The sequence below is a fragment of the Rahnella contaminans genome (genome assembly GCF_011065485.1).
In the GTDB taxonomy this organism is placed as follows: Bacteria; Pseudomonadota; Gammaproteobacteria; order Enterobacterales; family Enterobacteriaceae; genus Rahnella; species Rahnella contaminans.
The window spans coordinates 57,672-115,342 of sequence record NZ_JAADJS010000004.1 but is presented as its reverse complement, the minus strand read 5'-3'; the positions used below and the strand labels follow the sequence as shown (position 1 = coordinate 115,342).

Annotated in this window: 52 protein-coding genes and 1 pseudogene (2 of these 53 cut by a window edge); 23 read left to right on the top strand and 30 right to left on the bottom strand. The window is 54.0% G+C overall.

From position 1 onward, the window contains the following. The 5 genes and pseudogenes from GW579_RS17805 to GW579_RS17785 form a co-directional block, all read left to right on the top strand. Nucleotides 1-1,022, top strand: partial view of a benzoate/H(+) symporter BenE family transporter gene (locus tag GW579_RS17805; protein WP_165060740.1) — the 3' portion only. The gene continues 181 nt to the left of window position 1, outside the view; only the last 1,022 of its 1,203 coding nucleotides appear in the window; its start codon lies beyond the left edge, outside the window; its stop codon occupies nucleotides 1,020-1,022. A 132-nt stretch (nucleotides 1,023-1,154) separates the two neighbouring features. Beyond that, a complete protein-coding gene (gene idnD / locus GW579_RS17800; RefSeq protein ID WP_165060737.1) occupies nucleotides 1,155-2,186 on the top strand; it encodes an L-idonate 5-dehydrogenase in 1,032 nt (343 codons plus the stop codon). Between the two features lie 82 nt (nucleotides 2,187-2,268). Beyond that, on the top strand, nucleotides 2,269-2,865 hold the full coding sequence (locus tag GW579_RS17795) for a DJ-1/PfpI family protein (RefSeq protein WP_152323689.1): 597 nt from the start codon (nucleotides 2,269-2,271) through the stop codon (nucleotides 2,863-2,865). A gap of 119 nt (nucleotides 2,866-2,984) precedes the next feature. Then, nucleotides 2,985-3,524: pseudogene (locus GW579_RS17790) on the top strand (isochorismatase family protein); the annotation flags it as partial. A gap of 50 nt (nucleotides 3,525-3,574) precedes the next feature. After that, the gene (locus GW579_RS17785; protein WP_152323691.1) at nucleotides 3,575-4,522 is read left to right on the top strand and encodes a GlxA family transcriptional regulator; all 948 of its coding nucleotides are present in this window, start codon (nucleotides 3,575-3,577) and stop codon (nucleotides 4,520-4,522) included. A 164-nt stretch (nucleotides 4,523-4,686) separates the two neighbouring features. Here the strand turns inward: GW579_RS17785 and GW579_RS17780 are convergent, their stop codons facing one another. Together GW579_RS17780 and GW579_RS17775 are read right to left on the bottom strand one after the other, a co-directional pair. Beyond that, entirely contained in the window at nucleotides 4,687-5,229 is a 543-nt protein-coding gene (locus GW579_RS17780; RefSeq protein ID WP_165060732.1) for a hypothetical protein, read from the bottom strand. A gap of 167 nt (nucleotides 5,230-5,396) precedes the next feature. Then, the gene (locus GW579_RS17775; RefSeq protein WP_165060729.1) at nucleotides 5,397-6,392 is read right to left on the bottom strand and encodes an acyltransferase; all 996 of its coding nucleotides are present in this window, start codon (nucleotides 6,390-6,392) and stop codon (nucleotides 5,397-5,399) included. A gap of 237 nt (nucleotides 6,393-6,629) precedes the next feature. Between GW579_RS17775 and GW579_RS17770 the strand changes: the two genes are divergently transcribed. Next, complete coding sequence (locus tag GW579_RS17770) at nucleotides 6,630-7,868, top strand: MFS transporter (RefSeq protein ID WP_165060725.1); 1,239 nt, start codon at nucleotides 6,630-6,632, stop codon at nucleotides 7,866-7,868. A 101-nt stretch (nucleotides 7,869-7,969) separates the two neighbouring features. On the opposite strand, the gene exaC is transcribed toward GW579_RS17770, so the two are convergent. The 6 genes from exaC to fdnG all read right to left on the bottom strand — a co-directional run bounded on the left by exaC (nucleotide 7,970) and on the right by fdnG (nucleotide 15,894). Further along, on the bottom strand, nucleotides 7,970-9,508 hold the full coding sequence (gene exaC, locus GW579_RS17765) for an acetaldehyde dehydrogenase ExaC (protein ID WP_152323695.1): 1,539 nt from the start codon (nucleotides 9,506-9,508) through the stop codon (nucleotides 7,970-7,972). 101 nt (nucleotides 9,509-9,609) lie between these two features. Continuing rightward, a complete protein-coding gene (locus GW579_RS17760) occupies nucleotides 9,610-10,251 on the bottom strand; it encodes a glutathione S-transferase (protein ID WP_165060722.1) in 642 nt (213 codons plus the stop codon). Between the two features lie 95 nt (nucleotides 10,252-10,346). Further along, entirely contained in the window at nucleotides 10,347-11,273 is a 927-nt protein-coding gene (gene fdhE / locus GW579_RS17755; RefSeq protein WP_165060719.1) for a formate dehydrogenase accessory protein FdhE, read from the bottom strand. Continuing rightward, nucleotides 11,270-11,923 (bottom strand): formate dehydrogenase cytochrome b556 subunit, encoded by a 654-nt coding sequence (gene fdoI, locus GW579_RS17750; protein ID WP_152323698.1) that lies wholly within the window; start codon nucleotides 11,921-11,923, stop codon nucleotides 11,270-11,272. The genes fdhE and fdoI overlap by 4 nt, the downstream gene beginning before the upstream one ends. Continuing rightward, nucleotides 11,920-12,834, bottom strand: coding sequence for a formate dehydrogenase subunit beta (gene fdxH / locus GW579_RS17745; protein WP_152323699.1), 915 nt, complete (start codon nucleotides 12,832-12,834; stop codon nucleotides 11,920-11,922). Before fdxH ends, fdoI begins: the two co-directional genes overlap by 4 nt. A gap of 12 nt (nucleotides 12,835-12,846) precedes the next feature. Then, nucleotides 12,847-15,894, bottom strand: a complete 3,048-nt coding sequence (gene fdnG, locus GW579_RS17740) for a formate dehydrogenase-N subunit alpha (RefSeq protein WP_165060716.1) — start codon at nucleotides 15,892-15,894, stop codon at nucleotides 12,847-12,849. A gap of 145 nt (nucleotides 15,895-16,039) precedes the next feature. On the opposite strand from fdnG, the gene fdhD reads away from it, so the two are divergent. The 4 genes from fdhD to yiiM all read left to right on the top strand — a co-directional run bounded on the left by fdhD (nucleotide 16,040) and on the right by yiiM (nucleotide 20,744). Beyond that, nucleotides 16,040-16,882 carry a formate dehydrogenase accessory sulfurtransferase FdhD gene (gene fdhD / locus GW579_RS17735; RefSeq protein ID WP_165060713.1) on the top strand — a complete coding sequence of 281 codons (843 nt, stop codon included), beginning with the start codon at nucleotides 16,040-16,042 and terminating at the stop codon, nucleotides 16,880-16,882. Nucleotides 16,883-17,090: 208 nt separating this feature from the next. After that, complete coding sequence (gene sodA / locus GW579_RS17730) at nucleotides 17,091-17,711, top strand: superoxide dismutase [Mn] (RefSeq protein ID WP_101077777.1); 621 nt, start codon at nucleotides 17,091-17,093, stop codon at nucleotides 17,709-17,711. A 310-nt stretch (nucleotides 17,712-18,021) separates the two neighbouring features. Further along, the gene (locus tag GW579_RS17725; RefSeq protein WP_165060711.1) at nucleotides 18,022-19,965 is read left to right on the top strand and encodes a methyl-accepting chemotaxis protein; all 1,944 of its coding nucleotides are present in this window, start codon (nucleotides 18,022-18,024) and stop codon (nucleotides 19,963-19,965) included. Nucleotides 19,966-20,072: 107 nt separating this feature from the next. After that, the gene (gene yiiM, locus GW579_RS17720) at nucleotides 20,073-20,744 is read left to right on the top strand and encodes a 6-hydroxyaminopurine reductase (RefSeq protein ID WP_152323703.1); all 672 of its coding nucleotides are present in this window, start codon (nucleotides 20,073-20,075) and stop codon (nucleotides 20,742-20,744) included. Between the two features lie 65 nt (nucleotides 20,745-20,809). Here the strand turns inward: yiiM and GW579_RS17715 are convergent, their stop codons facing one another. Both GW579_RS17715 and GW579_RS17710 read right to left on the bottom strand, forming a co-directional pair. Continuing rightward, nucleotides 20,810-21,169: a YibL family ribosome-associated protein gene (locus tag GW579_RS17715; protein WP_152323704.1), complete on the bottom strand. Its 360-nt coding sequence runs from the start codon at nucleotides 21,167-21,169 to the stop codon at nucleotides 20,810-20,812. 65 nt (nucleotides 21,170-21,234) lie between these two features. Continuing rightward, on the bottom strand, nucleotides 21,235-22,737 hold the full coding sequence (locus tag GW579_RS17710) for an aminotransferase-like domain-containing protein (protein ID WP_152323705.1): 1,503 nt from the start codon (nucleotides 22,735-22,737) through the stop codon (nucleotides 21,235-21,237). A 145-nt stretch (nucleotides 22,738-22,882) separates the two neighbouring features. Between GW579_RS17710 and GW579_RS17705 the strand changes: the two genes are divergently transcribed. Beyond that, nucleotides 22,883-23,491, top strand: coding sequence for a LysE family translocator (locus tag GW579_RS17705; protein WP_152323706.1), 609 nt, complete (start codon nucleotides 22,883-22,885; stop codon nucleotides 23,489-23,491). Nucleotides 23,492-23,493: 2 nt separating this feature from the next. Here GW579_RS17705 and GW579_RS17700 read toward each other — a convergent pair whose 3' ends face one another. From GW579_RS17700 to GW579_RS17630, 15 genes are all read right to left on the bottom strand, one after another. Further along, entirely contained in the window at nucleotides 23,494-24,042 is a 549-nt protein-coding gene (locus GW579_RS17700; RefSeq protein WP_014411435.1) for an MltR family transcriptional regulator, read from the bottom strand. 136 nt (nucleotides 24,043-24,178) lie between these two features. Continuing rightward, nucleotides 24,179-25,327 (bottom strand): mannitol-1-phosphate 5-dehydrogenase, encoded by a 1,149-nt coding sequence (locus tag GW579_RS17695; protein WP_152323707.1) that lies wholly within the window; start codon nucleotides 25,325-25,327, stop codon nucleotides 24,179-24,181. Nucleotides 25,328-25,452: 125 nt separating this feature from the next. Beyond that, nucleotides 25,453-27,366, bottom strand: a complete 1,914-nt coding sequence (locus GW579_RS17690) for a PTS mannitol transporter subunit IICBA (protein ID WP_152323708.1) — start codon at nucleotides 27,364-27,366, stop codon at nucleotides 25,453-25,455. 527 nt (nucleotides 27,367-27,893) lie between these two features. Beyond that, entirely contained in the window at nucleotides 27,894-28,688 is a 795-nt protein-coding gene (locus GW579_RS17685) for a DsbA family protein (protein WP_165060708.1), read from the bottom strand. 116 nt (nucleotides 28,689-28,804) lie between these two features. Next, nucleotides 28,805-29,512 carry a nucleoside/nucleotide kinase family protein gene (locus GW579_RS17680; protein WP_152323710.1) on the bottom strand — a complete coding sequence of 236 codons (708 nt, stop codon included), beginning with the start codon at nucleotides 29,510-29,512 and terminating at the stop codon, nucleotides 28,805-28,807. After that, nucleotides 29,490-30,017, bottom strand: coding sequence for an MltR family transcriptional regulator (locus tag GW579_RS17675; protein WP_152323711.1), 528 nt, complete (start codon nucleotides 30,015-30,017; stop codon nucleotides 29,490-29,492). The genes GW579_RS17680 and GW579_RS17675 overlap by 23 nt, the downstream gene beginning before the upstream one ends. Nucleotides 30,018-30,059: 42 nt before the next feature. Further along, complete coding sequence (locus tag GW579_RS17670; protein WP_165060705.1) at nucleotides 30,060-31,328, bottom strand: zinc-binding dehydrogenase; 1,269 nt, start codon at nucleotides 31,326-31,328, stop codon at nucleotides 30,060-30,062. Further along, nucleotides 31,325-32,728: a PTS mannitol transporter subunit IIBC gene (locus GW579_RS17665; RefSeq protein ID WP_165060702.1), complete on the bottom strand. Its 1,404-nt coding sequence runs from the start codon at nucleotides 32,726-32,728 to the stop codon at nucleotides 31,325-31,327. The genes GW579_RS17670 and GW579_RS17665 overlap by 4 nt, the downstream gene beginning before the upstream one ends. Nucleotides 32,729-32,758: 30 nt before the next feature. After that, the gene (gene cmtB, locus GW579_RS17660) at nucleotides 32,759-33,205 is read right to left on the bottom strand and encodes a PTS mannitol transporter subunit IIA (RefSeq protein ID WP_152323714.1); all 447 of its coding nucleotides are present in this window, start codon (nucleotides 33,203-33,205) and stop codon (nucleotides 32,759-32,761) included. Between the two features lie 329 nt (nucleotides 33,206-33,534). Continuing rightward, the gene (locus GW579_RS17655; protein WP_152323715.1) at nucleotides 33,535-34,257 is read right to left on the bottom strand and encodes a DUF3053 domain-containing protein; all 723 of its coding nucleotides are present in this window, start codon (nucleotides 34,255-34,257) and stop codon (nucleotides 33,535-33,537) included. 183 nt (nucleotides 34,258-34,440) lie between these two features. Further along, on the bottom strand, nucleotides 34,441-36,510 hold the full coding sequence (gene glyS, locus GW579_RS17650; RefSeq protein ID WP_165060699.1) for a glycine--tRNA ligase subunit beta: 2,070 nt from the start codon (nucleotides 36,508-36,510) through the stop codon (nucleotides 34,441-34,443). A 9-nt stretch (nucleotides 36,511-36,519) separates the two neighbouring features. Continuing rightward, nucleotides 36,520-37,434 carry a glycine--tRNA ligase subunit alpha gene (glyQ, locus tag GW579_RS17645; protein ID WP_152323717.1) on the bottom strand — a complete coding sequence of 305 codons (915 nt, stop codon included), beginning with the start codon at nucleotides 37,432-37,434 and terminating at the stop codon, nucleotides 36,520-36,522. A gap of 111 nt (nucleotides 37,435-37,545) precedes the next feature. Then, on the bottom strand, nucleotides 37,546-37,830 hold the full coding sequence (locus tag GW579_RS17640; protein ID WP_152323718.1) for a type II toxin-antitoxin system RelE family toxin: 285 nt from the start codon (nucleotides 37,828-37,830) through the stop codon (nucleotides 37,546-37,548). After that, nucleotides 37,820-38,068 carry a type II toxin-antitoxin system Phd/YefM family antitoxin gene (locus tag GW579_RS17635; protein WP_152323719.1) on the bottom strand — a complete coding sequence of 83 codons (249 nt, stop codon included), beginning with the start codon at nucleotides 38,066-38,068 and terminating at the stop codon, nucleotides 37,820-37,822. The genes GW579_RS17640 and GW579_RS17635 overlap by 11 nt, the downstream gene beginning before the upstream one ends. Nucleotides 38,069-38,141: 73 nt before the next feature. Further along, on the bottom strand, nucleotides 38,142-40,142 hold the full coding sequence (locus GW579_RS17630; RefSeq protein ID WP_165060697.1) for an autotransporter outer membrane beta-barrel domain-containing protein: 2,001 nt from the start codon (nucleotides 40,140-40,142) through the stop codon (nucleotides 38,142-38,144). A 183-nt stretch (nucleotides 40,143-40,325) separates the two neighbouring features. Between GW579_RS17630 and GW579_RS17625 the strand changes: the two genes are divergently transcribed. The 11 genes from GW579_RS17625 to GW579_RS17575 all read left to right on the top strand — a co-directional run bounded on the left by GW579_RS17625 (nucleotide 40,326) and on the right by GW579_RS17575 (nucleotide 52,685). After that, nucleotides 40,326-40,892, top strand: a complete 567-nt coding sequence (locus tag GW579_RS17625; protein WP_152323721.1) for a DNA-3-methyladenine glycosylase I — start codon at nucleotides 40,326-40,328, stop codon at nucleotides 40,890-40,892. After that, nucleotides 40,889-41,332: an N-acetyltransferase gene (locus GW579_RS17620; RefSeq protein WP_165060694.1), complete on the top strand. Its 444-nt coding sequence runs from the start codon at nucleotides 40,889-40,891 to the stop codon at nucleotides 41,330-41,332. Before GW579_RS17625 ends, GW579_RS17620 begins: the two co-directional genes overlap by 4 nt. A 223-nt stretch (nucleotides 41,333-41,555) precedes the next feature. Beyond that, nucleotides 41,556-42,218 carry an OmpA family lipoprotein gene (locus tag GW579_RS17615; protein WP_152323786.1) on the top strand — a complete coding sequence of 221 codons (663 nt, stop codon included), beginning with the start codon at nucleotides 41,556-41,558 and terminating at the stop codon, nucleotides 42,216-42,218. Between the two features lie 102 nt (nucleotides 42,219-42,320). Further along, entirely contained in the window at nucleotides 42,321-43,328 is a 1,008-nt protein-coding gene (locus GW579_RS17610) for a LacI family DNA-binding transcriptional regulator (RefSeq protein WP_165060691.1), read from the top strand. Between the two features lie 140 nt (nucleotides 43,329-43,468). Continuing rightward, nucleotides 43,469-45,595 (top strand): alpha-galactosidase, encoded by a 2,127-nt coding sequence (locus tag GW579_RS17605; RefSeq protein ID WP_165060688.1) that lies wholly within the window; start codon nucleotides 43,469-43,471, stop codon nucleotides 45,593-45,595. 58 nt (nucleotides 45,596-45,653) lie between these two features. Next, on the top strand, nucleotides 45,654-46,940 hold the full coding sequence (locus GW579_RS17600; RefSeq protein ID WP_165060685.1) for an MFS transporter: 1,287 nt from the start codon (nucleotides 45,654-45,656) through the stop codon (nucleotides 46,938-46,940). A gap of 68 nt (nucleotides 46,941-47,008) precedes the next feature. Further along, complete coding sequence (locus GW579_RS17595; protein WP_152323726.1) at nucleotides 47,009-48,043, top strand: LacI family DNA-binding transcriptional regulator; 1,035 nt, start codon at nucleotides 47,009-47,011, stop codon at nucleotides 48,041-48,043. Between the two features lie 212 nt (nucleotides 48,044-48,255). Then, a complete protein-coding gene (locus GW579_RS17590) occupies nucleotides 48,256-49,005 on the top strand; it encodes a sugar phosphate isomerase/epimerase family protein (RefSeq protein ID WP_152323727.1) in 750 nt (249 codons plus the stop codon). A 28-nt stretch (nucleotides 49,006-49,033) separates the two neighbouring features. Further along, nucleotides 49,034-50,311: an MFS transporter gene (locus tag GW579_RS17585; protein ID WP_165060682.1), complete on the top strand. Its 1,278-nt coding sequence runs from the start codon at nucleotides 49,034-49,036 to the stop codon at nucleotides 50,309-50,311. Nucleotides 50,312-50,325: 14 nt separating this feature from the next. Beyond that, nucleotides 50,326-51,303 (top strand): glyoxylate/hydroxypyruvate reductase GhrB, encoded by a 978-nt coding sequence (ghrB, locus tag GW579_RS17580; RefSeq protein ID WP_165060680.1) that lies wholly within the window; start codon nucleotides 50,326-50,328, stop codon nucleotides 51,301-51,303. Between the two features lie 131 nt (nucleotides 51,304-51,434). Then, nucleotides 51,435-52,685: a valine--pyruvate transaminase gene (locus tag GW579_RS17575; RefSeq protein ID WP_165060677.1), complete on the top strand. Its 1,251-nt coding sequence runs from the start codon at nucleotides 51,435-51,437 to the stop codon at nucleotides 52,683-52,685. A gap of 78 nt (nucleotides 52,686-52,763) precedes the next feature. Here GW579_RS17575 and ibpB read toward each other — a convergent pair whose 3' ends face one another. Together ibpB and ibpA are read right to left on the bottom strand one after the other, a co-directional pair. Then, nucleotides 52,764-53,198 carry a small heat shock chaperone IbpB gene (ibpB, locus tag GW579_RS17570; RefSeq protein ID WP_152323731.1) on the bottom strand — a complete coding sequence of 145 codons (435 nt, stop codon included), beginning with the start codon at nucleotides 53,196-53,198 and terminating at the stop codon, nucleotides 52,764-52,766. Nucleotides 53,199-53,316: 118 nt separating this feature from the next. After that, entirely contained in the window at nucleotides 53,317-53,727 is a 411-nt protein-coding gene (gene ibpA, locus GW579_RS17565; RefSeq protein WP_152323732.1) for a small heat shock chaperone IbpA, read from the bottom strand. Nucleotides 53,728-54,117: 390 nt separating this feature from the next. Here ibpA and GW579_RS17560 point away from each other — a divergent pair, with 390 nt between their 5' ends. Beyond that, on the top strand, nucleotides 54,118-54,495 hold the full coding sequence (locus GW579_RS17560; protein WP_152323733.1) for a YceK/YidQ family lipoprotein: 378 nt from the start codon (nucleotides 54,118-54,120) through the stop codon (nucleotides 54,493-54,495). 51 nt (nucleotides 54,496-54,546) lie between these two features. On the opposite strand, the gene GW579_RS17555 is transcribed toward GW579_RS17560, so the two are convergent. The 3 genes from GW579_RS17555 to dgoD all read right to left on the bottom strand — a co-directional run. Then, nucleotides 54,547-55,812, bottom strand: a complete 1,266-nt coding sequence (locus GW579_RS17555; RefSeq protein WP_165060673.1) for a YidR family protein — start codon at nucleotides 55,810-55,812, stop codon at nucleotides 54,547-54,549. A 68-nt stretch (nucleotides 55,813-55,880) separates the two neighbouring features. Beyond that, complete coding sequence (locus tag GW579_RS17550; protein ID WP_152323735.1) at nucleotides 55,881-57,176, bottom strand: MFS transporter; 1,296 nt, start codon at nucleotides 57,174-57,176, stop codon at nucleotides 55,881-55,883. 218 nt (nucleotides 57,177-57,394) lie between these two features. Beyond that, nucleotides 57,395-57,671, bottom strand: the end of a protein-coding gene (dgoD, locus tag GW579_RS17545; protein WP_152323736.1) for a galactonate dehydratase. Its footprint extends 872 nt past the window's final position; the window shows 277 of its 1,149 coding nt (coding positions 873-1,149); its start codon lies beyond the right edge, outside the window — the gene reads right to left on this strand; its stop codon occupies nucleotides 57,395-57,397.

Here is a 57,671-nt window from a genome sequence, read left to right as displayed (position 1 = left end):
CGAGCATCGGACTTTCGCTGTATTACCGCACGCCGGTCGTGACCGCATGGTCGACGCCCGGCGCAGCGTTACTCGTCACCAGTCTGCCCGGCACGTCGATTAACGAGGCCATTGGCGTGTTTGTATTTGCCACCGGTCTGATCCTGCTGTGCGGCGTGACCGGCTTGTTCGCCAGACTGATGCATTACATTCCGCAGGCGCTTTCGGCTGCGATGCTGGGCGGCATTCTGCTGCGTTTCGGGCTGAATGCGTTTACCTCGCTGCAAAATAATTTCGCGCTGGCGGGCACGATGTGTCTGATTTATCTGCTGGCGAAACGCGCCCTGCCACGCTATGCGGTGGTGCTTGCGCTGATTGCCGGGCTGATCGTCGCCGGCTTACAAGGTGATATTGCGCTGCACGGCCAGACCATGACGTTTGCCGCGCCGGCATTTGTGATGCCGCATTTTACGTGGCCTTCCATTATCGGCATCGGCATTCCGTTTTTCGTGGTGACCATGGCGTCACAAAATGCACCAGGTATCGCCACGCTGAAAGCGCACGGCTATCACCTGCCCGTTTCGCCGCTGATTTCGTGGACCGCGCTCACCGCGTTAATTCTGGCACCGTTCGGCGGATTTACCGTTTGTATCGCCGCCATTACCGCCGCAATTTGTATGGGTGAAGATATCCACCCGGATCCGAAAAAGCGCTACATGGCCGCCGTCGCCGCCGGGATTTTCTATCTGATTGCCGGTGTGTTTGGCGGTTCGATCGGCCTGGTGTTTACCGCGCTACCTCCCGCGCTTATTCATACCATCGCCGGGCTGGCGCTGCTCGGCACTATTGCCGGGAGTTTATACCGGGCGCTGGAAAATGAACGTCAGCGTGACGCAGCGATTATCACGTTTCTGATCACCGCGTCCGGCGTGACATTACTCGGCGTGGGTTCGGCGTTCTGGGGCTTAACCGGCGGCGTGATCTCGCATCTGATCCTCAGTATTCCTGCGCGTAACAAGGCGCAACCGCCCGCGAAAGGTTGAGTCCGTTCAAGTTATGGGTAACAGGTTTTCGTAACACGAAACAAAGTGACGGTGGTCACATTTTCCGCCGTCCAAACGCTCTTTACTGGGAGCCATCAGGCCAAAAATGCCCCTTTAAAGAGCGAGAATTCCATGACAATTGCCACTCAATCCTGCGTCGTAACCGGGAAAAAAGACGTCTCGGTGATCGGCCAGACCATCGACTACACAGGCCAGGGCACGCTGGTAAAAATCACCCGTGGCGGCATCTGCGGTTCCGACCTGCATTACTACGAACACGGCGCGGTGGGCGATTTCAAAGTACGCGAGGCGATGGTGCTCGGGCATGAAGTAGTGGGTGTGGTGGAGAAATCTGACAACCCAAATTTGCAGCCGGGCCAGAAAGTCGCGCTGAACCCCAGCAAGCCATGCAAGGCCTGCAAATATTGCCTTTCCGGTGATGAAAACCAGTGCACCACCATGAAATTCTTTGGCAGCGCGATGTATTTCCCGCACATCAACGGTGCATTCACGCAGTATAAAATCGTCGACAGCGAACAGTGTATTCCTTACGACAATCAGGTCAGCGACCGGCTGATGGTTTTCGCTGAACCGCTTGCGGTAGCAATCCACGCGGTCAATCAGGCCGGGGATATTCACGGCAAAACGGTGTTTGTTTCCGGCGTCGGTCCGATTGGCTGCCTGATCGTGCTGGCCGCTAAAGCCAAAGGTGCAGCACAAATCGTGGTAACGGATCCGAGCGAACGTTGTCGCACGCTGGCACTGGCCGTTGGTGCAAACAAAGCGCTGGACGCCGCGCAGGGTGATTTCAGCGAATATCAGGCCGAAAAAGGTTTCTTCGATGTCTCCTTTGACGCCTCCGGCCATCCTTCTTCTATCCGCCGCTGTCTGGAAGTCACCCGCGCACGCGGCACACTGGTGCAGGTCGGCATGGGGCCGGTGGTGAATGAATTCCCGCTGATGATGCTGATTGCCAAAGAAATTAACTGGGTCGGCAGCTTCCGTTTCACCGGGGAATTTAATACGGCGGTGGAATGGCTGGCGAATAAAACCGTCGATCCGATGCCGTTACTGTCAGCGGAATTCCCGCAGGAAAGTCTGGTCGAAGCACTGGACTATGCAATGGATAAATCCAAAGCATCGAAAGTTCAGCTGGTTTTCTAGTCTGCTGACGGACTCACAATATCAAAACATCGTTTCATTTTATGATGTCCTCTGATTTTCATCCTCAGAGGACATTTGCATTATGGTGAAGGATAACGCGAAAAAGCAGGTCGCGCTGCTGCTGGCCGACGGATTTGAAGAAGGCGAAGCGGTGATTGTGCTCGATATTCTCGAGCGGCTGGAAATTCAGGTCACTACGCTGGCCTGCCAGAAAAGCCTGACGCTGCGCACTTACCACGGCATTCAGATGCAGGCCAATGAATTGCTGAGCGCACAGGGCGATCGTTTGTATGACGCGGTGGTGATGCCCGGCGGCCCGGAAGGCTCGGTGGCGCTGGCGGCCAGCAAAGATGTCGTGGAATTTGTCCGCCGTCATGACGAAGCCGGAAAACTGATTTGCCCGCTGTGCTCGGCGGCCGCTCGCGTTCTGGGCGGTAACGGCCTGCTGAAAGGACGGCGTTATGTCTGTTCCGGCGATTTATACAAAGACGTCAAAGACGGTGTTTATGTGAATCAGTCTTTTGTCGAGGACGGCAATCTGCTCAGCGGAAAAGGCTTAGGGCTGGCATTTGATTTCGCTTTCCAGCTGGCGTACCGCCTGACCGGCGACGCCCAGACCACCAATTTTCAGGCCGACCACATCGATTATCACCACTGGCGCGCTGACCAGAAAATCTGATTTTTATCAGCGGGCGATGCAGATCGTCCGCCAACATCAGCATCATGTCCGTTTTTGGCATTCTCCCGGCAGGTTTTCAGGCGCAGACTGGTTTCACATTCACCAGACGGAGTCCGAAAATGACCCACAGCGCCCTGTTAAATATCGACGTGCAACGTTCTTTCGAGCAAAAAGATTTCTGGCAGCAGGATGATTTACCGGCTTTCAGCCAGGCATTAACCCACCTGATCGACGGCTGTCAGACCCGTAAAGTTCCCATCATCGACGTGTTTCATGTCAATCCTGACGGTGTGTTTTCGCTTGAATCCGGGCTGGTCACGCCGATGGCTTTTCTCACCCATCAGCCGCAGCACGTTGTCCATAAACATGTTCACAATTCCCTGACCGAATCCGGCCTCGACGCGTGGCTGCGGGAACGAGGTATCACACATCTGATCATTGCCGGAATGCGTACCGAACAATGCTGTGAAACCACGGCGCGCGTGGCGTCCGATCTGGGTTACACAGTGACGTTTGTTACCGAAGCGACGCTGACGTTTCCGATGACACACGCCAGCGGCGTGACGCTGAGCGCGGCTGAAATCAAATTGCGCACCGAGCTGGTGCTGGCCGACCGTTTTGCCACGATTACCGACGTCAGCGGCGCACTGGCGGAACTCGCTCGCGCTGTGTGAAGATAGGCGCAGTGATGATGAATCTGTGAGGCGATATGCAACGAAATGTCTACTTTATGACGCTGCCGGGCGTGATGGCCTTAGACCTGACCGGTCCGGCGGAAGCACTGCGTATCGCCGGGCATTTTGCTTTGCACTACATCGGCCCGCTGCCGGAAATCACGATGTCGACCGGGCTGACGGTCAGCCATTTGCAGCCACTGCCGGAAACGTTGCCGGAAGGCAGCATTCTGATCATGCCCGGCGTTGATCGTTCGGAAGAAAATTTTTCCTCACCCGTCGCCCAATTTGCCTGTGACTGGCTGCGTCAGCAAAAAAATGCCATCGAAAACGGTTTGCTGACACTGGTTTGTATCTGTTCCGGCAGCCTTCTGGCGGGAAAGGCCGGGCTGCTCGACGGCTATCAGTGCACCACGCATCACGACGTGATCGCGCGTCTGCGACAGCAGGTGCCTGCCGCACAGGTGAAAGATAACCGGATATTTGTCGAGGATCGTTCCGTGCTGACCAGCGCGGGGATCAGCGCCGGTATCGATCTGGCACTGCACCTGATCGCCACACATCTCGGCCCGCAGGCCGCGCTGGACGTCGCCCGCGAAATGGTGGTGTATTTCCGCCGCGGCGGCGATGACCCGCAACTTTCCCCGTGGCTGCGCTACCGCAATCATCTGCATCCTGCCGTCCATCGTGCGCAAAACCTGATGGCCGCCGAACCGGAATCTCCGTGGCAGGTGGAAGACGTCGCCGCCAGAGCCCACATCAGCGGCCGCCACCTGACGCGTCTGTTCCGCCAGCATCTGGGTATCAGCGTACGCGACTACCACGAACAGCTGCGCATCGCCGTCGCACAACAACGCATCCGGCAAGGATCAGGCATCGAGAAAGCCGCCCTCGCCGCCGGATTTTCCTCTGCAAGACAATTCCGGCGGGCGCAGGAGCGCTGGAATGATGGTGTTGCTGATTGCAAGTTGAGCAATAAGTGAGTAAAATTTTACTCACTGACGGTTTGTGGGACTGAATAGCAACGCTAAACAGTACGTCAGTGTCTGCCTTTAAAGGTCGCTGGCCGTGCCGCGATAAGATGAAAAATCCAAAGACCTCCGCCTGAAGCTGTAAAATAAAAAAGCGACCCTGAGTCGCTTTTTTGTTATCTGCGCTTTGCCGGCAGTTTTATTCCTTTCATTCTCGCATCAAAAATATACCAAAAACTGAATCGCCCGTTTACACCAACCTGTCCGGCCCATTTTTCTCTCGGATAACCTGTCATTACTTTTAATCGGATATCACTCGCAGGATGTGTGTTTTTCGTTATCTCAAAAAACATACAATAATCTACACCCATATAATGTTCTTCAAGATAATAAAAGGTGTCCTGATGCTGATGAGGAGTTCTTGCTAATATCGCATTTTCATTAATCAATTTATTAACAAGGTCGGGTAAGCGGCATGAATAAGAATAACGCTCCCGGCAGAAATAGCGCCGGTGCTTACCAGGGCTGTGCGGATAAACCCAGAGCTCAGACTCAGCCTGATGTGCTGTAAAACAATGATCAGTATAAACAATAAAAATCTGCAACTGACGAACTGGGAAGTCATGGCTGGCAGGCCTTACCGCGGTAATTGTCGATGCCCGCAGATGTTCCAGCGTATAAATCTCACCGTTGATTTCAAAGGGCAGCCAAAATGTCATGATGATTTGCCTGAATAAAGGAAATGAAAGAGTATCCAGAAAAAACAGACAAAGATAATGAAATAGATTAATCGTCCTGCGGTACATTCCTGACATAATAAAATAGACAAAGGAATTAATATATAACCCGATATCATTCACGCCAGTTATAATCACATTACTCCGAATTAACTCACCCAATTCCGCCGGTCAATTTTCCCCAGCGCCATCGCCAGCAGCAGGCCGCCGCCGAGCCCGCAAATAAACAGGTACGCGACATTGAGCAGCGGGAATTGGGGGAAATCGAGATGGCGACCGCGCAATCCGATGATAATCAGCGCATGAAAGCCGTAGATAGCCAGAGAATGGCGGGAGATCAGCGCAAATCCTGGCAGGATGCGTTGCGCCAGCGCGTTTTTAAACACCACAAACAGTGATATGGCGGAGATAAACACCAGCGGGCCGGTGTAGACGTAGAAAGTATCGGCGAAATTCTGGTTAATCAGCATCTGCCGGTAAGTCCCGTCCGCAATCGCCAGCGTGCTGAGAACGAAAACGGCCACGGCGGTCAGCGTCACGCCGGGTTTTCGGGTATCAATCTGGCTGATGGCGCGCCCCATCAGGGCATACAGGACGTAATAAAACGTGTCGCCGCTGATGTATAAATCCAGCGGTAACAGATGGATTTTCTGCCAGGTGAAAGCCGGAAGCTGCGGGTTCGCCAGCACGCCGAGCAGTATTCCGGCGATCAGCAGATATTTGCCAGACACAGTTTTGACGTTTATCAGCGGGGAAAGGAGGTAAACCACGATAATCGCGTAGAAGAACCAAAGGTGATAAAACACCGGTTTTTCCAGAATCAGACGCAGAGACGGCCAAAATCCAATCTTTGTCATCGTGAGGATATAGATAAGCGAGACGACGCTGTAAAAAATCAGGCATAGTGCGACGCGCAGGAAATGCCGCTTTTGTGCGCTCCGTTCACCAAAAAACAGCGCGCCGGAAATCATAAAAAATAGCGGTACACAGACACGCGAAGCCGAATTGAGCAGATTGGCAACGGTCCATTCCGCCGTGTGTATCGCCGAAAAATTCACTACCAGTGACGTGCTGGCGTGAATCATCACCACCATCATGCAGGCGAGCGCGCGCAGGTTATCTATCCAGCTGATTTTTTGGCTCATTACCTGCGATTTCCTTCCCGTTGATGTGCTGTTTGCAGCGTAGTCACCTTTTTGAACGTAAACAAGGCAAAAGTGCCGATCTCAGATTGTGCTTAACGTGAATCAGAAGATTGCGCTACGCTCAATAAATGGGCAAAATAACGCCCATTACTGCCTCGCTTGCGAATCCCGCCCGGACAGTCTCTTATTCTTCCGCTAATAATCAAACGATTAGCCTTACGTCTGTGAAATAAAAATATGCATAATTCTCCAAATACTGCGTCCCTTCTGGGGCGGCAGGCGCTTTTGTTCCCTCTTTGTCTGGTGTTGTTCGAGTTTGCGACCTATATCGGCAACGATATGATCCAGCCGGGCATGCTGGCCGTCGTGGCTAATTTTAATGCCGGGGAAGAATGGGTGCCCACCTCAATGACCGCGTATCTCGCGGGCGGAATGTTCCTGCAATGGCTGCTCGGGCCGCTGTCCGACCGGCGCGGGCGGCGGCCGGTGATGCTTGCGGGCGTCAGCTTTTTCATCGTCACCTGTCTGGCGATTCTGTTCGTACAGAACATCGAACAATTTATGGTGATGCGCTTCCTTCAGGGCATCAGTCTGTGCTTTATCGGCGCGGTCGGGTATGCCGCGATACAGGAATCTTTCGAGGAATCCATCTGCATCAAGATCACGGCCATGATGGCAAACGTCGCGCTGATCGCACCGCTGCTGGGCCCGCTGGCCGGTGCGGCGCTGATCCACGTTGCGCCGTGGCAGCTGATGTTTGTGATTTTCGCCGTGCTGGCCTCGATTTCGCTGTGGGGGTTGTGGAAATCCATGCCAGAAACCGCGTCACGCCTCGGCGAGAAGTTTTCCATGCCAAGCCTGCTGCACGATTACAAACTGGTGCTCAAAAACCGCCAGTTCCTGTGTGGCGCACTGGCAATTGGCTTTGCCAGCCTGCCGCTGCTGACGTGGATTGCGCAGTCGCCGGTCATCTTAATCAGCGGCGAAGGCTTACCGGCGTACGATTACGGCCTGCTGCAGGTGCCGATTTTCGGTGCGCTGATTATTGGTAACGTCACGCTGGCGCGCCTGACCGGGAAACGGACGGTCGAATATCTGATTAAACTCGGCGCGGGCCCGATGGTTGTCGGTCTGCTGATTTCCGCCGTGGCGACGCTTTTCTCCGCCCATGCTTATCTGTGGATGACCGCCGGTCTGAGCCTTTACGCTTTCGGGATTGGTGTGGCGAACGCCGGTTTGTACCGCCTGACGCTGTTCTCCAGCGACATGAGCAAAGGCACCGTTTCTGCGGCGATGGGCGTCATCAGCATGATGATTTTCACGTTAGGGATTGAGCTGGCGAAAGTAGCTTACGTAGAAGGCGGTGCGGGAATGTTTAACCTGTTCAACCTGCTGAGCGGCCTGTCGTGGCTGGCCCTGGTGGTCGTTTTCCTGCGCAGTCGTCAGGTTGTGCTGCCGCCAAACAGCGTAGTTTGATTTCGTTCTGAGTCGCCATTAATACCCCCTTCGCAGGGGAGGGAGCAGATCGCGATTTTGCTCCTCCCCCTGCGAAGGGGGAGGCGCAGACAGCTCAGTGTTTAGAATAACCCCATCGGTTTACTCGAATATGAAACGAGTAAACACTTGGTTTGCTGATAGTGATCCAACATCATCTTATGAGTTTCACGCCCGATGCCGGATTGTTTGTAGCCACCGAACGCCGCATGTGCCGGATAGGCGTGGTAGCAGTTGGTCCAGACGCGACCGGCCTGAATGTTGCGTCCCATGTGATACGCCACATTGCCGTCACGGCTCCAGACGCCAGCACCCAGCCCGTACGCCGTATCGTTGGCGATTTGCAGCGCGTCATCCATATCTTTAAACGTGGTCACCGCCAGCACCGGCCCGAAGATTTCTTCCTGGAATACCCGCATGTTGTTTTTACCCAGCAGGATGGTCGGTTGCAGGTAATAACCGTCGTTCAGCGAGCCTTCGAGTTTTTTCTTCGCGCCACCGGTCAGCACTTCCGCGCCCTCTTTCTTACCGATTTCGATGTAATCCAGAATGGTTTTCATCTGTCCGGCAGAAACCTGCGCGCCCATCTGGGTTTCGATATCCAGCGGGTTACCGGTTTTGATGGCCTCTACGCGTTTGATGGCGCGTTCCATAAAGCGTTCGTAGATGGATTCCTGCACCAGCGCGCGGCTCGGGCAGGTACAAACTTCGCCCTGATTGAACGCAAACAGCGCGAAACCCTCCAGCGCTTTGTCAAAAAACTCATCTTCTTTGTCCATCACGTCGGCGAAGAAAATGTTCGGGGATTTGCCGCCCAGTTCCAGCGTAGCCGGGATCAGGTTTTGTGCCGCGTAACCGGCGATTTGCTGGCCGACTTCGGTCGAACCGGTAAAGGCGACTTTTGCGATACGTTTGGACGTCGCCAGATATTCGCCGATTTCACCGCCTGAACCGTTCACCACGTTGATGACGCCCGCTGGCAGAATGTCCTGCACCAGTTCCATCAGCAACAGCACGGAAAGTGGGGTCAGTTTGGCTGGTTTGAGCACGATACAGTTACCAGCAGCCAGCGCCGGTGCCATTTTCCAGCAGGCCATCAGCAGCGGGAAGTTCCACGGGATGATTTGCGCCACCACGCCCAGCGGCTCGTGGAAATGATAGGCGACAGTTTCGCTGTCGATTTCGCTGATCCCGCCTTCCTGCGCACGCACGCAGGACGCAAAATAGCGGAAATGGTCGATGGCCAGCGGAACGTCCGCACCGCTGGTTTCGCGGATCGGTTTCCCGTTGTCCCAGGTTTCGGCATTCGCCAGCAACTCAATGTTTTCTTCCATCCGGTCGGCGACTTTCAGCAGCAAGTTTGCCCGCTGCTGCACCGGCATTTTGCCCCAGTCACCTTTGGCTTTGTGCGCGGCGTCCAGCGCCAGCTCAATATCATCGGTGCCGGAACTGGCGACTTTGCACAGCACCTCACCGGTCACTGGCGTCAGATTGTCGTAATACTCTTTTTTCACCGGCGCGACCCATTCGCCGCCAATGAAGTTGTCGTATTGTTTTTTGAGTTTGAGCGGGAAACCGTATTCTTCCGGTTTGACGGCATGAGGATTTTTATCATAAGCCATGGTGGAACTCCTTTATGCAGCAGGTTTTAGCAGAGCGCTGCATAAAGTTTAGGCAGTGAAAATCTAACCGACGGGATGTAAAGAGAACTCTTCGAGCGGCTTCACACCTTTTTTGCTGCAACGCTGGCGTTACCGCTGGCAGGGGGTGTCGTGCGCGCAAAACTCTCGCGCAGGAACAGGCGTTCAACCAGTTTGATCAGCGCCGGACGCTCAACACACCAGCCCGGCGCAATGCGGCGAAAGTTGATATAACCGAGCGAACAGGCGGTGGCGATATCGGCGACGTTAAGATGGTCAGAATTCAGCAGCGTGCGGTTTTCGGCGTGTTTTTCCAGCGCGTCCAGCCCGCGCAGAAGTTTCTCCCGCTGGCGTAAAATCCAGGCTTCGTTGCGTTTAACGGCTTCACGGCGGTTTTCCAGCACCAGCGCGACGGCGGCGTCTGTCACGCCATCGGCCAGCGCTTCAATCTGTTTTACCCGCAACGCTTCCAGCGGCTGCCACGGCAAAAAGGTCGGCGCGACGTTCATCAGCTCGATGTACTGCACAATTATGGGGGAATCGTAAAACACTTCGCCGTCGTCAGTGACCAGCGCGGGGACTTTGCCAAGGGGATTAAACTGGGTGATTTTGCAGCCCGCGTCGTGCGGCATGTCGTTGATGAAATCGAACGGGATACCTTTTTCCAGCAACATCACCGAAATTTTGCGCACATACGGGCTGGTATAACTGCCGATCAGTTTCATCTGAGCCTCCACGTTTTTCACCGGAACCTCTGTTAAAGCTAGCAGCCACGGCACGCTTTACCAGTAAAGACGCGACGGACTGCCAGCTTTCAGAGTCATCCTGCGGGGAACAGGAAGGGGTTCACGCCGCTGCCAGTAAAGCCTTTATCTTCCATGCGGTCGTCGAGCAACAGCGTGGCGAGATCGTCGGCGACGGCATCGGCCTGCGGATCTTTATCCTGATAAATCACTTTGAGATACGCGCCGCAATCATCGCAGGCTTCGGCTTTGATCGTCGCCTGCTCAGCACCGGCGGTATCTTCGCTTAAAGACCAGTAGTGAAGATTGCCCATTTCGTCGCAATTGCTGCATTTGGCGCGCACGACGTGCCATTCGCTTTCGCACAGATTGCAGTGCAGATAGCGCAGGCCGTTATTAGCCCCCATCGCAATCACCGCCGAAACCGGAATGCTGCCGCACACCGGACAAAACTGGCGGCTTTCACCATAATCGGCGCGGCCAACGCCACGAAGCTGCGCAGCCATCTGCGCCCAGTACAGCGACAGCGCCGCCCAGATAAACGGCGCTTTGTCAGCAGGAACGTGTACGAAATCCTGGTTCAGTAATTGCGTCGCCATCATTTCCCGCTGAAGGCTCGGGGAATGTTCGAGGCGTTCCAGTACCTGGCGCACTGTTTCATCGGCACCCGGTTTGAGTTCCGCAATCAGCGCATCCAGCAGAACCAGCCAGTGCGGCGTTCGCGGAAACAGGCTGCAATCGAGCGGTGGTTTACCGGCGGCTTTTTGCAGTTCTTCGCTGAGGTCAATTTCCAGCGGGAATGCCGCCAGAACGCGCTGCTGCGCGTCGCAAATCGTCGCGGCAAAATTCAGATACCCGTCCAGCGGGCTGTCTTCAGCTAGTGCGCGCAAACGATCGGCGCGGCGCTGGTAAAGGTTTTTCAGATTGGCGAACAATACGGGCGGGATATTTCCCGCCGTTTTGCCGTCAGCCAGTTCGTCCTGTGGAACAATCTGTATGCTCATCCGGCTTTCCTTTCATCCTTGTCTTTTTTCAGTTGTTCAGCACGCACCTGACGATACCAGCGAGGATGATGATATTTCGCCCATGACGCCGGAACTTTGCCTTCCGTCATGGCCGTGATGGAGCCTCTCGCCCAGGTCGCCGCGTATACATGCATGATAATCACCAGAATCAACCCGATACCGGCCAGCGAATGCACCAGCAGTGCAAGGCGGATCAGCGGGATCGGGAAGTAACCGGCAAACCACGGGCGCCAGATAATGACGCCGCTCGCCATCAGCAGAACCAGACAGCTGATGGCCGCCCAGAATACGCATTTCTGACCGAAGTTATAGCGACCGGTGTCTCCGACTTCTTCATTCATCAGGACTTTATGAATATTTTTCGCCCACACGATGTCATCTTTTTCCGGCAGATTGTGCTTCCAGTAACGGAAGAACATGCCGAGGAAAGAGACGAACATCACCACGCCGAAGAACGGATGCAGAATGCGCGCCATTTGCGGGGTGCCGTAAACGTTCATCAGCCAGTTAAACGACGGGAAAAAGAAGCCGATGCCGCTGAGTGCGAGCGTCACAAAACAAAAAGCGACGATCCAGTGATTGAGGCGTTCCACCAGGCTATAGCGCTGGATTAACTTCTCTTTTTTCATGGGTGTGTCTCCTCATCATTCTGTTTTTCTTCCTCTTTCTCATCTGCGTGATCTTCTTTCACGTAGTTTGGCCCCACGCCAAGGAAGTGGAAGGCCGCCGCCGCGAAGGTCACTGCAAAACCAACGGCCGCCAGCGGTTTCCAGATGCCTTTCCAGAGCGTAACCGCCGTGCTGATGGCCGGGTCTTTTGGCAGGCCGTGGTACAGGTCGGGTTTGTCAGCATGATGCAGCACATACATAACGTGCGTGCCGCCGACGCCCTGCGGATCGTACAAACCGGCCTGTTCAAAGCCGCGCCCTTTCAGCTCGCTGACACGTTCTGCCGCCAGATCCTGCATTTCCGTTTTGGTCCCGAAATGAATCGCGCCGGTCGGGCAGGTTTTCACACAGGCAGGTTCCTGCCCGACGCTGACGCGGTCAACGCACAGCGTGCATTTGTAAGCGCGGTTATCCTGCGGGTTAATGCGCGGGATGTTGAACGGGCAACCGGCGATGCAGTAACCGCAGCCGATGCAGTGTTCCGACTGAAAATCGACGATGCCGTTGGCGTACTGCAAAATCGCTCCCTCTGCCGGACAGGCTTTCAGACAGCCCGGATCGGCGCAGTGCATGCAGCCGTCTTTGCGGATCAGCCATTCCAGCTTGCCGTTCTCTTCCACTTCCGAGAAACGCATGACCGTCCAGGATTTCGCGCTGAGATCCATCGGGTTGTCGTAAACGCCGGTGTTCACGCCGACTTCATCGCGCAGGTCGTTCCATTCGGAACAGGCGACCTGACAGCCTTTGCAGCCGATGCAGGTGGTGACGTCGATGAGTTTCGCCACTTCCTGCTGATGATCGCGGGCACGCGGCGCTGGCGTGAACCCGTTGGTTGCGGACTTACGAAGTATGTCCTGAGATTGCATTGCCATAATTCGCCTCCGTTAAACCTTTTCCACGTTAACCAGGAACGCCTTGAACTCCGGCGTTTGCGAGTTAGCGTCGCCGACTGACGGCGTCAGCGTATTGGCCAGATAACCTTTACGCGTCGCACCTTCAAAACCCCAGTGACACGGGATGCCGATGGTATCGACATGTTTGCCGTCGATGGTCAGCGGGCGGATGCGTTTGGTCACCACGGCCTTCGCCACGATAAAACCGCGCTTCGAGGAGACTTTAATCTCATCGCCCTGAGCGATATTTTTGGAGGCGGCCAGACTTTCGCCGATCTCGATAAACTGCTCAGGCTGCGCGATGGCGTTCAGCAAGGCGTGCTTGGTCCAGTGGCGGAAAAGTTCGGTGATCGAATAGGTGGTCGCGACGTAAGGGAAGTCTTTCGCGGTGCCCATATTCGGTAAATCGCTGGCAAAAATGCGGGCGACCGGATTGGAGATCACGTCCGGATGCAACGGGTTGGTGCCAATCGGCGATTCGATCGGTTCGTAATGCTCCGGGAACGGGCCATCAGCCATTTTGTCGGTCGCAAACAAACGCCCGACGCCTTCCTGTTGCATGATGAACGGCCCGACGCCGGTGCCCGGCGCGGCGGTGCTGTAATCGGCAACGTCGAAACCGGTCCATTTCGCGCCATCCCAGCGGATGATTTCACGTTTTGGATCCCACGGCTGGCCCTGCGGATCAACGGAGGCGCGGTTATACAGAATGCGACGGTTCAGCGGCCAGCTCCATGCCCAGCCGGACGTACAGCCCAGACCGGACGGATCGGCGTTATCGCGGCGCGCCATCTGGTTACCGGCTTCGGTCCAGCTGCCGGCGTAAATCCAGCAGAAACTGGCGGTCGAACCGTCATTTTTCAGGTGTGCAAAGGTGGAAATTTGCTGCCCTTTTTTCGCCAGAATATTGCCCTGATCGTCGCGGATATCCGCCAGCGCTTTGCCGTTGGCTTCGCGGGCAATTTCTTCCGGCAGCGGGTCAAGAGGATCCTGATAATCCCACGCCATGTTCATTACCGGCAGCGGATTCGCCCCGCCTTCTTTCTGGTACAGTTCTCGCAGTTTCATGAACAGACGCGCGATGATTTTTCCGTCTTGCAGCGCTTCACCCGGTGGCTCAGACGCCTGGAAGTGCCATTGCAGCCAGCGGCCGGAGTTCACGATTGAGCCATTTTCTTCCGCAAAACAGGAAGACGGCAGGCGGAACACTTCGGTCTGAATGTCGGCGGTTTGCACGTCGTTCATCGCGCCATGGTTCTGCCAGAAGTTCGAAGACTCAGTCACCAGCGGGTCGATCACCACCATGTATTTCAGTTTTGAAAGCGCACGCGAGGATTTGTTTTTGTCCGGGAAAGCCGCCAGCGGGTTGAAGCCCTGCACGATATACCCGTTGAGTTTGCCCTGGGTCATCAGCTCGGCCTGTTGCAGCACGTCGTAGCTTTTGTCCCATTTCGGCAACCAGTCATAACCCCAGTCGTTGTCCGCCGTGGCGTGTTCGCCCCAGAAACTTTTCATCATGCTGACGAAGAAGTTTGGCGTGTTTTTCCAGAAGTTAACCTGATTTTCGACCAGCGTTCCCGGCGTAATTTGCTTCAGGTAATCGGTGATATTGGTTTGTTTCTCAGACGGCAGCGGCATGTAACCCGGCAGATTGAGCGACAGCAAACCAAGATCGGTATAACCCTGAATATTCGAGTGGCCGCGCAGCGCATTGACGCCGCCACCAGGCATGCCGATATTGCCGAGCAGCAACTGAATCATCGCCGCACAGCGGATGATTTGCGCGCCGCCGGTGTGGTGCGTCCAGCCCAGTGCATACAGGATGGTGGAAGTTTTATCGCGCGCGCAGGTTTCCGCCAGAATCGAGCTTATCAGCAGGAAATCTTCTTTCGACGTTCCGCACAGGCGTTCGACCATTTCCGGCGTATAACGGGAAACGTGCTCTTTCAGCAGATTCCAGACACAGCGCGGGTCTTGTAACGTTTTGTCCTGTTTTGCGATACCGTTTTCATCGAGCTGATAATGCCAGCTGTCTTTGTTGTAGGATTTTGTGGTCGCATCAAAGCCGCTGAACAATCCGTCATTAAATTCATAATCTTCACGCACCAGCAGACTGGCGTTGGTGTATTCCCTGACGTATTCGGTCTGGATTTTATTATGCGTAATCAGGTAGTTGATCATGCCGAGCAGGAAGGCGGTGTCGGAACCGGCGCGGATTGGCGCGTAAATATCGGCGACGGCGGCACTGCGGTTAAAGCGCGGATCGACAACAATGACTTTGGCGTTATTTTTAGTTTTGGCTTCAATCACCCATTTGAATCCGACCGGATGGGCTTCCGCCGCATTACCGCCCATAATCAAAATGACGTTGGCGTTTTTGATATCCACCCAGTTGTTGGTCATCGCACCGCGACCAAAGCTAGGCGCTAATGCCGCCACGGTCGGACCATGACAAAGACGGGCCTGACAGTCGATGGCGACCATACCCATTGCGCGGGTGAATTTCTGATCCAGCAGGCCGGTTTCGTTACTGGCCGCAGACGAACAGAGCATTCCGGTGGTCAGCCAGCGGTTAACGGTGACGTTATTTTCGTTTTTCTCGATAAAGTTGGCGTCGCGGTCATCTTTCATCAGGCGGGCAATACGGGAAATCGCCTCGCCCCAGGTGATACGCTGCCATTTATCTGAGCCCGGCGCACGGTATTCCGGGTATCTCAGACGGCCTTCGCTGTGAATATAATCCAGCACCCCTGCCCCTTTCGGGCACAATGAGCCACGACTGACCGGATGATCGGCGTCACCCTCTACGTGGAAGATATTTTCAGTGACGTTTTTTGCGCCATCGCCCTGGCTGTAAATCAGCATGCCGCAACCGACTGAACAGTACGTGCAGTTATTGCGGGTTTCACGCGAACGAAGCAGCTTATACTGGCGGGTTTCTGCCAGCGCGATTGTCGGGGCGAAACCTAACAATGCTGCCGTGGTGCCGGCCATACCGCCCGCACATATCTTGAATAATTGTCTTCTGCTGACCTGCATGAAAGACTCCTTCCCATCATTTGTTAACACATTGCATTTCAAATTGGCGCTTTCCCCGTCAGACGCGGAAGCGGTAAAATTAAGACTCATTACCCATATTTTTTGTACGGCTTATGTAGCCGGATTGTTTATAAGGTTATTGCCAATGGATGTCCATCAAGTAAACGAACTGGGCGAAAAAGATGACAAAAAAGTGACTCAGATCATCGGAGTGCGCCAAAAAACGGTGATGCAGCGCGCCCGTCTGGACGCGCCTGAAGAGGACTGGATTGCTGAAGAAGTGCCCGTCGCGCTGGTCTATAACGGGATATCGCACGTGGTGATGATGGCGTCGCCGAAGGATCTCGAAGCCTTTGCGCTGGGATTTTCGCTGTCGGAAGGCATTATCGAATCAGTCAGCGACATTTACGGAATGGACATCGCGCAAAACTGTAATGGAATCGAAGTTAATATTGAATTATCGAGCCGCCGCTTTGCCGGGCTTAAAGAACGCCGCCGCGCGATGGCGGGCCGTACCGGTTGCGGTGTCTGCGGTATCGAACAGCTGGGCGATCTGTTTCGCCCGCTTGCGCCGCTGCCGTTTACGCAAACCTTCGATCTGGCGAATCTGGACGCCGCGCTGCACCAGCTGAAATCCGTTCAGACCATCGGTCAGTTGACCGGCTGCACACACGCCGCCGCGTGGATCACACCGGATGGCACACTGTCGGGTGGCTGCGAAGACGTGGGACGTCACGTGGCACTGGATAAAATGCTCGGCCTGCGCGCCAGACAAAACGACTGGTACACCGGCGCTGCGCTGGTGTCTAGCCGCGCAAGCTATGAAATGGTGCAGAAAGCCGCGATGTGTGGCGTCGAAATTCTGTTTGCCGTCTCCGCCGCCACGACGCTGGCGGTAGACGTTGCCGAAAAATGCAACCTGACGCTGGTCGGTTTCAGCAAACCAGGACGGGCAACGGTGTATACGCATCCTCAGCGGTTGCGGTAACCCTCTAAGCATCACGTGCCTTTAGACAATTTAGGATTGTTTGCGGTTATCTGGTTCTAAGCCCTCAATAACAGGGGCTTACGCGTAACCTCACGAAGCGTCGGGCTTAGATAATCATTTTCAATATCATTTAATTAACTATAATGATCCGACTGATTACGCGGTGCTCACAAAGACGGTGCCGCCCTACACTATGGAGACGATGAACATGAGTTATTCACTGCCATCACTGCCTTACGCATACGACGCACTCGAACCGCATTTCGACAAAGAAACGATGGAAATCCATCACTCTAAACACCACCAGGCTTACGTTAATAACGCTAACGCCGCGCTGGAAAGCCTGCCAGAACTGGCTGCGCTGTCTGTTGAAGAGCTGATTGCTAACCTGGACAAAGTGCCTGCGGACAAGAAAGTTGCACTGCGTAACAACGCAGGTGGCCACGCTAACCACAGCCTGTTCTGGAAAGGCCTGAAAACTGGCACTACCTTACAGGGCGAACTGAAATCTGCGATCGAACGCGATTTCGGCAGCGTTGATGCTTTCAAAGAAGCTTTTGAGAAAGCAGCAGCAACCCGCTTCGGTTCCGGTTGGGCATGGCTGGTTCTGAAAGACGGCAAACTGGCTGTTGTTTCAACTGCTAACCAGGACAGCCCGCTGATGGGCGAAGCTGTTTCAGGCGTTTCCGGTTACCCGCTGCTGGGTCTGGACGTTTGGGAACACGCTTACTACCTGAAATATCAGAACAAACGCCCTGATTACATCAAAGCCTTCTGGGCTGTTGTAAACTGGGACGAAGCAGCAAAACGTCTGGCTGAAGCGAAATAATTTCGCTTTACCGCCCTGAACGGGCACGATGTTTTCGCAAGAGGCAGGTCGGTGACCTGCCTTTTTTTATGCCTTCGTTTTAATACCCCGACTTTTATGCACTGACTTTATGCAGAAAAAACCTACGCCTGATCACTGTGTTACAGCGAATTATCCTCACCTCTTCCGCCATTTTTAGACCGCCCTCTCATTATTCAAAAATACCCCCCGACACCTATAAAGTTTCTCTTAAGTCCTGACGATAGATTGTTCACAAAGGCGTCACAAAATCGCAAATTTTATTGCATGGAATGCTTGACGGAGAACAGCAATGGGCAATGGCACGGGTCTTTCGCAGTGGATGAATAATCTCAAAGTCGGCACCAAACTGGGGCTCGGCTTCGGGTTGGTTCTTTTGATCGCCGCGGTGATCACCGCAGCCGGAATGATTAAGTTTAATGACATCAGCCAGCGTGCTGAGAAAGTTGATTTTAGTAATCAGATGAATGCGTTACTTAATGATGCCCGCCTCAGCCGCACGTTGTATCAGCTCAACTACGACCCTGCCTATCTCAAGCAAAATCAGGACAAAATTAATGCACTGTCGCAGCTGATTGCGCATTCGAAAGGCAAACTGGAATGGGATGCGACCAGCCAGGCCGATCTCAATCAGGTACCGGTAAAAATCCGTGAATATCAGGTAGCGCAGGACGCCTTCAAACAGGCTGTCGACAGAAAAGATGCCGTGCGTGCCAGCTGGAACCTTTCCGAAACAGAAGCCGTTGTGAAGCGCCTGCAAGAGCAGCTGCGCGTCGAAGATGCCGATCCGTCGATTCGTCTTTCCCTTGCGGAAGTGATTCAGAAACTGATTAGCGTACGTTATTACGTGCGCGGCCTGTTGCTCAGCATCAACAAGGAGTCTGAGGCCACATTGTTGCAGGCCATCGACGATACGCAGGCCAACGCCAAAAAACTCAACGCACTGCTGCTCCCCAATCAGCAGGCGACACTGGCTCCGCTGATGACCGCGCTGGCGACGTACAAAAGCCACGTTGTGGCGTATATGCCAGCCTATGAAGATGAACAGAAAAACTCGCAACTTCTGTCTGTGAAAGCCGCGGAGATGAACGCGCTGGTGGCGAAAATCTTCAAAAACGAACTCGATAATACCCACAACGATATCAGCAATGCGCAGATGATCATGATGGTGATTACGCTGATTGTAATGCTCGCCGGTATCCTGATTGCGTGGCGAATTACCCGTCAGATTGCGCAACCGATCCGCGATACGCTGAAAACCGCCGAAGCCATTGCACAGGGTGATCTGACCGCTGCCCGAACCACCACGCGCCGTGACGAACTGGGCATGCTGATGAATGCCGTTGCCGGGATGAGCCAGAATCTCAGCACGATGATTTATGAAATCCGCTCAGGCGTCTCGCAGGTTTCCCACGCAGCAGCGGAAATCGCCGCCGGAAATACCGATTTGTCTTCACGCACCGAACAGCAGGCCGCCGCGGTTGAGGAAACGGCCGCCAGCATGGAAGAACTGAGCGCCACGGTGAAACAGAACGCCGATAACGCCCATCACGCCAGCAAACTGGCGAGCGAAGCATCGGGCACCGCCACCTTGGGCGGCAAACAGGTCGGCGAAGTGGTCGATACCATGCAGCAGATTTCCGGCAGTTCAAAACGCATCGCTGAAATCACCTCTGTCATCAACGGCATTGCGTTCCAGACCAATATTCTGGCGCTGAACGCCGCCGTAGAAGCCGCGCGCGCTGGTGAACAGGGGCGGGGATTCTCGGTGGTGGCGTCTGAAGTCCGCACGCTGGCACAGCGCAGTGCGCAGGCAGCAAAAGAGATTGAAGGACTGATTGCCGAATCCGTTGAACGGGTGAATACCGGCGCGAAGCTGGTGGAAAATACCGGGCGCACGATGCAGGACATTGTGAAATCCGTCTCGCACGTCCGCGATATTATGGGCGAAATTGCGTCGGCTTCTGACGAACAAAGCCGCGGGATCAGCCAGATTTCGCAGGCGATTGTGGAGATGGACAGCACCACCCAGCAGAACGCTGCACTGGTGGAACAGTCTTCGGCGGCGGCGGATTCTCTGGAAGATCAGGCCGCAACGCTGACGCAGGCGGTGTCGGTATTCCGTCTGGCCGATAACGGCAATATGCTGAAAGCGCCAGACTCCGGCGCGCTGCGCCGCCCGGTTCTGCCGGCTGTACAGGGCAAAACCAGTCAGGATAATTGGGAAACCTTCTGATTTTCCCCTATCGCCCTGCGTAATTTTAGCGCAGGGCGATTCCTGATACTCCGAACCAGTAATGCAGGTTATGCTGAGGTTAACGACTGATTCCTCGCGGAGACCTTATGCATTATCCCGACGTTTATATCGGCAATATCGAAAGCTACCCGGATTATTCGCCCAGCGCGATTGCCAAACGACAGATCGACGGTGCGGTCGTTCTGACGTCTGCCGGGCTCGAAGGCGATCAGCAGGCAGAAAAGAGTTATCACGGCGGCGCAGACCGCGCACTGTGCCATTTCCCTCGCGAACACTACGCCTGGCTGCGTCAGCAGTTTCCTGAAGAAGAAGAACGTTTCCATCCTCCCGCCTTCGGCGAAAATCTCTCAACGCTCGGCATGACGGAAGATAACGTGTTTATCGGCGATATTTTCCGCTGGGGCGAAGCGCTGATTCAGGTCACACAGCCGCGCGCGCCCTGTTATAAGCTCAATCATTTTCTGGGATGCAAAAACCTGTCGCCGTTGTTGCAACAAAGCGGCCGCTGCGGCTGGCTTTATCGCGTTGTCGGCACCGGAAATGTCAGCGGCGATCGCCCGCTGGAGTTGCTGACGCGTAACAGCGAAGTCTCCGTGGCTGAAGCGATTTCGATAGCCTTTAACATGCCGTTCGATGAGGAGCAGTACCGGCGTCTGATGTCTGCGGCGGGGATTTCGGCGAGCTGGACTAAAACCATGCAAATGCGGTTGGTGAATCGCAAGATCGAAGATTTTGGGCGGAGATTGTTTGGGAAGTAATGTTAACGCCCTCCCCCTTTGCAGGGGGAGGAGCAGGGCAAAACTTCACCCCCGGGAGTATTTCATCAGAATTCTTTCTTAGCGAAACCGGTGACGACTTTCAGGCCCATTTCGCGGCCCAGTGCGGTCATCGGGTGAACCACCACGATACCGCGCACGGTTTTCTTCAGCGTGCCCATATCAGCCTGTTCTTTCTTGGTGATTTCACGGCTGAACAGCTTTTCCAGTTTTTGCGCTTCGGTGCTGAGCTTTTTCACACGCACTTCTTTGAGACGCGCGATCTCAGCGGCCAGTTTTTCTTTTTCTTCTTCGTGCTTGTCGATCAGTTCAGCGTTACCTGCCTGAATAACGCTCGCATCTTTGTGATTCAGTGCATCCAGCATGTCGCTGAGACGCTTGATCTCGGCTTTTTCGACTTCTTTCATGGTTTCAGATCCGTTCATGCCGCAGCGGGCATAACTGTAAATTGGGAATAATAAACATCAGTGTATCAGGAAGTGCGCGATTCTTCAGCTTGCTCCTGCGTTTCTGCCAGCCCGGGCGGCAAGCCACACATCTCGCACGCCCGCTCGCCGATGCGGATCATCGCCGATATATAGCGGGTATCAAAAACATAGCAGCACGATAAACGCAGGCCGTTACTGTAGCGGCCACTCGGCGAATATAACTGTCCCGGCGTCATACAAATTTTATCTTTCAGCAACTGCTTAAACAGCGTGACACAATCCACGCCCGGCGGAAAATCGACCCAAATCACAAAGCCTCCCGCAGGTTGCGTGGCGCGCGTTCCCTGCGGGAAATGGCGGGCGATCAGCGCACGTGCCTGCTCGACCTGCGACGCGTAACGCTTACGCAAAGCCCGCAGATGATGGTCATAGCCACCCGATTCCAGAAACACCGTCAGCGTTTGGGAAAGTAAGGCAGATTCTGCCATCGACGACACCGCTTTGAGTTTATGCAGCTTATCGGCAAAGCGGCCGCCTTCTACCCAGCCGATACGAAAATCGGGTGCCAGCGTTTTAGTGAAACTGGTGCAGAACAGGATCCAGCCATCGGTATCAAACGATTTCACCGCCGGAGACAACGTCGTACCGAACTGGATTTCCGCATAAAGGCCATCTTCAATCAGCGGGACCTGATGAACGTTCATCAACCGCGCCAGCCGTTTTTTGGCGGCCAGCGGCATGGTGAAGCCCAGCGGATTTTGCGCCGTTGGCATGGCGATAACCGCATTCAGGCGCTTCTCGCTGAGCAGCATTTCCAGCACATCCAGCGATAAACCGGTTTGCGGATCGGTCGGGATTTCCACCGCTTTCAGCCCGAGGCTCGCCAGCATTGGCAGCAGATAAAAATAGGTCGGCGTTTCCAGCCCGACGCTGTCGCCCGGTTTGGTGGTCACGCGCAGCGCCAGCTGTAACGCTTCCATACAACCGTGCGTAATCGTAATGTCGGTCGGTTCTAAAATCATGCCCAGCGCCAGCGCGCGGCGGGCGATTTGCTGTCGCAGCGCCGGATGCCCCGGCGGCAAAGCATATTTCCCGATCAAGTCCGGCTGACGGCGCAACAGGGACGACATAATGCGCCCGAGTTTTCCGCTCGGATAAAAGTCATTGGACTGCGGACACGCCAGCGAAAGATTGGTATACGCCGGGTCGGTTTGCGAGGCAAAAACGGTGTCGATCAGATCCAGTACTTCGTCTGCCGGTTCGGCGGCTGGCGTCTGAGGTTGTTCCAGCGGCGGCTGATGTTCCAGCGCGGGCAATGCGGCACGCACATAAAAACCGGACTGCGGACGCGCCTCAATAAAACCGCGATCTTCCAGCCGCCGGTACGCTGCCACCACGGTATTAATACTGACTGACCAGGTTTGTGCGCTGCGCCGTACCGAGGGCAAACGGCTGCCGGGCGCGAGCGTGCCCCGCCGGATGGCATCCGCCAGTTGTTCCGCCAGCTGGTTATATCGGGTGTCAGTGAGATCCGCAGTGTCAGTCATGGTGTCAGTTCCGTGAAAAGTGATGGGTACAGTTTTTTATTACGCAATCTGTAACCATGACAATAGCGTATTTTTGGTTCTGTTACCTTCGACTGACTCTGATTATTCTGGTTCTCTGGAAAACAGGGGATGCAGGAAAACGAAAATGATAGATACCGCTTTTGTCAGTTATGTCACCGTGATGTCGATTACGCCCGGTCCGAACAATCTGTTGCTCGCTGCTTCCGGCGTCAATTTCGGGCTGCGCCGCAGCGTGCCGATGATGCTGGGGATCACGCTCGGCTGCGTGGTGCAGTGCGCGCTGATGACCTCGATGCTGGCGATTTTACTCAGCTGGATGAACGTGGTGCGCCTGCCGATGGCGGTGATCGGCTGTACCTATCTTTTCTGGCTGTCGTGGAAAATCTACCGTTCCGGCACGCCAAAAGAAGGCGAAAAACAGCAGCCGATGAATCTGTTCAGCGGTGCACTGTTTCAGGCCGTTAACCCGAAAGCCTGGCTGATGGCGACTAACGTCGCGATCCTGTTTACGCCACCGGACGGCAATATGCTGCATCACACGCTGCTGATTTGCGTCGGATTCGCGCTGATCAACCTGCCGTGCATACTGGTCTGGGTGGTGATGGGTGACAGATTACGTCAGGCTTTACGCGTGGAATGGAAGCTGAAACTGTTCAATACGATTATGGGCGGCATGATGGCGTTAACCGCGCTGTGGCTGCTGGTCGGCGAAGTGCGCCACGTACTGGCGTAACGTTATTTTTGCACCGGAGAAAGTCTTGAGGGCTGCTGATTGCTGATATGGGCGATCAGCCCGGTCACGGAAAGGACCATCGTGGAGCGGACGATTTGCTGGTAGCGCTGACGTTGCATGGCGATCAGCGATTCGTCGGCTTCACCGGGTTTGAGGAAGGTTGGTGCGGGCGGAAGCTCCGTCACGCAATGTAATTCACCAAACGGGCCAAGAATTTCATCGTCGGTAAAACGATACTCTTCGCCGTCGTAATTCAGTTCTTCCCGCAGCGCCATCAGTAATTCGGCGTCTTCATATTCATGACGGCTGATCACTCCCAGCGCGTAAATCAGTTTGAGACGCACCGATAAATCACCGAGCGGGCCGGTACCGGTCAGTAACGGTTCGACGGCATATTTCACTGCGTAATCGTCTTTGCGGAAAACCTGCACCACCAGAATATCCAGCGCTTCGGCCAGCAATTCCACGGCGGTCATCAAAAAGCTGCGCACGGTTTTACCCGCATTGAGCTTTTCAAGAACCCGGTTTTCAAACGCCTGAGCTTTTTCCATAGGGCTTACTTGCAGTAAAGTGCCGATGCTGACAGCGCCCCTGGCGTCATCCATGATGCGCGCATGTCGGGCAGAAACATCCTGCCCGACAGGGCTTTCTTTGCCTGGTGTTGGCGAAATCAAAATAAACGCAGTATTAGTGCATCGATTCGTAGAGAGCGACGGCTTTCGCCACAACTTCGCCATCTTCCGGCAGACCTGAAATCTGGGCGAGGGCGGCTTTTGGCCCTACTTTCTCCAGCAACTCTACCAGTTCTTTAGCTTGCGGGTCTTGCTCGCTGCGATAATGCATCGCGGCCGCAATCCCTCTGACCAGATTGTCGTTCGGCAGGCGGTATTCCTGCGTGCCCAGCAACGGTTTAATCAGCCGGTCGCCTGCGCTCAGTTTACGCAGTGGCTGACGGCCAACGCGTTCAACATCGTCATGCAGGTACGGATTTTCAAAACGAGACAGAATTTTTTCGATGTACGCAGAATGTTTTTCCGGATCAAAGCCGTAACGGCGGATCAGGACTTCACCACTTTCTTCCATCGCACCACGAACCACCAGACGCACTTTCTCATCGAGGATCGCATCACGAATCGTCGCGTGGCCTGCCTGCTGACCGAGATACGCAGTGATCGCATGACCGGTGTTCAGGGTGAACAGTTTACGCTCGACGAAGGCCATCAGATTATCCGTCAGCTCCATACCGGCGATTTGCGGCAACTCCCCTTTGAACTGGGTTTTGTCCACAATCCACTCGCTGAAAGTTTCAACGGTGACTTCCAGCGGATCGGTCGAACCGGCGGCTGCCGGTGGCACGATGCGGTCTACGGCGGAATCGACAAAGCCGATATGCGCTTCAACCCAGGCTTTTTCATCTTCCGGCAGCGCGTTGAATACATGCTGTTTGAACTGGCTGGTGCCCCGCACCATGTTTTCACAGGCGATAATATTCAGTGGCTTTTCGTTGCCCTGCTGATGACGCAGCACCAGACCTTTCGCCACGTTCGGTGCGATTTTTTCGAGCACGGTCGGGCCAACGGCGGTGGTCACTAAATCGACTTCGGCAATCAGGTTGATGGCATCCTGACCGGCGCTGTTCACGGCATTCACATTGCTGACAGGCTCAACGGTGGCCTGTTCACCGACAACGTGCACGTTGTAGCCTTTGCGGCTGTTCAGTGCATCCAGTAAAGCAGGGCTGACATCGGCAAATGTCAGTTCAGCCCCGGCATCAGCAAGTAATTTACCGATAAAACCGCGACCAATGTTACCTGCGCCAAAATGTAATGCTTTCATAATATTTCCTTCAAATCGGGGGCCATACTTTCTGGTAAAAAGCTTTTGGTAAAGCTGGGAGCCGCCCGGCTCCGAATCAACAAGCGGGTCTCGATATCAAGACCCGCTTAGTAACGCTCTACTGATTAACCGCGAAGAATCGTCAGAACTTCTTCAACGCTGGTGGTGTTCGCCAGACGTTCGATAACACCGTCTTCGTCAAGCGCAGTCGTCAGCTTGGTGATCACGTTGATGTGTTCGTTGTTGCGTGCGGCGATACCCACCACCAGACGCGCTGAATCATCTTCGTCTTCACCCCAGCGGATGCCCGCCGGATACTGACAGAACACGATACCGGTTTTCAGTACGCGATCTTTCGCTTCGATTGTACCGTGTGGTACCGCGATTGACTCGCCCAGATACGTGGACGTCAGTTTTTCACGCGCCAGCATCGCATCGACATATTCTGCCTGAACGTAACCGCCTTTAACCAGTTGTTCACCTGCAAAACGAATGGCGTCTTCTTTCGTTGCTGCGTGCAGGCCCAGGAAGATGTTGCTTTCGCTGATGCGGAACAGGTTTTCGTTTTCACTGTCGGACACGATGCTGTCGCCCAACGTGGTGGTCACTTTCTCTTTGTACTGGCTGCTTTTGTTCACTTCCACCAGACGGGAAGTCAGGTCAGTGTACAGGCCGCTGTCGAGGAAGTTAGTCAGCGAGATGTGCTGTGCATGTGGCACCTGGCGCATCGCACGTTCAGTCAGGTCACGGTGCGTAATCACCAGGTCCACATCGTCAGGCAGATTGTTGATCGCGCTGTTGGTTACGCTGATATTGGTCAGCCCTGCATCCTGCACTTTTTTGCGCAGAACACCGGCACCCATTGCGCTGGAACCCATACCGGCATCACAGGCAACGATGATTTTGCGCACGGTAGACAGGTCGCCAGCAACGCCAGTCGCGCCTGCTTTACCGCCTTTAGATTCGGCTTTCATGTCCTGAACGCGACGGGTTGCGTCTTCCAGATCATCACCTTCTTTCGCCTTGGTGGTTTTGAGCAAGAAGGAAGAAATCACGAAGGACACCGCAAACGCAGCCACGATAGCAGCGATGTTAGCGAAGTACGCACCTTTTGGCGTCATCGCCAGCACGGCCAGGATTGACCCCGGAGAAGCCGGAGACACCAGACCGCCGTTCAGCATAGTCAGGGTGAACACGCCAGTCATACCGCCCAGAATAACCGCCAGTAACAGACGCGGGTTCATCAGAACGTACGGGAAGTAAATTTCGTGGATACCCCCCAGGAAGTGGATGATTGCCGCGCCGCCGGCAGATTGCTTAGCGCTGCCACGACCGAAGAACATGTACGCCATCAGGACGCCCATACCCGGACCCGGGTTCGCTTCGATCAGGAAGAAGATTGATTTACCGGTTTCAGTCGCCTGCTGGATACCCAGAGGAGAGAAGATACCGTGGTTGATGGCGTTGTTGAGGAACAGGATTTTCGCCGGTTCAACAAAGATAGAGGCCAGCGGCAACAGGTTATGAATAACCATGATGTGCACGCCTGCAGCCAGCACTTTAGACAGCGCTTCTACCAGCGGACCGATAGCCAGGAAGGCGAGGATCGCCAGCAGCATACCGATAATCCCGGCGGAGAAGTTGTTAACCAACATCTCGAAGCCGCTTTTGATTTTACCGTCAACCCAGCGGTCGAAACGCTTGATTGCCCAGCCACCCAGCGGACCTGCAATCATTGCGCCGAGGAACATTGGCATATCCGCACCGACGATAACACCCATAACGGTGATTGCGCCGACCACACCACCGCGATCACCACCGACCAGACGACCACCGGTGAAACCGATGAGCAACGGGAGGAGATAAGTGATCATCGGGCCCACCAGCTTCGCTAATGTTTCATTAGGGATCCAGCCGGTAGGAATGAACAGAGCAGTAATGATACCCCACGCGATAAACGCGCCGATGTTGGGCATTACCATGTTACTCAGGAAGCGACCAAAGTTTTGAACCTTGATCTTAACGTCTGGTGAAAACATAAAACGCACCCCTATTGATACGCGCTGACAATAGAGCGCGTGATATCAGTTAATTATCGGTGACGGTTATTTCGGTTTTTCTGCCACTGCTTTAAAAATCCGTCCGTCGAATTGCTGTCTGCGAGGCGGACTCTACCACGTGATTATAGGCCTCGCGTAGCCACCCCACAGCCCGTGACAGAGATCACACGTATACGACCACTACCCCCTGTATTTTGGTGATCGCGATCACAAAACACCCCTGTAATCCGGCTACACAGACGATAATTTGAGCTTGATACGTATAAAAACGTGATGAAAGTCACTTTTTATTAACGAGTCTTTATCATAAAAACGTGATATTCATCACAAAGTATTTTTCGATAACCTTGCTTATTTCGCTTAAAAACCGTTCAGACGTGTCAGGTGGATGCGGAATTGAGTTTACGGGGGAGAGTTTGAAATAAAATTACAGGATGGGGTGCTGAAAAAAAAGCGAGCTGTCTGCCAGCCCGCCGCTATTTAATGAGTTTTTCGCAGCGAAAAAATTACTTCCCGCCTTGCGCCTTAACAATGGCAGCCTGCAATTCTTCGGCTGAAACCGCACCCGGAAGCACGGTGGTGTTCGCCGCCGTTGCGCCGCTGGTTGGCATCACGACAAAGCCGGGTGTACCGCTGAAGCCCAGCGTACGGGCCAGTTCGTCATTGGAGGCTATCGCCTCATGCGTGGCTTTACGCTGCGCATCAGTAGGCTGGGTGGCTTTGGCCGCTTTCACCGCACCGGCGATATCGGCATCGGTCAGTTTACCTTCGTCATGGCCGGTGCGATAAATGCTGTTGTGGTAGTCGAAGTACGCCTGCGCGCCCTTCTCTTTCCAGATAGCCATACCGGTTTCCGCCGCAGTAATGGACGCTTTCCAGCGGTCACCGAAGATTGGCCATTCTTTGAAGACGAAACGCACGTTCGGATTGGCTTTCACCGTTTGCTCGACTACCGGTGCCATGTGGCTGCAATACAGGCACTGGTAATCGAAGAATTCTACGAAGGCCACTTTGGCATCTTTCGGGCCATAACTCGGCGTGGCAGGGTCTTCAGTCAGGGCTTTTGAATTTGCCAGAACGGCACTCAGGGTTTCCTGTTGCTGCTGATCCGCCTGCTGTGCCTGCAACTTCTGGCTGACCTGCACCAGAATTTCAGGATGCTGAAGCATGTAATCTGCTGCAATTTTACCAATGGCTTCCTGTTGCGCCGGGGTGAAATCTGCCGTTGCGCTGTCAGCAGCAAAAGCCAGCGTCGGAGCCAGCACCAGAGAAGCCAACAGAGTCATCGTCTGACGTTTCATCAAAAATCCTTAAAGTGAAATACGGGGAAAACCGGACAGTTGCCTTCAAAAGTAGAGGAATTTTCCCGGCTTTGCAGGCTAAAAATTGTCATTTTTTATAAATCCCGCCGTCACTATCACTCAAAATGAAACGCGCCATCGCCCGACATTTGCAGCGTGATATCTGCCTGACGGCTATCCCTCAGAACCCGCGCCACATTGGGTCCGTCCGTGGCAGCGTAAAAATCACCGGCCCGGGCAGGCGTCAGTCCACCGCGGATTTTACGTTCAATAAGACGACCGCGCAGGACTTCCGGACTGGCACGAATAAAGACGCTCAGATCGCAATTTTCTGTCAGTTGCCGCCAGCCGTCATCGTCAAGCAGCAGCCAGTTTCCCTCGACGACCAAAACAGGCGCGGTAACATGGATCGCGCCTTCGACCGGCTCATGCAGCGTGCGGCTGTACTCCGGCCAGCGGCTTCCCGGCTCGCGTAAAGCGATCAGTGCGTCCCGCAATTTGGTCACATCAAACGTCTGTGGTGCGCCTTTACGCTGACGCAAGTTGTGTGCGTCCAGCCAGTCATTGCGATGATGGAAACCGTCCATCGGCAGGGTCTGCAAAGGGACTAAATCCGGCGTTTCATGAGAAAGCTTTTGCCAGAATGCGGAAAGCGTCGATTTGCCGGTGCCGGGCGGCGCAACCAGAAACACCACCAGCGGGCGGTTAAGCAGGCGCTGCTGTGAAGAAAAACGTTGAAGAAGGGGAAGGTGTAGTTGTTCGATATCTTCGTCGGGGAAAAAAGCCTGCGTGGACAGTCCGTTAATGGTCAGCATCACGTTCATAAGTCAGTTCCTTGAGTAAATCCGTCACTGCCAGAGACAGTGCCGTCCTCATCAGATTGCCGTAACGCGCCTTACTGAAGGTTTCAAAACTGGCAAACTTCATTTTCTCGACAGACTGAAACATCAGCGTGTTATCCGTCACGCAGCTCAAATTCTGGAGAAATTCATAAGCCGTTTCTTCATGAAATTCCACAATCTCTGTCCCTGCTTTCAGGTGCTCGTCCAGCTGAGAAAACAGCAAAATATCGGCATAGACCGGTTTTTTGATTTTCCCCAGGGCATAAATCAGCCTCAGGGAAACATCAATACTGTCCAGCGGGCCTGATTTAGCGAGTAAGGGCTTTACGGCAAATTCGCGGATGTCCTCGTCATTATTGATAAAAAGGTGGGGAAGGAACTGTTTTATACCGCTGAGTAAAATGGCATTCGCGGCATGCAGAAAATCATTGAGATTCGTCTGGCCGGATAACCTCTCCAGCACCTGATCTTCAGTTAATACAGTCATCCTTCCCTTAAACACCGTCAGTAATGAGGAGAACCGATAATATTACAGCCCGGTGGAAACACCAAAATGGTTCAGCAGCGCCTGCTCGGCCTGCTCATTCCAGACGCCATGCGTCGGTGCTACCCGTTCCGCCAGCAGGGCAAACAGCGGATCGGTTTTGCCCAATTCTGCAAAATCTTCAATGGCGGTCAGCGGCAGAGAAATACCGTTATAAATAAGCTTTTTACCGCCGGGAATATGCGGCAGATTGAGCACCGTATCCGGTACAGCGTCCAGGCCGCCGATGTGCGTAATCATATAAGAAGGCTGAATACGTCCGGCCGCCGTCAGTGCCAGCGCCTCTTCCATATCGCCGGTCGAACCGCCGGATGTGCCGACAATGTGCGTGGAACCGTAGTGAGCGTTGTAGAAATTGAAGGGAACGTTGAAGTTTTTGCCTGTCGGTCCGGCAAAGAAATTCAGGCAACCGTCCTCGCCCAGCAGCGCGTCGCCCAGTTCGATAACTTCAGCCACGGCCGCGAAAACAAAGACATCATCAAAACCTGCGCCGCCCGTCATTTCGCGCAACATGGCAGCCGGATCAGACAACGTTTTACTGTTGATATACACCAGCTCGATGCCTTTTTCTGCCGCCATCGCCACCGGCAGAAGCTGCTCTGCGCGCGCCAGCCGTTGTTCGTCGATATCCACCACCACCACCCGCGCCGGACGCACATCGCCGTTGATCGCATAATCAATAGCACCAATGCCCATCGGCCCCGCGCATGCCAGCAGCGCCAGATTTCCCCCCGCTTTGATGCCCATCTGATGTTCATACACATATTGCGTGGTGTGATAGCTGGCGTGATAGGCGCCGATAATGCAGCACATCGGTTCAGCCAGCGAGGCGGCGGCGAAATAATGCCCTTCGTACGGCAGAACACAGCCCAGGTCGATAGCCAGTTTCGGGATGATCATGTACGTCGCGTTGCCGCCAAAGGTTTCGTAACTGTAACCGGCGGAATAGCCGCTGGGCAGCCCCATCGCCGGTTGCAGCACGAAGCGTTTTCCCGCTTCAAACCGGTTCGTAAGATTTTTTCCCACCTGCACAATCACGCCCGCGCATTCGTGCCCCGTTACCGCCGGATGGTCGGCGATATCTTCCGGTACGCGTTTATGTTCACCGCCCAGCAAAGCGGCTTTGTAAGTCGAGAGGCAAACGCTGTCCGACACCACGCTCACCAGCAGTTCGTCATCGGTGATTTCCGGCAGTTCAAATTCACGGAGTCTCACATCTTTTTTACCGTAAATGGCGGCGACTTTGGTTTTCATGCTGTTGCTCCTTGCTGAACCGGGGAAGTGATATCGGCAAACAACGCATCGAGCGCCGGATCGCCGAGATAGTTTTTAATCAGAATCAGTGGCTGGTCGGTCACACGCTGAGCGCGGCCTTCAAGACTGGCGTGGGTCACAATGATGTCGGCATCGGCCGGAATGTTTTCGATGGAGTAATGCTTCACTTCGATTTCATAACCGGCTTTTTGCAGCTTTTTGCGAAAAGTCGTCGCCCCCATCGCGCTCGACCCCATTCCCGCATCACACACAAAAGCGATTAACCGGATACTGGCCGCCACAGGCTGCATCCCGCTTTTGCCTTCGGCTTTGCGCTTTTTGCTGGCGGCCTGAGAATCCGCAAAACTGTCCTCCGCAGGGGATTTGTCCAGTTTCAGAATGGCAGAGGCGACGACGAAAGAGACCACGGTTCCGGCCAGCACGCCCGCACAGGTTCCCATAAAGCCCCCGCGTGGCGTCAGTGCCAGATACGCAAAGATAGAACCCGGACTTGGCCCCGCCACCAGCCCCGCGCCTAAGAGTTCGAAAACATAAATGCCGGTCATGCCGCCCGCGATCATGGCGATAATCATCAGCGGTTTCATCAGCACATACGGGAAATACAGCTCGTGAATACCACCGAGAAAATGAATGATCATCGCGCCGGGCGCAGATTTTTTACTCAGCCCTTTGCCGAACAGCGAAAATGCCAGGAGGATCCCCAGACCGGGGCCGGGATTTGAGGCCACCATGAAATAAATAGATTTTCCGGCGACGGCGGTGTCCTGCATACCCAGCGGATAGTAAACGCCCTGATCGATGGCGTTATTCAGAAATAACACCTTGGCGGGTTCATTAATCACGGACAGCAGCGGCAGGTAACCGGTCGCCACCAGCGCCTCAATGCCCTGTTTCACAAAATTATTGGCTTCCATTACCGCCGGGCCGATCACTTCATACGCCAGCAAACAAAGCAGCATGCCGAGAATGCCGAGTGAGAAATTATTGATCACCATCTCAAAGCCCGCCGGAATACGTTTCTCCAACGCCTTATCGACCACTTTAATGAGATAACCGCCCAGCGGCCCCATGACCATCGCGCCGATAAACATCGGAATATCCGCCCCGACAATCACGCCCATCGTGCCGATACCGCCCATCACGGCACCGCGTTTTCCCCCAATAAGATGCCCACCCGTAGACCCGATCATCAGAGGCAATAAATAGGTGATCATAGGGCTAACGAGTTGCCCGAAATGCGAATTAGGTGTCCATCCGGTGGGAATAAAAAATGCTGTAATAAAACCCCAGGCAATAAACGCGCCTATATTGGGAATGACCATCGCTGTGAGAAACCCGCCAAAAGCCTGCACTCTGGCGCGCATTGATTTATTAGCCATATTAAAATCCTGTTGAGTGTTAGGATAAAACTAATAACGCTGAATGATGTTAATTAATTCCTCTGGGTTATTTGCATTGAGTAATTCATCAATAACCTCATCTTCGCAAAGCATTTCACTTAACGCCTGAATCGCCTCAATATGTGAATCAGAATCTTTTGCCGCTAATCCGATAAGCAGCCTAACGGGCGGGCTTTCAGCTTCAAAGCTGACGCCTTCTCGCAACAGCGTAAAACTGAGCGCCGTCTTTAACGCACCGCATTCCGGTCTGGCATGTGGCATGGCAATGCCGGGCGCGAGCAAATAATAAGGCCCGATTTCCGTTGTGGTATCTTTTATTGACTGAATATAATCCGCAGTAATGTATTTTCTTTGCAGCAGGTTTCTCATCGATAAATCTATTGCCTGCGACCAGTCTTCCGCTGATGGATATATGGCAATACTTTCACTGTCGAAAAAATCCATTAATGATGACATTATTTATCCTTATTTTTATCGATGAGAATTTATATTCCCGAGCATATTCTCTGAAAGGGATTTAATCAAACCGGCGGGGATTTGTGATCAGCATTATAAAAATGGCGTTCGCAATAATAAAACCCGACATGCATCACACCGATGGTGGGTTATTTCAATTAATTAGAATAAATGCAATAGCCTGTTTGTGAACAAGACCACAAAAAATGTTTTTATATTATTATTCATTTTTGTGACCGCCGTCTGATTGACGTTATTGCGTTTGGTTTTCGCTCATAAAAAAGCCACGCGTTGAGGCGTGGCTTCTGTTCATCACATCGTAAACTGGCTTAGTTGCTGAAATCGCCCTGGGCGACTTTCTGCGCCTGAAGCAATGTCTGCTGTTTGCCGACCAGATTCGACATCATGGTGTTGTACTGCGTCGCCTGCTGCTGCGTCGGGAACTGCACGCCGCCGTTAGCGAATGCCACCTGAGGGCCCTGTTGTTGCAGGAAATCACCCACGGAGACGATATCCTGCGTGAAGCTTTGCAGCGCCGGCACCAGCGGAGTCAGCACGTTAGCTGGCTGGGTCACCACAGTGTTGTAGACCTGACCATAAACCGCTTTCAGGTCATCCGGTTGTTTCAGGGCAGCCATCGCCGTATCGGCTTTCACTTTTGAATCACGCAACTGCGCATTCAGCATGCTCAGCGTGCTGGCCGCCTGTTGTAACGCGCTGCGCTGGGTCATGTAATCCTGCGGGGTACGCACCTGACCAATCGCGCTCACCACCGGTACCAGACTGCCATCAACAGCGCCTTTCATCTGGCGGGAGAACGACAGGATGATGCCGTAGTCATTCGCGTAATTACCAAACCGTTGTTTCTGATCTTCACTCAGCGAAGGCAGGTTTTGCCCGCTGCGCATGACGGTATTTTGCAAATAATCGATAAAGGCTTTGCGTTGTTCCGGTTCTTTATCGCCACAGGCAGTGAGCTGGAAAACAACCAGCAGTGCGATAAACGGCGCCAGCCAGCGAGAAAATACACCGCTTCTGATCCCTACAGCCATGAGTCCTGACTCCTGATTTCAATGTTCTTCTTCCGGCCAGTTCCCTGCCGATGCTGTGCATCCCATGCGGGATATAGGATAGAACAATTGGGGGGATAACGCTTTTTAAAAAAGCGTAGAAATTGACATCTGATAAGGTGCCTTGCTCCTCCCCCTTCGCAGAGGGAGGAGCAAAAACTTCACTTACTGAAGCAGCGAAATATCCGCGACCTGCAGGAACAGCTCACGCAGCTTGGACAGCAGTGTCAGGCGGTTGATACGTACCGCCTCGTTCTCATCCATCACCATCACGGTGTCAAAGAACGTATCGACGGTTTCGCGCAGCGCAGCCAGTTCCACCAGCGCTTCTTTGTACTCACCGGCAGCAAACAGCGGTTCCAGTTTGTCGCGCAGAACCACCAGATGCGTCGCCAGTTTCAGCTCAGCAGGTTCTTTCAGCACGGAGGCGTGGACGTGATCCAGCAGAACGTCGGTGGATTTCGCCAGAATGTTCGACACACGTTTGTTAGCCGCCGCCAGCGTTGCCGCTTCATCCAGCGTACGGAAGTAGCTCACCGCTTTCACACGCGCATCGAAATCGGCCGGTTTGGTTGGACGACGTGCCAGCACGGCCTGAATGGTATCGACCGCGTGACCTTCTTCCTGATACCACGCGCGGAAACGACCGAGCATGAAATCAACCACCTCATCGACAACCTTGGCGTTAGTCAGCTTGTCGCCGTACAGGCGCACCGCTTCTTCGGTCAGGGTTTGCAGATCAAGAGACAGGTTTTTCTCAACGATGATACGCAGCACGCCCAGCGCAGCACGGCGCAGTGCGAACGGGTCTTTATCGCCTTTCGGATGCTGACCGATGCCGAAAATACCGGCCAGGGTGTCCATCTTGTCAGCGATAGCCAGCGCACATGCCACCAGCGATGCCGGTAACTCGTCGCCCGCAAAGCGTGGCTGATACTGTTCATTCAGCGCAACGGCGACTTCTTCCTGCTCGCCGTCGTGACGCGCATAGTGCATGCCCATTACGCCTTGGGTGTCGGTGAACTCGAAGACCATGTTGGTCATCAGGTCGCATTTTGACAGCAGGCCGGCGCGTTTAGCGTTCTCAACGTTGGCACCGATTTTCTCAGCGATCCAGCCAGACAGCGCCTGAATGCGGTCGGTTTTATCACGCAGCGTACCCAGCTGTTTCTGGAACAATACGGTTTCCAGACGCGGCAGGTTATCTTCCAGACGTTTTTTGCGGTCAGTATTGAAGAAGAATTCGGCATCGGCCAGACGCGGGCGAACCACTTTCTCGTTACCGGAAATGATTTGCTGCGGATCTTTCGATTCGATGTTGGCGACAAAGATGAAGTTCGGCAGAAGTTTGCCCGCGGCGTCGTACACCGGGAAATACTTCTGGTCGCCTTTCATGGTGTAAACCAGCGCTTCCGCCGGAACTGCCAGGAATTTCTCTTCGAATTTCGCGGTCAGCACCACCGGCCATTCCACCAGAGAAGCCACTTCTTCCAGCAGGCTTTCGCTCAGATCGGCGATACCGCCAATCTCTTTCGCCGCTTTCTCAGCATCCTGTTTAATGATGGCTTTACGCTGCTCGTAATCCGCAATGACTTTGCCGCGTTCCAGCAGAATTTGCGGGTACTGATCGGCATTATCAATCGTGAATTCAGGCTCGCCCATGAAGCGGTGACCGCGAAGGGTACGCGCAGAATCGATACCCAGGATTTTCGCCGGGATCAGTTCGTCGCCTAACAGCAGGGTCACGGTGTGAACCGGACGCACAAACTGCACGTCAGAATCGCCCCAGCGCATCAGTTTAGGAATGGGCAGTTTAGCCAGAGAGGTCGCGATCATCGCCGGCAGCAGTTGTTGCGCGCTTTCGCCTTTGACGTGCGCACGGTAAACCAGCCATTCGCCTTTGTCGGTGACCAGACGGTCAGCCTGATCGACGGTGATGCCGCAACCACGAGCCCAGCCTTCAGCGGCTTTGCTTGGTTTGCCTTCGGCGTCAAACGCCTGCGCCACAGCGGGACCACGTTTTTCAACTTCGCGGTCAGCCTGTGATTCATGCAAACCGGAGACTTTCAGCGCCAGACGGCGCGGTGCAGCAAACCACTTAACGTCGCCGTGTGGCAGATTCGCCGCATCAAGCTCCGCAGTCAGGTTAGCGGCAAAAGATTCAGCAAGGCTACGCAGGGCCTTCGGTGGCAGTTCTTCCGTGCCGATTTCCACCAGAAAAGTTTTTTCAGTCATGGCTGTTTCTCACTTCTCGTTCTTTTTGCACATCGGGAAGCCCAGCACTTCGCGGGAAGCGTAATACGCTTCAGCTACCGCTTTAGTCAGGGTACGGATGCGCAGAATGTAGCGCTGACGTTCAGTCACAGAAATCGCTTTACGCGCGTCGAGCAGGTTGAAGCAATGGGCCGCTTTCAGAATGCGCTCGTAAGCAGGCAGTGCCAGCGGCTTTTCGAGCGCCAGCAGGGTTTGCGCTTCTTTCTCGTGCTGTTCAAAACAGGTGAACAGGAAATCGACGTCGGCGTATTCAAAGTTATAGGTGGATTGCTCCACTTCGTTCTGGTGGAACACGTCGCCGTAGGTCGTTTTGCCCAGCGGACCGTTGCTCCAGACCAGATCGTAAACGCTGTCCACGCCCTGGATGTACATCGCCAGACGCTCCAGACCGTAAGTGATTTCGCCGGTCACCGGTTTACATTCCAGGCCGCCGACCTGCTGGAAGTAAGTGAACTGCGTCACTTCCATGCCGTTCAGCCACACTTCCCAGCCAAGACCCCAGGCGCCGAGCGTCGGGTTTTCCCAGTTGTCTTCAACGAAGCGGATATCGTGGACAAGCGGATCAAGGCCCAGCTCTTTCAGGGAACCGAGGTACAGTTCCTGAATGTTTTCCGGTGACGGTTTGATCATCACCTGGAACTGATAATAGTGTTGAAGGCGGTTCGGGTTTTCGCCGTAGCGGCCGTCAGTGGGACGGCGTGATGGCTGAACATAGGCTGCCGCAAAAGGCTCAGGGCCAAGTGCGCGCAGGCTGGTCATCGGGTGCGAGGTGCCTGCACCGACTTCCATATCCAGCGGTTGAACAATGGTGCAGCCCTGCTGCGCCCAATAATCTTGCAGTGTCAGGATCAGGCCCTGAAATGTCTTGGTATCAAACTTTTGCATGTTGGATTCGCACGCGAGAAAGTGGGTTTATAAAGAGTCGGACAGTATACCCGCTGAACGGAAGATAATCACACAACAGATCCCTGTGAACTACCTTAAAAACGCCAGTATTCAGCGCTTCTCTGCCAGTTTATAGGCTTCATTGCCCTCACGTTTATCAATCGCGACAACAATTACCACGATTTCCTGATCCTCAACCTGATAGACCAGACGGTAGCCGAGGCTCTTCAATTTAATTTTATAACGGTTAGTTTTTGGGCCACATAAACGGGCAGAAACGACATGAGGATTTTCGAGCCGCTCAGCGAGTTTCTTTTTAAACTGGTCTTTAATGGGAGGTGCCAGCGCCTTCCATTCTTTCAGGGCTGACTTCAGAAAATCGATTTTATAAGTCATCCAGCGTCAGCCTTATCCTTTCTTCGCCCTGCCGCGCATCCATTATGCGGTTTAGTTCCACGTCTTCTGCAAGACTCAGGAAATAGGCGTAAACCTCTGGTGGAACACAATAAAAGGCCGGTTCATTACGGTTAAGGATCGCCACGGCTTCACCTTCTCCGGCGGAGAACGTTCCCATCGGATCACGTTTTAGCTCGGTAATACTGGCGGCTGAGGAAGTGAGTATTTCAAACGGCATAGCTTTTCTCCTGTCACACTATGCCGTTATTATAGCCTTAAAAGCATCTTTAAAAGCACCCTTTAAGATGCTTTTAAAATCTTGCGCTGATCCCCGCGTTGTATGACGTTTGTTCGCCGGAATCCAGGCCGGTGGTCTGGGAGACGGCGGCAAAGGCGGAAATGCTGTGGGTGATCTGGACGTTGGCGCCGACGGTCATATCGACCCAGTCGTCATCCTGCTCGCCTGTGGTGCGGCTAAAATGCGTGCGGGTGGATTTGATGGCACCGGTCGCGGTATAGGTTTTGTCCCCAAACTGCCGGTCATACGTCACCTGTGCATACGGATTGACGATGCCGAGTTCTGCATTTACACGCCAGCCGAGTGCGCCGATCTGCGAATGGGACGTCTGGTCGCCAAAGCGCATTGAGGTGCTGGTACTCCCCTGTTCGCTGTAGCCATTGATGCTGCTGTAATCCCAGCTGTATTGCGCCACAGGGCCGGTTTTCAGCACCGGTAAAATCGGGAAATCCCAGCCCGCGGTGACGCGTCCGCCGATCTGTTTACCGTCTGTCTCACCGCGCTCAGTGCGGGTGGTGGGCCCGAGCGTGATGCGGCGGTTAATGTCATCATAATTGAGTGAACCATAATGCACATCGCCGTTGATCCAGCCGTTTTCGGCGATTTTCACGCCGGTAAACGCCGTCGCCATCCAGCCGCGTGTGCGGTAGCTGTAATGGTCAGTCGGATCCTGTTTATCGTCTGAACCGGAAATCATAAGCCCCATCATCCAGCGATCGGTCATCTGATAATCCATGCCGATATTGAGCGAATTCGAGGTCAGATCGCCATCCCCCAGCGACGGATTGATTTTGCTGTCGGCACTCTGCCCGGCATACCCGCCAAACATACCAAACGTACCGGCATCGTTATCCTGCGTGCGTAACTGCTGATAGCGGCTGTCGAGCAATCCCTGCGTATTTCGCGCCAGCGCCAGCGAGCCCTGATTCAGCGCCGTGGCTTCCAGCGGACCGTTGATCACCGATTGCATGTACTGGGTGATCAGCGCGTGCGCCTGAGGTGTCGGGTGGAAATGATCGGAAAACAGGAACGATTTACTGGCGTCGAAGCCCGGCAGATTCGAGGTGCATTCCGACGCGGATGTCCCGACCGGACAGGCCGTGCCGGCAGTATTGGCGAAACCGTATAACGCCGGATCGGCTACCACTTCGTTGAACAATCCGTTGATATCCACGCGTGCAATATTGCCGCCAGTTTTCGCCAGCGCGATATCCTCAGTGGTGTTGTAGGTATCGGTCAGGCCGCCCGCTACGTCTTTGAGCGCGTCATACGCCGCCGCCAGCCCTTTGGCGATAACGTCCTGCACCAGCGGAATACCGGAACCTTCCGCCGCGGCTGCGGCCAGAGCCTTGTGAATCGCTTCGGTACGGGCACCGGCATCCGGCGTATTCTGCGCATTCAGATACTGATAGGCCGCTTCCAGCGCCTGTTGCTGCACCGGCAGTAATCCGACCTGAATCACGCCTTCCATCAGTACCGGCGTCAGTCCGATGTTGGGCACCGTCGGCACGATGACCGTTCCGGCACCCGCCTTCAGTAAATCATTCACCTGCGAGGCCGCCTGCGTGGCGCTGTTGGTGGCAATTTGCAGCGCCGTGACCGGATTAAGGCTCAGCGCCGCAGCGGCCAGATCGTTACCGCCGATCCAGTGAATATACAGCCCGTTCGGGTCGGCTTTGCCGCCGGTCGATGCCAGATAATGTTGAACCTGTTCCTGCGTGGTGTAATCGGAATCCAGCCCCGGAACCGCGACGCCACCACCTTCGGCATAGTTCTGCCCGCCTTGTGAAGAGGGTTTTAAGGTCGTGCCGATGTTGTTCGCCAGAATTTCGTCATACAGCTGATGTGAGCTGCTGTCGAAGGTCCAGCGGCCAATATTGCCGGTATCACTCAGGCTGTCGCCGAAAACATACAGCTGATCATAAGCCTGCGCTGAAGCCTGCGTTCCGAGGCAAAGCGCCACGGCGAATGCGCCCTGCGTCAGCCGTGTTGCGTACTTTTTTGTGCCTGCCATAAACCTGTTTTCCTGAAGTTTCAGCGGCGCATGCCCCTGATTAAATGTAAGGAATTCGTAATGAATGGCTTTAAATATTGTTCAGATCCGACCAGCGTCAAGTTCACGGTGCGCAAATTGCGACGTTGCAGAGTTATCCGAGAAACCACACACTGGAGCCCACGCTTTCAAGGAGAAAACGAGATGACGCGCTGTAGCTGGGTTTCCAAAGAACCGATTTACCTCGATTACCACGATAAAGAATGGGGCGTGCCGGTCAAAGATGGCCGCGAGTTGTTTGAGATGTTGTGCCTCGAGGGCCAGCAGGCAGGACTTTCGTGGATAACCGTGCTGAGAAAGCGCGAAAATTACCGCCAGAACTTCCACGCGTTTGATCCGGTGAAAATTGCCAAAATGACTGACGACGACGTTGAACGCCTGGTGCTTGATGCCGGTATCATCCGCCATCGGGGAAAAATCAAAGCCATTATCGGTAACGCGCAGGCATATCTGGCCATGGAAGCCAGCGGTGAAAGTTTCTCAGAATTCATCTGGAATTTCGTGGGCGGCCAGCCGGTCATCAATAATCCGCTCGGCCCGGAAGGCGTTCCGGCGAAAACGACGGTGTCCGATGCCATGTCCAGGGCGCTGAAAAAGAAAGGCTTTAAATTTATCGGTTCAACGATTTGTTATGCCTTTATGCAGGCAGCCGGGCTGGTGAACGATCATCAGTCTTATTGCTTCTGCCATCCGGCGAATCAGCCGTCATGATCCGCCTTGCGCAGCCCGCCGATCACGAAACCATTTTGTTGCTCTGGCTGCACAGTTCTCTGATTTCTCACTCTTTTATTGCCGAATCCTACTGGATTGAAAGCCTGCAAATGGTGAGGGAAGATTTTTTGCCCAAAGCCCGCGTCTGGGTGGATTGCGATACAAATGATGAAATTTGCGGCTTTATCGGCGTGCTGAATCAGCAGTTTATCGGTGCCCTGTTTGTCGAAGCGTCCCATTACGGCGACGGTACCGCGCAACGGCTGATGGCGGCGGCCAAGGAGGAATATCCGGTTTTGCTGCTCGAGGTGTACCAGCAAAACCACCGTGCGATGGCGTTCTATCGTAAGGAAAACTTTGAGATCACCGCCGAAACCCGTCATCCCGGCACCGACATGCCCACCTGGATCCTCCGCTGGTTCCATCCCCTTTCCGAATAAGTTCCCAAAATCTGCAAAAATACAAAAACAGATAACCGGAATTCTCCTACTGCGTAACGCCCCAAAATTGCGCATAAAGAGCGCCAGAACGCCGCAGGGCTGAACTCTGCCTGTTGCATTTGTTTATGTTTTGACACCTTTTTCTGTGCAACTTGCCGCCAAAAGAGCAGTCATAATGCCGCAGTAAAGTTCTGAAAAATTAAACATCCAGAAAGGAATAATGATGAACAAAAGACTTCTAGTGGTTGCGGGCGTGCTGTGTGTGACGATGGGCCTTTCCGCCTGTACCACCAACCCTTACACCGGGGAATCAGAAGCAGGCAAATCCGGCATTGGTGCGGGCATTGGTGCCGCACTCGGCGCGGGCGTCGGTATGCTTTCTTCATCCAAACACGATCGCGGCAAAGGCGCGCTGATCGGGGCAGCGGCAGGGGCTGCACTGGGTGGCGGTGCGGGTTATTACATGGATGTTCAGGAATCTAAACTGCGCGACAAGATGAAAGGCACCGGCGTCAGCGTGACCCGTCAGGGCGACAACATCGTGCTGAACATGCCGAACAACGTGACGTTTGACACCAACAGCAGCACGCTGAAACCGGCAGGTGCAAATACGCTGACCGGCGTGGCGATGGTGCTGAAAGAGTATCCGAAAACCGCTGTCAACGTAGTGGGTTACACCGACAGCACCGGTACCCGCGCACTCAACATGAAACTTTCACAGCAACGTGCTGATGGCGTCGGCAGCGCGCTGATCACACAGGGCGTTGAAGGCAGCCGCGTACACACCACTGGTGCAGGCCCGGACAATCCGATCGCCAGCAACAGCACTGAGGCCGGTAAAGCGCAGAACCGTCGCGTCGAGATCACCCTCAGTCCATTGCAGTAAATTTTGTCCTTTCCCTGATAAAAACGGAGCCATTCGGCTCCGTTTTCACGTTTGTGATATTCTCCCGCCACGCGCCTTCCCCCCTGTGTAACGGATGCCAGTATGTCTCTGAAAGCGATTGCGAAAGATCTCGGTCTCTCTGTCACCACCGTCAGCCGTGCGCTGAACGGGTACGATGATGTTTCAGCGGATACCAAAGCGCGGGTTCAGGCGGCAGCAGATTTACGCGGCTACCGGCCAAACACTCTCGCCCGCCGGTTGAAAATGGGGAAGATCGACGCCGTTGGCCTCATTTTCCCTTTCACTTCTCATCCGTTGAGCAATTCCGCGTTTATCGAAATGGTCGGCTGTATCACCCGCGAACTGGCAAAATATGAAATCGATTTACTACTGGTGCCGGATGAACTGGGCACGTTTTCCTGGCGGCGGCTGATCGAAAGTAAACGCGTCGATGCCATGCTGGTGGCGCATACGCTGGATAACGACCCGCGACTGCTGGATTTACAACAGCGTAATTTTCCGTTTCTGGCACTGGGGCGCAGCCAGTGTCTGACGCAGGATTACGCCTGGTTTGATTTCGATAACCGCGCCGGAATGCAGATGGCGGTCGATCATCTGGCCACACTTGGCCACAGCCGTATCGCGTTTCTCGGCGAGAACAATCAGCAATCGTTTATCGGGCAGCGCTATCAGGGTTATCTCGACGGATTGCGGGCAAACGCGCTGCCGCACAATCCTGATTACGTGCATAAAATCAGCCCGAGCCGTCGCGCCGGTTATCAGACCACGCAGGCGCTGCTGGCGTTACCGGTGCCACCGACGGCCATTGTCTGCGACTGCAATATGCATGGCGAAGGTGCCGCGCTGGCGTTGCATGAAGCCGGATTGCTGCTCAGCGGCGGTATTTCCCTGATTATTTTTGACGGTTTGCCGGGCGACAGCGTGCCCGATGTCGCCGTTACCGCTGTCCGTCAGGGCACGCGCGAAGCGGTCGGCCTGCAAATTGCCACGATGACCATGGCGCTGATCCGCAACGAACCGCTGAAAAATTTGCAGGTTCTCTGGCAGCCCGAATTGCAGGCAGGCGTCACCGTCCATCCACCACGCTGATAATTCACCCTTAGGTTATTTTTCCACCCTATATCACATTTTTCACTTTTCTCATTTCCTATCCGAAACGTTTCGGATCAATAGTTACTCCACCTGATCGCGTCTTATCAGCGCAATTTTATGTGTGGAGCAGTGACTATATGGAAAACCAGATTATTCATTTAACCGGCGGACAGACCAGCCTGATCGTCCGCTGCACGCCTTACGCTGAGATTCTTTACTGGGGAAATCGCCTCAGTCAGTTTTCTGCGGATGACATTATTTCGCTGAGCCGCGCAGTGCCAAATGGCCGGATTGATGTGGAAGCGCCGGTGAATTTCAGCGCCGATTCAGGCCGCGGTTCTTTTGGTACGCCGGGCATGGAAGGCCATCGCGACGGACTGGACTGGTCGCCGGTGTTCAATACCACGCAGGTCAAGCACGACGGAAATCAGCTGACGATCACCACCGAAGACGCGGTCGCCGGTCTGCAATTTCGCAGCGAACTGCGCCTTGATGACAGCGGCGTTTTACAGGCACGCAATGCACTGACCAGTCTCAAACCCGGCACGTATCAGGTCACGCGGCTGGCTGTCACCCTGCCGCTGCCGGAACGCGCCGCCGAAGTCATGGCGTTTCATGGCCGCTGGATCAAAGAGTTTCAACCGCACCGCACGTTGTTAGACCACGGCGGCATCATTCAGGAAAACCGCCGCGGGAAAACGTCCTCCGAATATTTTCCGGCGATGATGATCGGTCATCCGGGTTTCAGTGAAGAACAGGGCGAAGTCTGGGGAATGCATCTGGGCTGGAGCGGTAACCACCGTCTGCGCGCTGACATCAAAACCGACGGTCGCCGTCTGGTGCAGGCCGAAGCGTTGTATTTCCCCGGCGAACAGCGCTTGGAACAGGGCGAAACGCTGGAAACGCCGTGGCTGTACGCCAGTTATTCCGCCAGCGGCCTGAACCGGATGAGTCAGCAGTTCCACCGGTTTGTGCGTGAACAGATTTTGCGGTTCCCGACCGAGAAACCACGTCCGGTGCATCTTAATACCTGGGAAGGCATTTATTTCGATCACGATCCTGACTACATCATGCAGATGGCGACAGAATCCGCCGCGTTAGGCGTTGAACGATTCATTATCGACGACGGCTGGTTTAAGGGGCGCGACCACGATCGCGCCGCGCTGGGGGACTGGTATCTCGATGAGAAGAAATACCCGAACGGGCTGAAACCGGTGATCGACCACGTTAAAAATCTCGGCATGGAATTTGGTATCTGGGTCGAGCCGGAAATGATTAACCCGGATTCGGATTTGTACCGCGCCCATCCCGACTGGCTGCTGGCGTTGCCGGGTTACCAGCAACCGAGTGGCCGTCATCAGTTCGTGCTCGACCTGAACAATCCGCAGGTCTTTGATTATCTGGTGGAACGCATGAGCTGGTTGCTCGGCGAGCACGATGTCGATTACGTGAAATGGGACATGAACCGTGAAATCGTCCAGCCCGGCCATGAAGGCCGCGCGGCGCTGACGGCACAAACGCAGCAATTCTACCGTTTGCTGGATGTGCTGGGCGAACGCTTCCCGCACATCGAGTTTGAATCCTGCGCGTCTGGCGGGGGCCGCATTGATTTCGAAGTGCTCAAACGCAGCCATCGTTTCTGGACATCGGACAATAACGACGCGCTGGAGCGGCAGAAAATTCAGCGCGGCATGAGCTATTTCTTCCCGCCGGAAGTCATGGGCTCGCACATCGGCAATAAACGGTGCCACGCCACGTCACGCCAGCACAGCATTGAATTTCGCGGCCTGACGGCGCTGTTCGGCCATATGGGCATTGAGCTGGATCCGGTGAAAGAAGGGGAGGCTGAGCGCGCCGGTTTTGCGAAATATACCCGCCTGCATCAGCAGTTGCGCCCGTTATTACACAGCGGTGATGTGTACCGCGTAGATACGCACGACGAAACGGTGCTGATTCACGGCGTGGTCAGCGTGAACAAAGATCGCGCGGTGTTTCTGGTCAGTCAGCTGGCAATGCCAACCTGGTCGCTGCCCGGTACGTTACGCGTGCCGGGGCTGAAAGCAGATGCACGTTATCGCGTGACAGTGCTTGATGAACCGGCGTTGCTGAAAGGCGGCGGCAGCGGTCATACCATGCGCGTACAACCGGCGTGGCTGCATGAATCGCCGGTGCTGAACGGTGAATGGCTGGCAAATGCCGGGGTGGCGTTACCGGTACTGGATCCGGAAAGCGCCCTGCTTCTGGGCTTCGAAGAAATCAGATAACAACAAAAAACACCGGTGCGACAGTGCCGGTTTTCATGGTTTCGGCAAGGAAATCACTATGAACCCTACACAAACTTCCGACCGCTGTTTCTATAAAAACAATGCCAACTTCTGGATATTTGGCAGCTATTTCTTCCTCTATTTCTTTATTATGGCGACCTGTTATCCGTTTTTACCGATATGGCTTTCTGACATTATCGGCCTGAGTAAAACGGAAACCGGCATCGTGTTTTCCAGCATGTCGCTGTTCGCCATTTTGTTTCAGCCGATTTTCGGCATCATTTCTGACAAGCTCGGCCTGAAAAAGCATCTGCTGTGGATCATCGCCGTGATGCTGTTTTTGTTCGCGCCGTTCTTCATTTACGTTTTCGCACCGTTGTTAAAACTCAATATCGTGCTCGGCGCCATTCTCGGCGGTGCCTATATCGGTTTCGTGTTCGCGGGCGGTTCGGGCGCAACTGAGGCATATATCGAAAGGGTCAGCCGCAACAGTTCATTTGAATACGGCAAGGCGCGGATGTTCGGTTGTTTCGGCTGGGGAATTTGTGCCTCGACAGCGGGCGTGCTGTTTAACATTAATCCCGACATCGTGTTCTGGATGGGCTCCGGCGCGGCCGTCATTTTGATGATTTTGCTGATGATTGCCCGTCCGCAGGAAAACAAAAACGCGCAGGTTCTGGATAAACTCGGCGCCAATCAGCCGCAATTCTCACTGAAAACGGCGGCTTTGCTGCTGAAAGAACGCAAACTGTGGATGTTGATTTTGTATGTGATTGGCGTGGCCTGTGTCTATGACGTATTTGACCAGCAATTCGCGACGTTCTTCAAAACGTTCTTCGCCTCGCCGCAGCAGGGTACGGAAATGTTCGGCTATGTCACCACCGCCGGAGAATTATGTAACGCACTGATCATGTTCTGTTCGCCGTGGATTATTAACCGCATCGGCGCGAAAAATACGCTGCTGCTGGCGGGCACCATTATGTCGATCCGCATTGTCGGCTCGTCATTTGCGACCACCGCCATCGAAGTCATTTTACTCAAAATGCTGCATGCGCTGGAAGTGCCGTTCCTGCTGGTCGGCGTATTCAAATACATCACGCAGATTTTTGATGTCCGGTTCTCGGCGACCATTTATCTGATCGGGTTTAACTTTGCCAAACAGCTGGCGGCCATCTTCCTTTCGGCGTTCGCCGGTAACTTGTATGACCGCATCGGGTTCAGCGATACCTACCTGATCCTTGGCGGTATTGCCTTTAGCGTGACAATCATTTCGGCCTTTACGCTGAGCAGCAGACCAAAGACCGGGACGGTTTCCGGGGTGCAAACGGCGCAGGGATTGCGCTGACTTACGGGATGCAGCCTTTCGGCACTCTGTGCTAGTCTCCGTGGGACAAGCATGAGGAGAGAAAGGCTGTGAGTAAAAAACAGGAACCGGGCGCACCGGTACGCGCCACGATACGTGATGTCGCCAGCGCCGCGAAAACGGGTAAAACCAGCGTTTCACGTTATCTCAACGGTGAAAAAGACCTGCTGTCCGACGCGTTAAAAGAACGCATCGGACGGGCGATCGCCCTGCTCGATTATCAGCCCAGCCAGATGGCGCGCAGCTTGAAAAGCGGCCAGACGCGTCTGATTGGCCTGATTATTGCCGATATCACCAACCCGTATTCCGTTGAAGTCATGCGCGGTGTCGAAGCTGCCTGCCGCCAGCAAGGGCTGACGCTGCTGGTGTGTAACACCAATAACGAGCTCGATCAGGAAAAACATTATCTGCAATTGCTCAGCAGTTATCGCGTGGACGGCATTGTCGTGAACGCCGTCGGAATGCGTGAAGCGGCGATTTCCACGCTGCAACAGGCCAATTTACCGATGGTGCTGATCGACCGTAAAGTCGCGAATTTTGCCTGCGACGTCATCGGCCTGAACAACGTCGAAGCCACGCAGATGATGACCAATCACCTTCTGCAACAGGGTTTTGAAGCTCTGCTTTTTATCAGCGAGCCCGCCACCATTAATACCCGTTTTGACCGTCTGCGTACTTTTCTCCATCGCATGCAGCAATCGCCGCAGCACATCGCCGAACAGGGCGAGATTGAGATTTCGAATACCGACGGACTGGATAATCTGCTGCGTGAATTTATTGCCCGCCATCCCGACAAACGAAAAGCCGTAATGTGCGTGAACGGTACGCTCACATTGCAGGTCGCTCGCGCCATGCGACGGCAGGGGATTGTCTGGGGGCAGGACATCGGATTATCTGGTTTCGACGAACTGGACTGGGCCGAACTGGCAGGTGTCGGGATCACTACGCTCAAACAGCCGACCTACGAAATGGGCGTGGCCGCGCTCGGCCAGCTGGTCGCGCGGATACAGGGAAATACCGATCCCGTTAAAGACCTGGAATTCTCCGGCGAGCTGATTGCACGTGGTTCCACGGCAGCGCGCTGATTCTTTTTCCCTCCGTTTCCTGCCCCGTTCTTCGTGAGCGGGATCATGTTTTAGGCCTTTTGTTCTGTTGATTGGAACCGGTTCCAATTAGGTTGTATAAAACGAAACAAAACATTAACAACACCTCCAACTGGCGTTTGTTTTACTAAAATGATGTTTTGGATTTGATCGCCTGCGCCGCCGCAGTGGCGCGTTTACCAGGATACACACGCATGAAAAGAGAAGTCGTCATTGTCACCGCCGCTTACGGAAACAGCGTGGTGAAGGCCCTTGGCGGGCAGGCCGCGCTGCTTTCAATCATTGCAGACGCGCAGGCAGACGGTGTGGAAATTCGTCGTGAATTGTTCAGCGAGCAGGAACTGGATGCCCTGCCCGAACTGGCGGAAAACATTAAGCGCCACGGGCTGTTTTCGGTCTATTCGGTGCCCTTCCCGCTGTTCATTTCAGGCGGCAAACTGAATCCGGATGCAAAAAAGTATTTTTCCGAAGCGCATGTTTTAGGTGCCCGCACCATTAAGTTTTCACTGGGCGAATTTGAACCCGGTGCCGACCTGACGCCGCTGCGCGTACTGCTGGATTCTCAGACCGTCAAATTGGTGGTGGAGAATGATCAGTCGAGCGATTGCGGAATTTTGTCGCGCATTAATGCCTTTGCGTTTGCGGCGGAATCGCTGCATCTGCCGCTGAGCCTGACGTTTGATACAGCGAACTGGCTGTGGGTGGGACAGGATCCGAGCGCGGCCGCTGAACGCCTGGCACGCCATGTGGGTTATGTGCATGTGAAAGCGGCGGAACAGCGAGACGGAAAATGGCACGCCGTGGCGCTCGATAACAGCGACGGCAGCTGGGAACCTTTATTGAAAATGTTGCCTCAGGATGTGCCGCGCGGCATCGAATTCCCGCTGGAAGGGGATGACCTGACCGCCGTGACGCGTTACTACGTCGAACTACTGCGTCAGTAATTCTGATGCCTCATCCGGAGAAATCGCCATGAAACAACCCGGGATCGCAGCCCGCCGGTGGTGGTACATCATGCCGGTCGTGTTCATCACGTACAGCCTGGCCTATGTCGATCGCTCGAATTTCAGTTTCGCGTCGGCGGCGGGCATTAATGACGATCTCGGCATCACCAAAGGTATGTCGTCCCTGCTGGGCGCGCTGTTTTTCTTGGGCTATTTCTTCTTCCAAATCCCCGGCACGATTTACGCCGAGCGGCGCAGCGTTAAAAAACTGATTTTCTGGTGCCTTTTACTGTGGGGCGGATTCGCCTCGCTGACCGGTGTCGTCACTGATATTCCGATGCTGGCAGTGATCCGATTCGCGCTGGGAGTGGTGGAAGCCGCGGTCATGCCCGCGATGCTGGTGTATATCAGCAACTGGTTTACGAAGTCCGAACGTTCGCGTGCCAATACGTTTCTGATCCTCGGCAATCCGGTCACGGTGCTGTGGATGTCGGTGCTTTCCGGCTATCTGATCAAGTCGTTCGGGTGGCGGGAGATGTTTATTTTCGAGGGTATTCCGGCGGTGATCTGGGCGATTATCTGGTGGTTTACCGTCAAAGATAAACCCGAAGAAGTCAGCTGGCTGAGCAGTCAGGAGAAGAAAGCGCTGGCCGCACAGCTGGAAAAAGAGCAGAAAAGTATTCAGGCGGTGGGCGGTTATCGCGAAGCTTTCCGTTCGCGGAACGTCATTTTCCTTTGCCTGCAATATTTCTTCTGGAGCATCGGCGTGTACGGCTTTGTACTGTGGCTGCCGTCGATTTTGCGCGACGGGAAATCGATGGGCATGGTCGAAGCGGGCTGGCTGTCGTCCGCGCCGTATCTGGCGGCCACGATCGCCATGATTCTGGTGTCGTGGGCTTCCGACAAGATGCAAAACCGCCGGTTATTTGTCTGGCCACTTTTACTGATCGGCGCGCTGGCATTCTTTGGTTCATGGGCCGTTGGCACAAACAATTTCTGGCTTTCGTACAGTTTACTGGTGGTCGCTGCCGCGGCAATGTATGCCCCATATGGCCCGTTTTTCGCCATCATTCCTGAAATGCTGCCGAAGAATGTTTCCGGCGGCGCCATGGCGTTAATCAACAGCCTCGGAGCGCTTGGCTCGTTCTTTGGTTCCTGGTTTGTCGGTTATCTGAACGGTAATACGGGCAGCCCGGCAGCCTCCTTTATTTTTATGGCCGTGTCGTTACTGGTTTCCGCAGGATTAACCCTGCTGGTAAAACCGCGACAATCTGAAATGAAACAAAAAGAAGTTTCCTTAACCTGAGGGAGTTGTAATTGATGAAGCCGTCTATCGTTGTGTATAAGAAACAACCCGCAGACCTGCAACAACGCCTGGAACAGCATTTCGCCATCACTCAATTTGATGACATCACTGAAGAAAACCGTGCGCAGGTTTTAGACGCTTTGCAGAACGCAGAAGGACTGCTGGGCTCAGGCGGTCGGGTGGATAAAGATTTGCTGGATCACGCGCCGCGCCTGCGCGCCGTTTCCACCAGCTCCGTAGGCTACGATAATTTTGACGTCGCGGAACTGACGCGTCGTGAAATCCCGCTGATGCACACCCCGACCGCGCTGACCGATACGGTCGCTGATACCGTGATGGCGCTGGTGCTGGCGACTGCCCGCCGCGTCGTGAATCTGGCCGAACGTGTGAAAGCGGGTGAATGGACAGAAAACGTCGGCCCGGACTGGTTCAGCATCGATGTTCACCACAAAACCATGGGTATCGTGGGTATGGGCCGCATCGGCCTGGCGCTCGCTCAGCGTGCGCATTTCGGTTTTGATATGCCGATTCTGTACAACGCACGCAGTCAGCATACCGAAGCGGAAGAGCGTTTTGGCGCACGCAAATGTGAGCTGGACGAACTGCTGGAGAAATCTGATTTCGTCTGTGTTCTGCTGCCTATGACCCAACAAACGTTCCATCTGATCGGCAAGGAACAGCTGGCGAAAATGAAATCCAGCGCCGTGCTGGTCAGCGCCGGTCGTGGCCCGGTCATTGATGAACCTGCGCTGATTGAAGCCCTGAAAGACGGGACGATTTATGGTGCCGGGATGGACGTGTTCGAGAAAGAACCGTTGCCGAAAGATTCTCCGCTGCTGAGCCTGCCCAACGTGGTGGCGCTGCCGCACGTGGGATCCGCGACACATCAGACCCGTTACGATATGGCGGCCTGTGCGGTGGATAACCTGATCGCCGCCCTGAACGGCGACGTTAAACAGTTCTGCGTGAATCCTGAAGTTCTCAGGAAGTAACCCCTTCCTTCTCCTTCCCTTTCAGGGATTTTTGAAAGGGAAGGACAGTTCAAAACCCCGTGGTCGGATTGCACTGCTTAGCCTCAGGCGTTATGGTGGGCATCACATTTCGATAACATACAAAGCTTTCTATGACGTTTTCTGCTTTCGGTGACAAATTTACCCGTTTTTCAGGCATTACCCGCCTGATGGGCGATATGAATGACGGTTTACGCACACCAGGTGCTGTGATGTTGGGCGGCGGTAATCCGGCGCAGATCCCTGAGATGCAGGATTATTTCCAGACGCTGCTGACGGAAATGCTGGCCGAAGGCAAGCTGACCGAAGCGCTGTGCAATTACGACGGCCCTCAGGGCAAGGACGTGCTGCGTCACGCACTGGCAGAAATGTTGCAGAAAGAACTCGGCTGGCAGCTCGATGCGCAAAATATCGCGCTGACCAACGGCAGCCAGAGCGCCTTCTTCTATTTATTCAATCTGTTCGCCGGACGTCGCGCCGACGGCAGCATGTCGAAAGTGCTGTTCCCGCTGGCTCCGGAATATCTGGGTTACGCGGACGCCGGGCTGGACGAAAATCTGTTTGTTTCCGCCAAACCGAATATCGAGCTGTTGCCCGAAGGCCAGTTCAAATATCACGTCGATTTTGATCATCTGAATATCACTGATGATATCGGCCTGATCTGCGTTTCACGCCCGACCAATCCGACCGGCAACGTGATTACTGACGAAGAGCTGATTCGCCTCGATGCACTGGCGCAGCAGAAAGATATTCCGTTATTAATCGATAACGCCTATGGGGTGCCGTTCCCCGGCATCGTGTTTACCGACGCAACGCCGCTGTGGAACCCGAATATCATTCTGTGCATGAGCCTGTCGAAGCTCGGTCTTCCGGGTTCTCGCTGCGGCATCGTGATTGCCGATGAGAAAATCATCAAAGCGATCAGCAATATGAACGGGATTATCAGTCTGGCACCGGGCAGCGTCGGGCCTGCCATCGCCACAGAAATGATTGCCCGTGGTGACTTGCTGAAGTTATCAGAAAACGTGATCAAGCCGTTTTACTCTCAGCGTGTGCAGGAAACCATCGCCACGCTGCGCCGCTATCTGCCGGAAGAACGCTGCCTGATCCACAAACCGGAAGGCGCAATTTTCCTGTGGCTGTGGTTTAAGGATCTGCCGATTACTACTGAAGTGTTGTATCAGCGCCTGAAACAGCGCGGCGTGCTGATGGTGCCGGGGGATTATTTCTTCCCGGGGCTTGAGCATCCGTGGCCGCATACGCATCAGTGCATGCGCATGAACTACGTGCCGGATGCGGAACAGATTGAACGCGGCGTGAAAATTCTGGCGGAAGAAGTCGAAAAAGCGCACGCCGAAAATTAATTTTCCTGCACGACAGGCATAAAAAAACAGGAGGACAAATGTCCTCCTGTTTTCGTTTTTAGCGACTCTGCCGCCGGATTACGCTGACTGATTCTCCAGTGCAGGTTTCTCGGTGCCGATCGCAATTTTCTGTGGCTGCAAAGCTTCCGGTACGTCACGCACCAGATTGATGTGCAGCAGGCCGTTTACAAACTCGGCGGCCGACACATGCATGTGCTCTGCCAGCGTGAAGCTCAGGGTGAAAGGCTTGATCACTAACCCCTGATGCAGATATTCCACTTTCGCTTCCGGCTGAGCAGGCGTACCGCTGACGGTTAAACGCGGCCCTTCCACTTCAATATTCAGCTCGCTCTGCTGGAAACCAGCGAGCGCCAGCGAAATGCGGTAATGATTGTCGTCAGACTTCTCAATATTGTACGGAGGAAAAGCCTGATCGCCGCCCTGCATTGAGCTGGCTAATTTATCAAAACCAATCCACTGACGAAGTAATGGGGAAATATCATAATTACGCATTGTGTAACTCCTTCTTTGAAGCGAGATTAATTAATCCGTCGCCCGATTTGGGTGTGACGGTTCAGCCCCCTGACGGCGAGCCTAAACTTTTTCATTTGTGCGTTGTCTTTATAAACGCTTAGCGGATCTCAATACGCCGTGGTTTGGACGTTTCAGGAACGATGCGTTCCAGATCGATATACAGCAAACCATTCGACAAATTGGCCGCTTTAATTTGAATGTGTTCGGCCAGCTGGAATTTGCGTTCGAAATTACGCTCAGCAATGCCCTGATATAAATATGTGCGGTCAGCGTCAGTCGGTGCATGCGCGCCTTTGACCACTAACATATTGTCGTGCGCTGTAATGTCCAGTTCGGATTCGGCAAATCCCGCTACCGCGATGGCAATCCGGTAATGGTTTTCGTCAACTAATTCAACATTATAAGGAGGATAGCCGCCACCCTGATTCTGACCCGATTCGATAAGATTAAATAAACGGTCAAAACCAATTGCAGAGCGGTATAGTGGTGATAAATCAAAATTACGCATTACTACTTCTCCTGACATTCAGCGAGTATATGTATATAGCCTTCCTGATGGACAGGCTCGCGGCGCGGTTTATATTCACGATCCCTTCCGGCGATCGTTCCCCTGCGTCGTACATTAAAAATGGCGATGAAAGAGAGTATTTCAAGTGGGCATTCGCAAGAAAAAGACAAAAATTTTGTTTTCGTTTGAACTGCGGACGTCAAAATACAAATAGTGCGAGGGCGAAAAGCCAGGGACAGCAGGCGGTTTCCTGCAAGATTTCAAATAGTCATTACACTTAATGGGATCGCAGCCACAGAGCTACAGCTTGCTTTGTTAATTTTTTTTGCTGGGTGGTATAAGTCGTTTTGACTTAAAAACTCAGACTGACAGCATAAGATGAGTTCTAACATGATGAAATTTGTACTGACGCCGCTGATGACAGGATGTATTTTTTTAGCGACGAGCGGTTGTTCCAGCGTGATGAGCCACACCGGCGGAGACACCGGCTATTATTCAGGCGCACGCGCTGATGTGAATATGATGAAAAGCGACGACACCAGCTGGGCGATGACCCCGCTGTTGTTAGTGGATTTACCTTTCAGCGCCTTACTCGATACGGTTTTGCTGCCTTATGATTATTATCGCAGCGGAAAGGTCACGACGCGCGACCGCGTCAAAGCCAGCGAAGAGCACAACATTGCGCTGAGCAACGGGGTCGATATCGATCACGTTCCGCCGATGACCACGACGCCGCGCACTCAGAAATCCTCCACACATAAAAAGTAAGCCTCAGCCTGAGGGAATGAAACCGGCCAGACCGGCCGGTTAGGTAAAATCTCAGCGGCTGGCCGTCACGAAAATTTGCGCAAATTCCCCCACCTGACGCATAAAAGCTATCTGGCTGCCGTCGGGGGAATACACTACAGCATCCGCGCACGGCGCGATTTCCGTTCTTCCGGTCAGCCGGAGCATTTCTCCGCTTTCCACATCAAGGCGCATCACGCTGTTATCGCACACCAGCACCACCGATTTACCGTCCGGGCTCCAGCTAAACGCCGACTGAATTCCGCTGGCCGAATGGCTGATCTGCACCGGTTTGCCACCATTAGGCGACACCGACCAGAACTGCACCACGTCTTTTTCATCTTTCATCAGAAACGCAATCTGGCTGCCATCCGGCGAAGACCGTAACCAGTGACGCGGCTGAGCGGCGACGCCTTTTTCGGTAAACGTAATGCGCCGCTGTTTCACGCCCGACGGTGGCGCAGGCAGCGTGTCCGGCGTTCCCTGCAACGGTTTTCCCCCTGCTTTCAGGTAATCCGCGTCGTCTTCCGGCAGATCCACCACGAAAATTTCCGGATGCTTTTCTCCGCTGGCGGAAAGTGTGTCGCCAATAAAGGCCAGCGCCCACCGCTGACGTGAACCGCCTGTTTTGACATAGCCTTCGAGCCCGATCCAGCCTTCTTCGTACGCACGGTTAATGTCATCGCTGCCAGGCCGCGGATGGGACGTTGTTTCGCTGACCAGCACGCTGAAATGGCTGCCATCGTATTCACGGGGATGATGTTTTGGCGGCATGACGGGGTGTCCGGATAAGGCGACACCGACGTTACGTAAATCCAGAGCAGGATTCAGTTCATGCAAAACATGGTCGTTGTAGGTAAAGCTGAGGCGGGAGCCGTCGGGGCTGAAAACGTGAACATGCGTACCGCCACGCAAAGCACCGGGCGTAAACGGCGCGGTGATGTCCATCGCATCGAGCGTCACGGCCTGCGCGCGCTGCGGCTCAGAGACAATGACACCGCGGCGATGATGGAAATCATACTGCCAGCGGGCATCCGGGTTTTCCGGACCATGAATAAACGCATAACGGGCCGGCTGGACCGGGCTGACTGTGACCACGCCCACATGAGCATTTTCACCGGCGCGATAAAGGACTTCCGTCTCGCCGGTTTTCACATTCACACGCTCAATGGTCGAACCGGTGAAAGAGCCACCGTGCGGACGCACGTCATACACCAGCCACTGGCTGTCCGGCGTCCAGACGTTAATGTTGGTCAGCTGATGCCCGCGGGCATCAGTAGTGAGTTGTTTTTCATTCATGCGTTCAGGCGCGCCCTGCCGTTTAAAGTATGCCTAAGAATAGGGGACTCAAACGGCAGTGGCAATCTTCAGCAATCTCCGACACGTTTCACTTCACCCACCAGGAAGATATAAGAAAGTGCACCCAGTAAAGCGACAACGGAAATATAAGTTAATGACGGGGCAAAACCGTAATCCTGCGCCAAATAACCGACAACTAACGGAACGGTAATTCCGCCTAAACCGCCTGCCAGATTAAATACACCCCCGGTCAGCCCGATTAATCTTACCGGAGCTAATGACGAAACCAGCGACCAGGTAATAGAGGCAAAACCATTACCAAAGAAAGCCAGCGCCATTAATATCATGATCCACATCGGGTCATTGGTATAATTCGCCCCCATAATGCAGGTAGATAATAACAACCCGCAGATGATCGGTAATTTACGCGCAAAACCAATCGACTTACCTTTACGCACCAGTTTATCCGCCACCATTCCGGATAATAACACGCCGAAAAAGGCCGCGAGGAAAGGTACCGTTGTCATAAATCCGGCGGTGAGCGCCGCAATATGTTTTTCCTGGGTCAGATAATTAGGGAACCAGGTCAGGAAAAACCACAACGTTGACGCGACAGCAAATTGTCCTAAATAAACCCCGACCAGTTTGCGGTTAAATACCAGTTTCCAGTCTGCGGATGTCAGCGGAGTTCGTGATTTTTTATCCGCCGGTGCATCGCCATCCACCATGCCGCCGCCCGCGCGGATATGTTCCAGCTCTTCTGCATTCACGCCTTTGCTTTTACGCGGCGACTGATACACGCAGAACCACAGCAGCGACCAGATAATACCGATGCCACCGGTGATAATGAACACCCAGTGCCAGCTGAGCATTTCCTGGATCCAGATCAGCAGCGGCGTCAGGAAGGCTAATCCGACAAACTGGCCGGAGGTGTAAAAGCCCACGGCAGACGCACGCTCCTGTTCCGGGAACCAACTGGTCACCATGCGGTTATTAGTCGGGAAAGCGGGTGCTTCAAACATGCCCGTCACGGCGCGCAGGCCAATCAGTGACGCTAATCCGCCAGCAAATCCCTGTAAAAGGGTGACGACTGACCAGCCGAAAATGGCGATGAAATAGGTCATCCTCGAACCGAACCGGTCAAGGAACCAGCCGCCGGGGATCTGGCAGGCGGTATAGGTCCATGCAAAGGCGGAGAAGATATATCCCATCTGCGTTTTGCTTATTCCGAATTCCTGCTGAATATGGGAAGACGCGACAGCCAGATTCGCGCGATCGACATAACAAATAACAACTGTAATGAATATCATGAATAAGGTGACGTAACGTCTTTTTGTCGGTCTGACTTGTAGGGTGGTATCCATTTTTATTTCCTGGTAATGGTTATTCTGACTAACAGGCGTAAGGGTGACTCAGAAATTGCCCTGATTATTTAATGTTTGTAATCACTTAAATTATTACCTTAAATCATTCGAACGTTATCAAGGCGGCAATGGAAAGAATCCCCGGGAACTTACTTAAGTAAGTGACCTGGGTGAATGAAAGCAGCCAACGCAGAAAACGTTTGAAAGATGACAGGTAATTACCATTCAGCGACGGCACCGTCAGGATAACGCCACAACGGGTTACGCCAGTCAGGAGCATTTTTACTTCGTTCAATCACTAACTCTTCATTTATTTCCACGCCCAGACCGGGTTTATTTAACGGATAGAAATAACCGTCGGTCATTTTGAAGTCGTCTTTATTAATAACAAAATCGAGTAATTCCGCGCCCTTGTTATAATGAATACCCATACTTTGTTCCTGAAGCACGGCATTACGCGAGACGAAATCAAGATGCAGACAGGAAGCCAGCGCA

Coding starts and splice junctions, on each gene's coding strand:
- GW579_RS17665 (WP_165060702.1), bottom strand. CDS start 32,728: ATGGCTAATAAATCAATGCGCGCCAGAGTGCAGGCTTTTGGCGGGTTT.
- fdxH (WP_152323699.1), bottom strand. CDS start 12,834: ATGGCAATGCAATCTCAGGACATACTTCGTAAGTCCGCAACCAACGGG.
- GW579_RS17585 (WP_165060682.1), top strand. CDS start 49,034: ATGAAACAACCCGGGATCGCAGCCCGCCGGTGGTGGTACATCATGCCG.
- GW579_RS17550 (WP_152323735.1), bottom strand. CDS start 57,176: ATGGATACCACCCTACAAGTCAGACCGACAAAAAGACGTTACGTCACC.
- GW579_RS17775 (WP_165060729.1), bottom strand. CDS start 6,392: ATGAGCCAAAAAATCAGCTGGATAGATAACCTGCGCGCGCTCGCCTGC.
- exaC (WP_152323695.1), bottom strand. CDS start 9,508: ATGGCTTATGATAAAAATCCTCATGCCGTCAAACCGGAAGAATACGGT.
- GW579_RS17680 (WP_152323710.1), bottom strand. CDS start 29,512: ATGAACGTGATGCTGACCATTAACGGACTGTCCACGCAGGCTTTTTTC.
- cmtB (WP_152323714.1), bottom strand. CDS start 33,205: ATGTCATCATTAATGGATTTTTTCGACAGTGAAAGTATTGCCATATAT.
- GW579_RS17610 (WP_165060691.1), top strand. CDS start 42,321: ATGTCTCTGAAAGCGATTGCGAAAGATCTCGGTCTCTCTGTCACCACC.
- idnD (WP_165060737.1), top strand. CDS start 1,155: ATGACAATTGCCACTCAATCCTGCGTCGTAACCGGGAAAAAAGACGTC.
- GW579_RS17615 (WP_152323786.1), top strand. CDS start 41,556: ATGAACAAAAGACTTCTAGTGGTTGCGGGCGTGCTGTGTGTGACGATG.
- GW579_RS17675 (WP_152323711.1), bottom strand. CDS start 30,017: ATGACTGTATTAACTGAAGATCAGGTGCTGGAGAGGTTATCCGGCCAG.
- ibpB (WP_152323731.1), bottom strand. CDS start 53,198: ATGCGTAATTATGATATTTCCCCATTACTTCGTCAGTGGATTGGTTTT.
- GW579_RS17725 (WP_165060711.1), top strand. CDS start 18,022: ATGGGCAATGGCACGGGTCTTTCGCAGTGGATGAATAATCTCAAAGTC.
- GW579_RS17630 (WP_165060697.1), bottom strand. CDS start 40,142: ATGGCAGGCACAAAAAAGTACGCAACACGGCTGACGCAGGGCGCATTC.
- GW579_RS17655 (WP_152323715.1), bottom strand. CDS start 34,257: ATGGCTGTAGGGATCAGAAGCGGTGTATTTTCTCGCTGGCTGGCGCCG.
- GW579_RS17600 (WP_165060685.1), top strand. CDS start 45,654: ATGAACCCTACACAAACTTCCGACCGCTGTTTCTATAAAAACAATGCC.
- fdnG (WP_165060716.1), bottom strand. CDS start 15,894: ATGCAGGTCAGCAGAAGACAATTATTCAAGATATGTGCGGGCGGTATG.
- glyQ (WP_152323717.1), bottom strand. CDS start 37,434: ATGCAAAAGTTTGATACCAAGACATTTCAGGGCCTGATCCTGACACTG.
- GW579_RS17605 (WP_165060688.1), top strand. CDS start 43,469: ATGGAAAACCAGATTATTCATTTAACCGGCGGACAGACCAGCCTGATC.
- GW579_RS17670 (WP_165060705.1), bottom strand. CDS start 31,328: ATGAAAACCAAAGTCGCCGCCATTTACGGTAAAAAAGATGTGAGACTC.
- GW579_RS17700 (WP_014411435.1), bottom strand. CDS start 24,042: ATGGAAAAAGCTCAGGCGTTTGAAAACCGGGTTCTTGAAAAGCTCAAT.
- glyS (WP_165060699.1), bottom strand. CDS start 36,510: ATGACTGAAAAAACTTTTCTGGTGGAAATCGGCACGGAAGAACTGCCA.
- GW579_RS17715 (WP_152323704.1), bottom strand. CDS start 21,169: ATGAAAGAAGTCGAAAAAGCCGAGATCAAGCGTCTCAGCGACATGCTG.
- fdhD (WP_165060713.1), top strand. CDS start 16,040: ATGGATGTCCATCAAGTAAACGAACTGGGCGAAAAAGATGACAAAAAA.
- GW579_RS17590 (WP_152323727.1), top strand. CDS start 48,256: ATGAAAAGAGAAGTCGTCATTGTCACCGCCGCTTACGGAAACAGCGTG.
- GW579_RS17760 (WP_165060722.1), bottom strand. CDS start 10,251: ATGAAACTGATCGGCAGTTATACCAGCCCGTATGTGCGCAAAATTTCG.
- ghrB (WP_165060680.1), top strand. CDS start 50,326: ATGAAGCCGTCTATCGTTGTGTATAAGAAACAACCCGCAGACCTGCAA.
- GW579_RS17575 (WP_165060677.1), top strand. CDS start 51,435: ATGACGTTTTCTGCTTTCGGTGACAAATTTACCCGTTTTTCAGGCATT.
- GW579_RS17785 (WP_152323691.1), top strand. CDS start 3,575: ATGCAACGAAATGTCTACTTTATGACGCTGCCGGGCGTGATGGCCTTA.
- GW579_RS17685 (WP_165060708.1), bottom strand. CDS start 28,688: ATGAAACGTCAGACGATGACTCTGTTGGCTTCTCTGGTGCTGGCTCCG.
- GW579_RS17710 (WP_152323705.1), bottom strand. CDS start 22,737: ATGACTGACACTGCGGATCTCACTGACACCCGATATAACCAGCTGGCG.
- GW579_RS17780 (WP_165060732.1), bottom strand. CDS start 5,229: ATGACATTTTGGCTGCCCTTTGAAATCAACGGTGAGATTTATACGCTG.
- fdhE (WP_165060719.1), bottom strand. CDS start 11,273: ATGAGCATACAGATTGTTCCACAGGACGAACTGGCTGACGGCAAAACG.
- GW579_RS17560 (WP_152323733.1), top strand. CDS start 54,118: ATGATGAAATTTGTACTGACGCCGCTGATGACAGGATGTATTTTTTTA.
- sodA (WP_101077777.1), top strand. CDS start 17,091: ATGAGTTATTCACTGCCATCACTGCCTTACGCATACGACGCACTCGAA.
- GW579_RS17705 (WP_152323706.1), top strand. CDS start 22,883: ATGATAGATACCGCTTTTGTCAGTTATGTCACCGTGATGTCGATTACG.
- GW579_RS17770 (WP_165060725.1), top strand. CDS start 6,630: ATGCATAATTCTCCAAATACTGCGTCCCTTCTGGGGCGGCAGGCGCTT.
- GW579_RS17620 (WP_165060694.1), top strand. CDS start 40,889: ATGATCCGCCTTGCGCAGCCCGCCGATCACGAAACCATTTTGTTGCTC.
- yiiM (WP_152323703.1), top strand. CDS start 20,073: ATGCATTATCCCGACGTTTATATCGGCAATATCGAAAGCTACCCGGAT.
- ibpA (WP_152323732.1), bottom strand. CDS start 53,727: ATGCGTAATTTTGATTTATCACCACTATACCGCTCTGCAATTGGTTTT.
- fdoI (WP_152323698.1), bottom strand. CDS start 11,923: ATGAAAAAAGAGAAGTTAATCCAGCGCTATAGCCTGGTGGAACGCCTC.
- GW579_RS17640 (WP_152323718.1), bottom strand. CDS start 37,830: ATGACTTATAAAATCGATTTTCTGAAGTCAGCCCTGAAAGAATGGAAG.
- GW579_RS17695 (WP_152323707.1), bottom strand. CDS start 25,327: ATGAAAGCATTACATTTTGGCGCAGGTAACATTGGTCGCGGTTTTATC.
- GW579_RS17625 (WP_152323721.1), top strand. CDS start 40,326: ATGACGCGCTGTAGCTGGGTTTCCAAAGAACCGATTTACCTCGATTAC.
- GW579_RS17555 (WP_165060673.1), bottom strand. CDS start 55,812: ATGAATGAAAAACAACTCACTACTGATGCCCGCGGGCATCAGCTGACC.
- GW579_RS17635 (WP_152323719.1), bottom strand. CDS start 38,068: ATGCCGTTTGAAATACTCACTTCCTCAGCCGCCAGTATTACCGAGCTA.
- GW579_RS17690 (WP_152323708.1), bottom strand. CDS start 27,366: ATGTTTTCACCAGACGTTAAGATCAAGGTTCAAAACTTTGGTCGCTTC.
- GW579_RS17795 (WP_152323689.1), top strand. CDS start 2,269: ATGGTGAAGGATAACGCGAAAAAGCAGGTCGCGCTGCTGCTGGCCGAC.